The organism is Yinghuangia sp. YIM S10712 (genome assembly GCF_051388935.1).
Taxonomy (GTDB): Bacteria; Actinomycetota; Actinomycetes; order Streptomycetales; family Streptomycetaceae; genus Yinghuangia.
This window is the reverse complement of sequence record NZ_JBPKBI010000005.1, coordinates 146,527-204,197: the sequence shown is the minus strand read 5'-3', so window position 1 is coordinate 204,197 and position 57,671 is coordinate 146,527. Positions and strand designations below refer to the sequence as shown.

General features: G+C 70.7%; 45 protein-coding genes, 3 tRNA genes, 1 pseudogene and 1 riboswitch (1 of these 50 running past the window's edge). Of the genes and pseudogenes, 36 read left to right on the top strand and 13 right to left on the bottom strand.

What is annotated here, in order from left to right; all coding sequences use genetic code 11:
• Positions 1-117, bottom strand: the 5' portion of a protein-coding gene (gene gcvT / locus ACRX5W_RS14425) for a glycine cleavage system aminomethyltransferase GcvT (RefSeq protein WP_436788496.1). The gene continues 1,011 nt to the left of window position 1, outside the view; only the first 117 of its 1,128 coding nucleotides appear in the window; the start codon lies at positions 115-117; the stop codon falls past the left edge of the window.
• A 327-nt stretch (positions 118-444) separates the two neighbouring features.
• Positions 445-555, bottom strand: a riboswitch (glycine riboswitch).
• A gap of 116 nt (positions 556-671) precedes the next feature.
• On the opposite strand from gcvT, the gene ACRX5W_RS14420 reads away from it, so the two are divergent.
• The 3 genes from ACRX5W_RS14420 (at position 672) to ACRX5W_RS14410 (ending at position 2,694) form a co-directional block, all read left to right on the top strand.
• Positions 672-1,100: an OsmC family protein gene (locus ACRX5W_RS14420; RefSeq protein WP_436788495.1), complete on the top strand. Its 429-nt coding sequence runs from the start codon at positions 672-674 to the stop codon at positions 1,098-1,100.
• Between the two features lie 109 nt (positions 1,101-1,209).
• Positions 1,210-1,926 carry an enhanced serine sensitivity protein SseB C-terminal domain-containing protein gene (locus ACRX5W_RS14415; RefSeq protein WP_436788494.1) on the top strand — a complete coding sequence of 239 codons (717 nt, stop codon included), beginning with the start codon at positions 1,210-1,212 and terminating at the stop codon, positions 1,924-1,926.
• A gap of 69 nt (positions 1,927-1,995) precedes the next feature.
• Positions 1,996-2,694 (top strand): enhanced serine sensitivity protein SseB C-terminal domain-containing protein, encoded by a 699-nt coding sequence (locus ACRX5W_RS14410; protein ID WP_436788493.1) that lies wholly within the window; start codon positions 1,996-1,998, stop codon positions 2,692-2,694.
• An 83-nt stretch (positions 2,695-2,777) separates the two neighbouring features.
• On the opposite strand, the gene ACRX5W_RS14405 is transcribed toward ACRX5W_RS14410, so the two are convergent.
• Positions 2,778-4,289 carry a DUF885 family protein gene (locus tag ACRX5W_RS14405; protein ID WP_436788492.1) on the bottom strand — a complete coding sequence of 504 codons (1,512 nt, stop codon included), beginning with the start codon at positions 4,287-4,289 and terminating at the stop codon, positions 2,778-2,780.
• Positions 4,290-4,458: 169 nt separating this feature from the next.
• On the opposite strand from ACRX5W_RS14405, the gene ACRX5W_RS14400 reads away from it, so the two are divergent.
• From ACRX5W_RS14400 to ACRX5W_RS14390, 3 genes are all read left to right on the top strand, one after another.
• Positions 4,459-5,646: a cysteine desulfurase family protein gene (locus ACRX5W_RS14400; protein ID WP_436788491.1), complete on the top strand. Its 1,188-nt coding sequence runs from the start codon at positions 4,459-4,461 to the stop codon at positions 5,644-5,646.
• Between the two features lie 327 nt (positions 5,647-5,973).
• The gene (mnmA, locus tag ACRX5W_RS14395; RefSeq protein ID WP_436788490.1) at positions 5,974-7,179 is read left to right on the top strand and encodes a tRNA 2-thiouridine(34) synthase MnmA; all 1,206 of its coding nucleotides are present in this window, start codon (positions 5,974-5,976) and stop codon (positions 7,177-7,179) included.
• Positions 7,180-7,650: 471 nt separating this feature from the next.
• Positions 7,651-8,577 carry a hypothetical protein gene (locus ACRX5W_RS14390; protein ID WP_436788489.1) on the top strand — a complete coding sequence of 309 codons (927 nt, stop codon included), beginning with the start codon at positions 7,651-7,653 and terminating at the stop codon, positions 8,575-8,577.
• Between the two features lie 119 nt (positions 8,578-8,696).
• Here the strand turns inward: ACRX5W_RS14390 and tgmC are convergent, their stop codons facing one another.
• The 4 genes from tgmC to ACRX5W_RS14370 are packed head-to-tail and all read right to left on the bottom strand — an operon-like array spanning position 8,697 to position 11,576.
• On the bottom strand, positions 8,697-9,878 hold the full coding sequence (gene tgmC, locus ACRX5W_RS14385) for an ATP-grasp peptide maturase system methyltransferase (RefSeq protein ID WP_436788488.1): 1,182 nt from the start codon (positions 9,876-9,878) through the stop codon (positions 8,697-8,699).
• Positions 9,875-10,837 carry an ATP-grasp ribosomal peptide maturase gene (gene tgmB, locus ACRX5W_RS14380; protein ID WP_436788487.1) on the bottom strand — a complete coding sequence of 321 codons (963 nt, stop codon included), beginning with the start codon at positions 10,835-10,837 and terminating at the stop codon, positions 9,875-9,877. Before tgmB ends, tgmC begins: the two co-directional genes overlap by 4 nt.
• On the bottom strand, positions 10,837-11,106 hold the full coding sequence (gene tgmA / locus ACRX5W_RS14375) for a putative ATP-grasp-modified RiPP (protein WP_436788486.1): 270 nt from the start codon (positions 11,104-11,106) through the stop codon (positions 10,837-10,839). Before tgmA ends, tgmB begins: the two co-directional genes overlap by 1 nt.
• Positions 11,107-11,141: 35 nt before the next feature.
• Positions 11,142-11,576 carry an ATP-binding protein gene (locus tag ACRX5W_RS14370; protein ID WP_436788485.1) on the bottom strand — a complete coding sequence of 145 codons (435 nt, stop codon included), beginning with the start codon at positions 11,574-11,576 and terminating at the stop codon, positions 11,142-11,144.
• A 232-nt stretch (positions 11,577-11,808) separates the two neighbouring features.
• Here ACRX5W_RS14370 and ACRX5W_RS14365 point away from each other — a divergent pair, with 232 nt between their 5' ends.
• The 13 genes from ACRX5W_RS14365 (at position 11,809) to ACRX5W_RS14305 (ending at position 28,906) form a co-directional block, all read left to right on the top strand.
• Complete coding sequence (locus ACRX5W_RS14365; protein ID WP_436788484.1) at positions 11,809-13,071, top strand: XRE family transcriptional regulator; 1,263 nt, start codon at positions 11,809-11,811, stop codon at positions 13,069-13,071.
• Positions 13,068-13,589 (top strand): NUDIX domain-containing protein, encoded by a 522-nt coding sequence (locus ACRX5W_RS14360; protein ID WP_436788483.1) that lies wholly within the window; start codon positions 13,068-13,070, stop codon positions 13,587-13,589. Before ACRX5W_RS14365 ends, ACRX5W_RS14360 begins: the two co-directional genes overlap by 4 nt.
• Before the next feature lie 62 nt (positions 13,590-13,651).
• A complete protein-coding gene (locus ACRX5W_RS14355; RefSeq protein ID WP_436788482.1) occupies positions 13,652-14,764 on the top strand; it encodes a methionine synthase in 1,113 nt (370 codons plus the stop codon).
• Positions 14,765-14,816: 52 nt separating this feature from the next.
• A complete protein-coding gene (ligA, locus tag ACRX5W_RS14350) occupies positions 14,817-17,030 on the top strand; it encodes an NAD-dependent DNA ligase LigA (protein WP_436788615.1) in 2,214 nt (737 codons plus the stop codon).
• Between the two features lie 432 nt (positions 17,031-17,462).
• On the top strand, positions 17,463-19,610 hold the full coding sequence (locus tag ACRX5W_RS14345; RefSeq protein ID WP_436788481.1) for a putative bifunctional diguanylate cyclase/phosphodiesterase: 2,148 nt from the start codon (positions 17,463-17,465) through the stop codon (positions 19,608-19,610).
• 79 nt (positions 19,611-19,689) lie between these two features.
• The gene (gene gatC / locus ACRX5W_RS14340) at positions 19,690-19,989 is read left to right on the top strand and encodes an Asp-tRNA(Asn)/Glu-tRNA(Gln) amidotransferase subunit GatC (RefSeq protein WP_231778331.1); all 300 of its coding nucleotides are present in this window, start codon (positions 19,690-19,692) and stop codon (positions 19,987-19,989) included.
• 2 nt (positions 19,990-19,991) lie between these two features.
• On the top strand, positions 19,992-21,485 hold the full coding sequence (gene gatA / locus ACRX5W_RS14335) for an Asp-tRNA(Asn)/Glu-tRNA(Gln) amidotransferase subunit GatA (RefSeq protein WP_436788480.1): 1,494 nt from the start codon (positions 19,992-19,994) through the stop codon (positions 21,483-21,485).
• Between the two features lie 36 nt (positions 21,486-21,521).
• Entirely contained in the window at positions 21,522-21,755 is a 234-nt protein-coding gene (locus tag ACRX5W_RS14330) for a hypothetical protein (RefSeq protein WP_436788479.1), read from the top strand.
• 93 nt (positions 21,756-21,848) lie between these two features.
• Positions 21,849-23,078, top strand: a complete 1,230-nt coding sequence (locus tag ACRX5W_RS14325; protein WP_436788478.1) for an AAA family ATPase — start codon at positions 21,849-21,851, stop codon at positions 23,076-23,078.
• Positions 23,075-23,677 carry a hypothetical protein gene (locus tag ACRX5W_RS14320; protein ID WP_436788477.1) on the top strand — a complete coding sequence of 201 codons (603 nt, stop codon included), beginning with the start codon at positions 23,075-23,077 and terminating at the stop codon, positions 23,675-23,677. Before ACRX5W_RS14325 ends, ACRX5W_RS14320 begins: the two co-directional genes overlap by 4 nt.
• Positions 23,674-25,176 (top strand): Asp-tRNA(Asn)/Glu-tRNA(Gln) amidotransferase subunit GatB, encoded by a 1,503-nt coding sequence (gene gatB / locus ACRX5W_RS14315; protein ID WP_436788476.1) that lies wholly within the window; start codon positions 23,674-23,676, stop codon positions 25,174-25,176. The genes ACRX5W_RS14320 and gatB overlap by 4 nt, the downstream gene beginning before the upstream one ends.
• A 302-nt stretch (positions 25,177-25,478) precedes the next feature.
• Positions 25,479-25,778 (top strand): hypothetical protein, encoded by a 300-nt coding sequence (locus ACRX5W_RS14310; protein ID WP_436788475.1) that lies wholly within the window; start codon positions 25,479-25,481, stop codon positions 25,776-25,778.
• 122 nt (positions 25,779-25,900) lie between these two features.
• Positions 25,901-28,906, top strand: coding sequence for a helix-turn-helix transcriptional regulator (locus tag ACRX5W_RS14305; RefSeq protein ID WP_436788474.1), 3,006 nt, complete (start codon positions 25,901-25,903; stop codon positions 28,904-28,906).
• A gap of 22 nt (positions 28,907-28,928) precedes the next feature.
• Here the strand turns inward: ACRX5W_RS14305 and ACRX5W_RS14300 are convergent, their stop codons facing one another.
• Entirely contained in the window at positions 28,929-30,095 is a 1,167-nt protein-coding gene (locus ACRX5W_RS14300; RefSeq protein ID WP_436788473.1) for a PQQ-dependent sugar dehydrogenase, read from the bottom strand.
• Positions 30,096-30,204: 109 nt separating this feature from the next.
• On the opposite strand from ACRX5W_RS14300, the gene ACRX5W_RS14295 reads away from it, so the two are divergent.
• The 13 genes from ACRX5W_RS14295 to cimA all read left to right on the top strand — a co-directional run bounded on the left by ACRX5W_RS14295 (position 30,205) and on the right by cimA (position 48,542).
• Positions 30,205-31,185, top strand: coding sequence for a 2-hydroxyacid dehydrogenase (locus tag ACRX5W_RS14295; protein ID WP_436788472.1), 981 nt, complete (start codon positions 30,205-30,207; stop codon positions 31,183-31,185).
• Positions 31,186-31,682: 497 nt separating this feature from the next.
• Positions 31,683-34,541 carry a putative bifunctional diguanylate cyclase/phosphodiesterase gene (locus ACRX5W_RS14290; protein WP_436788471.1) on the top strand — a complete coding sequence of 953 codons (2,859 nt, stop codon included), beginning with the start codon at positions 31,683-31,685 and terminating at the stop codon, positions 34,539-34,541.
• Positions 34,542-34,860: 319 nt separating this feature from the next.
• Entirely contained in the window at positions 34,861-36,714 is a 1,854-nt protein-coding gene (locus ACRX5W_RS14285; RefSeq protein ID WP_436788470.1) for an acetolactate synthase large subunit, read from the top strand.
• 30 nt (positions 36,715-36,744) lie between these two features.
• The gene (ilvN, locus tag ACRX5W_RS14280; RefSeq protein ID WP_436788469.1) at positions 36,745-37,269 is read left to right on the top strand and encodes an acetolactate synthase small subunit; all 525 of its coding nucleotides are present in this window, start codon (positions 36,745-36,747) and stop codon (positions 37,267-37,269) included.
• 109 nt (positions 37,270-37,378) lie between these two features.
• Entirely contained in the window at positions 37,379-38,377 is a 999-nt protein-coding gene (ilvC, locus tag ACRX5W_RS14275) for a ketol-acid reductoisomerase (RefSeq protein WP_436788468.1), read from the top strand.
• Between the two features lie 619 nt (positions 38,378-38,996).
• Positions 38,997-40,394 carry a protein phosphatase 2C domain-containing protein gene (locus ACRX5W_RS14270; protein WP_436788467.1) on the top strand — a complete coding sequence of 466 codons (1,398 nt, stop codon included), beginning with the start codon at positions 38,997-38,999 and terminating at the stop codon, positions 40,392-40,394.
• A 72-nt stretch (positions 40,395-40,466) separates the two neighbouring features.
• A complete protein-coding gene (locus tag ACRX5W_RS14265; protein WP_436788466.1) occupies positions 40,467-41,294 on the top strand; it encodes a hypothetical protein in 828 nt (275 codons plus the stop codon).
• Positions 41,295-41,406: 112 nt separating this feature from the next.
• A complete protein-coding gene (locus ACRX5W_RS14260; protein WP_436788465.1) occupies positions 41,407-41,799 on the top strand; it encodes an FHA domain-containing protein in 393 nt (130 codons plus the stop codon).
• A gap of 159 nt (positions 41,800-41,958) precedes the next feature.
• Entirely contained in the window at positions 41,959-43,548 is a 1,590-nt protein-coding gene (serA, locus tag ACRX5W_RS14255; RefSeq protein WP_436788464.1) for a phosphoglycerate dehydrogenase, read from the top strand.
• A gap of 343 nt (positions 43,549-43,891) precedes the next feature.
• Positions 43,892-44,020, top strand: a complete 129-nt coding sequence (locus tag ACRX5W_RS14250) for a hypothetical protein (protein ID WP_436788624.1) — start codon at positions 43,892-43,894, stop codon at positions 44,018-44,020.
• A gap of 97 nt (positions 44,021-44,117) precedes the next feature.
• The gene (locus ACRX5W_RS14245; RefSeq protein ID WP_436788463.1) at positions 44,118-45,170 is read left to right on the top strand and encodes a 3-isopropylmalate dehydrogenase; all 1,053 of its coding nucleotides are present in this window, start codon (positions 44,118-44,120) and stop codon (positions 45,168-45,170) included.
• A gap of 266 nt (positions 45,171-45,436) precedes the next feature.
• Entirely contained in the window at positions 45,437-46,537 is a 1,101-nt protein-coding gene (locus ACRX5W_RS14240; RefSeq protein ID WP_436788462.1) for a branched-chain amino acid aminotransferase, read from the top strand.
• Positions 46,538-46,928: 391 nt separating this feature from the next.
• A complete protein-coding gene (gene cimA, locus ACRX5W_RS14235; protein WP_436788461.1) occupies positions 46,929-48,542 on the top strand; it encodes a citramalate synthase in 1,614 nt (537 codons plus the stop codon).
• A gap of 173 nt (positions 48,543-48,715) precedes the next feature.
• On the opposite strand, the gene ACRX5W_RS14230 is transcribed toward cimA, so the two are convergent.
• The 6 genes from ACRX5W_RS14230 to ACRX5W_RS14205 form a co-directional block, all read right to left on the bottom strand.
• Positions 48,716-48,791, bottom strand: a tRNA-Glu gene (locus tag ACRX5W_RS14230).
• 90 nt (positions 48,792-48,881) lie between these two features.
• Positions 48,882-48,954: transfer RNA gene (locus ACRX5W_RS14225), tRNA-Glu, on the bottom strand.
• A gap of 60 nt (positions 48,955-49,014) precedes the next feature.
• A tRNA-Gln gene (locus tag ACRX5W_RS14220) sits at positions 49,015-49,086 on the bottom strand.
• A 283-nt stretch (positions 49,087-49,369) separates the two neighbouring features.
• Complete coding sequence (gene gltX / locus ACRX5W_RS14215; RefSeq protein WP_436788460.1) at positions 49,370-50,869, bottom strand: glutamate--tRNA ligase; 1,500 nt, start codon at positions 50,867-50,869, stop codon at positions 49,370-49,372.
• Entirely contained in the window at positions 50,862-51,644 is a 783-nt protein-coding gene (locus tag ACRX5W_RS14210; RefSeq protein ID WP_436788459.1) for a fumarylacetoacetate hydrolase family protein, read from the bottom strand. Before ACRX5W_RS14210 ends, gltX begins: the two co-directional genes overlap by 8 nt.
• 76 nt (positions 51,645-51,720) lie before the next feature.
• The gene (locus ACRX5W_RS14205; RefSeq protein ID WP_436788458.1) at positions 51,721-51,888 is read right to left on the bottom strand and encodes a hypothetical protein; all 168 of its coding nucleotides are present in this window, start codon (positions 51,886-51,888) and stop codon (positions 51,721-51,723) included.
• Between the two features lie 577 nt (positions 51,889-52,465).
• Here ACRX5W_RS14205 and ACRX5W_RS14200 point away from each other — a divergent pair.
• The 4 genes and pseudogenes from ACRX5W_RS14200 to ACRX5W_RS14185 all read left to right on the top strand — a co-directional run bounded on the left by ACRX5W_RS14200 (position 52,466) and on the right by ACRX5W_RS14185 (position 57,624).
• The gene (locus tag ACRX5W_RS14200) at positions 52,466-56,260 is read left to right on the top strand and encodes a nitrate- and nitrite sensing domain-containing protein (RefSeq protein ID WP_436788457.1); all 3,795 of its coding nucleotides are present in this window, start codon (positions 52,466-52,468) and stop codon (positions 56,258-56,260) included.
• On the top strand, positions 56,257-56,679 hold the full coding sequence (locus ACRX5W_RS14195) for a roadblock/LC7 domain-containing protein (protein ID WP_231778306.1): 423 nt from the start codon (positions 56,257-56,259) through the stop codon (positions 56,677-56,679). Before ACRX5W_RS14200 ends, ACRX5W_RS14195 begins: the two co-directional genes overlap by 4 nt.
• 44 nt (positions 56,680-56,723) lie before the next feature.
• A pseudogene (locus ACRX5W_RS14190) lies at positions 56,724-57,050 on the top strand (DUF742 domain-containing protein); the annotation flags it as partial.
• On the top strand, positions 57,031-57,624 hold the full coding sequence (locus ACRX5W_RS14185; protein ID WP_436788456.1) for a GTP-binding protein: 594 nt from the start codon (positions 57,031-57,033) through the stop codon (positions 57,622-57,624). The pseudogene ACRX5W_RS14190 and the gene ACRX5W_RS14185, both read left to right, overlap by 20 nt.
• Positions 57,625-57,671: the final 47 nt, after the last annotated feature.

Genomic DNA, 57,671 nt, shown 5'->3' with positions numbered 1-57,671 from the left:
ACGCAGGGGCATCCGCCAGCCCGCGAAGTCGGTCATCGTGGCGCCGAGGGCGTCGTGGACCGCGTCGAGGGGGGTGCGGCGCTGTGGCGTCGGGCCGGCCGGTGCGGTGGACGTCATCGCTGGGCTCCTCGCGGGGTGGTGATTCCGGTGGCATCTGGTGGGATTCGTCCGTGATCGCACCCTATGTTCGGGGCTGGTGCGGGCATGCCGGAAACCGGCTGTGACACGGGACGGAACGAAAGGATCGGGCGGTCCACAGAGGGCTCCCTTGTAGGGCGCGGGCATGCGGGGCATGCCGGACGCGCCGACGGGCGGGTCGCCTCCCCCTCTGTCGTGGACCTGAGAGCTTCACGCGCGATCGCCGCCCGGGGATCGGGCGCCGACGGCGGCTTGCACCATGGGTGAGCCCCGCCAAAACGGCACGGGACTGCTTTCCAGAGTCGCCTCACCCGCGCGGTACATGGGCCTGAGAGTTTCCGGGGAGGAATTGCTCCTTCGGCGCCCCGGCCGCAGACGCACGCGCGCCGCTGCCGAGGACTCTCCCGCGTGGGGTCGAGAGCCGGTGTGAAGTTGTGCGCGCATGCTATCGGTCGCCCACGACGTGCACCGGCTCCGGGCACCGGATTAGCGTGGGCCGCGACAAGACACCCAGCGAACAAGGAGTCCCACTCATGGCGACCACGCGCACCGCCACCACCAACTGGAAGGGCCCGCTGATGGGCGGCTCCGGGACCGTGTCGCTCGACTCGTCCGGGGTGGGGACGTACGACGTCTCCTGGCCGTCGCGGGCCGAAGCCGCGAACGGCAAGACCAGCCCCGAGGAGCTGATCGCCGCCGCGCACTCGTCGTGCTACTCGATGGCGCTCTCGCACGCGCTCGCGGGCGCCGGCACGCCTCCGGAGTCCGTCGAGACGAAGGCGAACGTCACCTTCCAGCCCGGCGAGGGCATCACCGGCATCGCCCTGTCGGTGCGGGCGCGTGTTCCGGGCCTCTCCGCCGAGGACTTCCAGGTCGCCGCGGAGAACGCGAAGGCGAACTGCCCGGTGAGCAAGGCGCTGGCCGGCGCGCCGATCACGCTGGAGGCCGAACTGCTTTCGTAGCAGGGGGAGTTCGTTCACGATGCGGCGGGGATCCGAGACGGGTCCCCGCCGCTTCCGGCACCGCACTAGGCTGGTGCGCCCCGCGTCAACGGCGAATCAGGAGGTGGCCGTGGCCTTCCCGGCGAACCACGTTGAGCGCTGCCTCGTCGCCGCGCTGCACGACACGTCGCGCACCGCCGAGCTGTTCGACGCGCTCGCGGAGGGCGAGGTGTGGGTGCCGCTGCCGGCCGGGGGAGGCCCGCAGGACACCGAACTCACCTTGCCCACGACGGAGATAGCCGGCGGGCACTACGTGCCGGTCTTCAGCTCCGAGGAGCAGTTCCGGCGCATTGCCGGCCCGATGGCCTTCACCGTGGCCCCGGTCCGCGAATTCGCGCGCGGGCTGCCGCCGTACATCGGCATGGCCGTGAACCCCGGTGGCGAGGTGGGCTTTCCGATTCCGCCGCAGGGCGTGCTGGAGCTCGCGCGCGTTCCGGGCGCGGGTTCCGCGGGGGCGCGCGTCACGCTGGCCGAACCGGCCCCGAACGAAGAGCCGTACGTCCTTCTCGCCGCCGCCGCCGAGGAGTTCGCCGCCACCGCCGTGGTCCTGACCGCCCGGCGCGCCCTCGGCGTCGTCGAAACCGACGCGCCCTGCCTGTTCATCGGTGTCGAACTCGACCGCTGGCAGGAGCAGGACCGCCGCGAGACGATCGCCGCACTGGAGCGCGCGGTCGGCCGGGCGGGATCGCCGTGGCCGGTCAACCTGGTGCTGATCGACCTCGCCCAGGACCCGATCGGCGACTGGATGCTCGACGCCGTACGCCCCTTCTACGAGCGGGCTTTCTAGTCCCCCGGCCGCGGCCCCGCCGCGGCTCTACGATGAGCTCGTCGTCACGCAGCGCAGACGGAGGGGACTGTGGCGTTTCCCGCCAATGAGGTGGAGCATGCCGTGCGGCAGGTCGCGCCGCAGGGCTACGAGGCGTACGAGCGGTTGCTGGAGGCTCTCGCCCGAGGCCACGTGTGGATGCTCCTGTGGCAGGGCGAACCCGGCAGTCCGGACGCGCAGTACGGCAACATGGAGGTCCACGGAGCCCGCTACGCCCCGGCGTTCACCTCCGAGGAGCAGTTGCGCGAGAGCCGCTGGGACCGGGGCTGGGAGGTCCACGCGGTCGTCGAGATCGCCGGGACGCTGTATCCGGACCACTGGGGCATCTGGCTCAACCCGCACCGGCAGGGCGGCGGTGTCGGTGTTCCGTGGCTTGATCTGTGGCGCATCGTCGGTGGCCTCGACAGACTGCCGCCCGGCCCGCTGCGCGTCGGTGAACCGCTCGTGGACGACTCGGCGTTCTGGTCGACGCTGAGTTCCGAGCTCGCGGCGTCGGGGGTGGTGCGCGCGGCGCACCGCGCGTACGTCGAGCCCGCTATCGGTGCTCCCCGCCTCGTGATCGGGACGCGGCTGGTCGACAACGACCCGGCGACGGTCGACCGCATGACGTTCGCGATGTCGCGGGCGGCCGGGATGCTGCGGGGCATCACCATGTCGTCGATCACCTTGGACGACCAGTACAACCCGATCGCCAAGTGGATGCGGGAGAACACCCGTTCGTTTTTGTGAGTTCCGGCCACCGGCGGGGCCGCAGGCGGGGCAGCCGCCGTACGGTCCCCCCGGTCCGTAGCCGACGGCCGTGCGGCGACACCTCAACCCCGCTCGATCGCCGTGCCGATCAGGCCGAGCGGCGGGCTGCCGAGGTCGAGCAGGGCGGTGTGGAAGCGTTCCGGGGTGAAGCCGTCACCCCATTCCTTCCTGGCCACGTCGCGCAGGTCGAGGAGCGCGAGCTTGCCCCACGTGTAGCAGCCGTAGTTTGGGTCGAAGGTGCCCCGCCGGGCCTCGCCGGCCGCGCCCGCACGGGCGAGGTGGGCGTCGGCCATGAAGCGGCGCGTCGACTCGGCGACGTCCATCGTGCCGGTGTGCAGGCCGATCGCGGACGCGAGCCGGGTCACGCGTACGAGCGCCTCCAGGCACACGCCGATCGCGTACCTCGGATCGTCGGCGCGGAAGCCCTCCTCGACGAGGAGTTCCTCGGTGTAGTGCGCCCAGCCCTCGCAGAACGTCGACGAGTGCAGCACCCGGCGCACGTCCGACGATGCGCGCCGGAGCGCGCGCCCGTGTGCGAAGTGGCCGGGCGCCACCTCGTGCGCCGTGATGGCCGGAAGCGTCGTACGGCTGAAGAGTGTGAGCCATTCCTCGGCCTCGTCGGCCGGCCAGTCCGGCTCGGGCGGCGTCACGAAGTACCACGACGGCGCCTCGGCCTCGCCCGGCGCGTTCCACGACATCATCGCCACGGACCAGCGCATCGACTCCGGGGCCGGGCCGACCTCGCACACCCCGTCGAGGTACGGCGCCAGCCGCTTCTCCCGGCTGAACGCGATCACCTCGGCGGTCAGCGCCTGCGCCTCGGCCACGATGCCCTCGGGGCCAGGGTGGTCGGCCAGCAGTTCCGGGACGATCTCCGCCACGCCGCGGCTCGCGTCATACGCCTCGCACGCGTCGGCCAGCATCTCGCGCAGCCGGTTGCGTTCCGCGTCCGCTCGCTCGGCGAGCGTGCCCAGGTCGACGGCCGTCGCCTCGCTCGACCCCATCAGGCGCGTCAGCGCGGGACCGCCGAGAGCAGGGTCGGGGTCGCCGTCGCGGGCGGCTGCCTCCAGATGCGCGACGAGCCTGGCCAGCGCGGCGAGTCCGCGCGTGCCGTTCTCGCCGTCCTCGGGCCGGACCGCGGCGGCGTGGCCGCGGGCGGCGGGGAGCAGCGCGTCGGCGACGGGCGCGGGTACGCGATCGAGCGAGGCGAGCGCCATGTCGACGGCGTCGGGCCACTGCGCGAGGTGCCGGGCACGAGCTTCGGCGCGTTCCTCGGCCGGGGCGTAGTGCTTGTCGTAGAAGGCGAGTTCGAGGTTGTTGATGTGCATGCGCGGGTCACGGCGGTGGAGTTCGAGGTCGCCGTACACGATGCGCGCGTGCTCCTCGAAGACGGCGAGGTGCGCCTCGTCGTGGGGGTCCCGCAGCGGTGCCGAGCCGGTGCCGAGTGCCGCGAGCCCCGCGCGGACCCCGTCGGGGGAGAGGTCTTGGATCCTCCCGTCGTATTCGTGCAGGCCCGCGCCTTCCCGGGCGCGCGCGACGGACAGGTCACAGAGGGCTCGAAGTCGGGCGTCCATGGGCGCGAGGCTACGGCGGCCCAAGCCCGGCGCGGGGCGATATCTCGCGGATGCATCCGCATGGGATGCGTTGACGCGGCCCGAGCGAACGGTCGTGCGGCCAGGCGGAACCGGTCGTTCCGGCCTGCCCGACTTGGGTAACCCCGTCGGGACTAGACTTCGGAGCGCAATGGCCTACTTCGATCATGCGGCGACCACTCCGATGCGCCCCGAGGCGGTCCGGGCCATGACCGGACAACTCACTGTGCTCGGCAACCCGTCGTCCCTGCACGCTTCCGGACGCCGGGCCCGCCGCGTCGTCGAAGAGTCACGCGAGATCCTTGCCGAGGCGGTCGGCGCTCGGCCGAGCGAAGTCGTGTTCACCGCAGGCGGCACCGAGGCCGACAACCTCGCGGTCAAGGGCCTGTACTGGTCGCGCGTCGCCGCCGCGCCGAACCGTCGGCGCATTCTCGCGTCCCCCGTCGAGCACCACGCCGTCATGGATGCGATCGAATGGCTCACCGCGGGCGAAGGTGCCGTCGTCGAGTGGCTGGACGTCGACGCCGACGGCCGCGTGCGGCCCGACGTGCTGCGTGCCGCGATCGCCCGCGATCCCGACAGCGTCGCCCTGGTGAGCGTCATGTGGGCGAACAACGAGGTGGGCACCGTCCAGCCGGTCGCCGAACTGGTCGAGGTCGCCCACGAGTACGGCGTTCCGATGCACGCCGACGCGGTCCAGGCGGTCGGCCAGATCCCGGTCGACTTCGCCGCCTCGGGCCTGGACGCCATGACCGTCTCCGGGCACAAGCTCGGCGGCCCGCTCGGCTGCGGCGCGCTGCTGCTGGGCCGCAACATGACGCCCGTGCCGCTGCTGCACGGCGGCGGCCAGGAGCGCGACGTGCGTTCCGGAACGCTCGACACCCCCTCGATCGCCGCGTTCGCCGCCGCCGCGGAAGTCGCCGTACGCGAACAGCCCGAGTACGCGGTGCGGGTCGGCGAACTGCGCGACACCCTGGTCCGGCGCATGCTCGAAGAGGTCCCCGACGCCGAACTCAACGGCGACGCGCGCCTCGACCCGGCCCACCGCCTGCCCGCCAACGCGCACTTCTCGTTCCCGGGCTGCGAAGGCGACTCGCTCCTGCTCCTGCTGGACGCCCGCGGCATCGAATGCTCGACCGGCTCCGCCTGCTCGGCCGGGGTCGCCCAGCCCAGCCACGTGCTGCTCGCGATGGGCGCCGACGCCGCCCGCGCGCGCGGATCGCTGCGCTTCAGCCTGGGCCACACGTCGACGATGGCCGAGGTCGACCGGCTGACCGAGGCGATCGGCCCGGTGGTGGCCAGGGCCCGCATGGCGGGACTGACGTCGCAGCGCCGCTGACGCGGCGCCGTCGGTGACGTTCGACGGCGCATCGCCCGATGGGCGCGAGTCGAGGCCTGGTCCGGTGGTCGGACGGCGCCTCACGCAGCCGACGGCCGCGATCGGGGGTCGTGTTCGGCACCGGGACGACCACGCACCCGGCGGCTCGCCCGCGGCGACGCCGGTGCGGGAGTCCTCGGGCACCACGCACCCGCGGCCCCGCCGTCGCCCCCATCGCCCTGACCGGTGCTCCCGCGGCCCGTGGCCCGCCGGGCGGGCCCGGCGCCTGCCGCGGCATCGAAAACCCACGCGAAAGAGCCGGTCCGAAGCCCGTACCCTGGACGGGTTATGACTGACCCCGCCATCTCCCCGACCCCGGACGCGTGCGAGCTCATCCCCGCGCTGCCCGAGCCGGGCGAGACCGCCGCCCCCCGTCCCGCCCGGCCCGCCGACTCCGCCGCGCGGCCCCTGCGCGTGCTCGCCGCGATGTCCGGCGGTGTCGACTCCGCCGTCGCGGCGGCCCGCGCGCACGAGGCGGGGCACGACGTGACCGGCGTGCACCTGGCCCTCTCGGAGAACCCGAAGTCGTTCCGGACCGGTGCCCGCGGCTGCTGCACGCTGGAGGACGCGCGCGACGCCCGCCGGGCCGCCGACGTCATCGGCATCCCGTTTTATGTGTGGGACCTGGCCGAGCGGTTCCGCGAGGACGTCATCGAGGACTTCTTCGCCGAGTACGAGGCCGGGCGCACACCGAACCCGTGTCTGCGCTGCAACGAGAAGATCAAGTTCGCCGCCCTGCTCGACCGCGCGCTCGCCCTCGGCTTCGACGCGGTCTGCACCGGCCACTACGCCGTGCTCGTCGACGGCCCCGACGGCCGTGAGCTGCACCGCTCTTCGGACCACGCGAAGGACCAGTCGTACGTTCTCGGAGTCCTCGACTCCGACCAGCTCGCGCACGCGTTGTTCCCGCTCGGCACCGACACCAAGGACGCGGTGCGTGACGAGGCCGAGCGCCGCGGCCTGGCCGTCGCCCGCAAGCCCGACAGCCACGACATCTGCTTCATCGCCGACGGCGACACGCAGGCGTTCCTCGCCACGCGGCTCGGCCGTACGCCCGGCGACATCGTCGACACCGACGGCACCAAGCTCGGCGAGCACGACGGCGCCTACGCCTACACCGTCGGGCAGCGCAAGGGCCTGCGCATCGGCCGCCCGGCGGCGGACGGCAAGCCGCGCTACGTCCTCGACATCTCGCCGGTCGACAACACCGTCACGGTCGGCCCGGCCGACGCGCTCGACGTCGGCGCCCTGACCGGCATCCGCGCCCGCTGGTGCGGACGGCCGCCGACCGGGACGCTGGAGTGCACCGCCCAGGTCCGTGCCCACGGCGACGAGTACCCGGCCGTCGCCGAGTTCGACGGCGACCGCGTCACCGTGCGCCTGCGCGCCCCGATCCGGGGCGTCGCGCGGGGCCAGGCCGTCGTCCTGTACGAGGGATCACGCGTCGTCGGCTCCGCCACGATCGACGCGACCACCCGCGCCGCGACCGTCTGAAAACCGCCCGGGGGACGGGGAGTTCAGCCCGCAGGCCGGCAATTCGGACCGACGGACACCGCCTCGCGGCGTGCCGATACCGGCCCGCCGTTCTCCCGCTCCGCGTTCGATGAGCCGTACCTGTGCGGACTCACGACCGACATCTCGCACCGCGGCCTGAGCCTTCGTCATACTCCGCCCGCCGGAGGCGAGTTCGGTGACCGGCTCGGATGCCTCCCTCGCAGGGCAGTTGACGCCTGATCCCTCCGTGATCAACCCGTCACCCAACGCGTTCGCCGGGCCGAGTGTCGCGCACGGGGTCAGTGTTCGCTCACATGGCCGCAATATCCCGTTACCACGAAGGCAACTTCGGTGACTGGGTGGGTAAGAGTAGGTAGCGAAACGACTTTTCGGCCTGCGATCCCCGCGCAGTCCGGGCTTTCGCGACGTGCACGTGCACTCTTCGAGACTCGGGGGCTTGGGAGGGGAGCGATGGCCGCAATCGTGCTGGTGCACGGGATCGCACAGGAGTTCAGGTCGGCCCGCAGCCTGGAGGACGAATGGCTGCCCCGGCTGGCCCGCGGCGTCAAAGCCGCCGGCTACCCGGAGACCGCCGACCGACTGTGGAAGTACCGCCAGACCCGCCGCGGCATCGACGCCCGGATGGCGTTCTACGGCGACATGCTGCGCCGTCACCCGTCACAACCGGACGCCGCCGAGGCCGACGGCCTGCGCCAGGAGATGGCCGACCGCATAGGCCGCGAATGGCTCGACCGGGCCGCCGCGCGCAGTTCCGCACCGCCCGAGCGGCAGCGGGCCGCGCGGGAGATCGCGCGACTGGAGGGCGGCCCCGACCAGACCGGCCGCACGGTCGTCCTGTCGCCGACCTGCGGGCTGTCGGGCCTCAAATGGTTCGCCGCGGACGGACCCGGTTCGGCGGGCGTATTCGTCAACAAGGCACTCGCACAGCTCACCCGCTACCTCACGGACGACACCACCCGTTCCCGGGTCCTCGACCGCGTCGCCGCCGACATCGGCTTCGACACCCGCGTCGTCATCGGCCACTCACTCGGCGCGGTCATCGCGTACGAGGTCGCCCACCGCCTCCGCCGCCCGCTCCCGCTGCTGATCACCCTCGGCTCGCCCCTCGGCCCCGACACCGTGATCGACGACTGGGTGCGTCCGCAGCCCGCGCAGCCCCCGTCGTACGTCGAGCGCTGGATCAACCTCGCCGACCGCGACGACCTCATCGCCGCCGAGCCCGTCCTCGCCCGCCTCTTCCCCGGCCCCCGCCAGAACGGCGGCCCCGAACTCCGCAGCGGCTACACCCTCGAACACGGCGCCGCCCCCCACAACCCCGACTTCTACCTCATGCGCCCCGAAATAGGCCGCACGGTAGGCCAGGCCTTCGCCGCCTGACCCCTTCTGTTCCCACTCCCAACCCCTGTCCGCACCGCGACGACGCACAGCTTCGGCAGCTCGACCGGCGGACCCGAGGCTCGGCGGGCCGATTGGTCGGCTCTTCGCCACGCGGGATGTCAGTCGATCCGGTGTTCCCACCGCAGTGCCGAGTCGCCCTCGATCGAATATGTGTGGGCCTTCGCGGTGACCGTCAGCCGAACCGCGCTGACGTCGGGTTCTCCGGCGTTGTGCCAGGCCGTCACGGCGGCTTCGATTGCGTCCCAGATTGCGACGGGTCCACCCTGGCGTACGATCCACTCTTCGCCGCCCTCTGAGAGGGCGGCGAACGATTCCCGGCGGGTGTCGAACAGGTAAGTCGTCGCTCGGCCGTCGCCGCTGCATGCGCGTACGAACTGGACACCGGGCGCCGTGAGTTGGGCGAGGAACGCAGGCATCCACTGTTCAAGTACGGCAGGTGAAAGGGCCGTCCTCCGCTCGGTGTCGACATACGCGGCGCGTGCCGTGAGGTCGCCGGACAGCGGGACGGGAGCCTCTGCCCGAGCCGGTATGAACGATGACCGCCCGATGATGCGGCCCTGGGCGGTACCGTCCTCCCGCATGGTGAGCTTGACCAACCCAGTCCCGTATGACCACGCGCCAGGGCCGACCGTGGCGAGGACGACCCCGCCGGGCTTCGTCTGCCGCACCCACGCGTACGGAATACGGCGTACCGCACACGTGGCGATCAACCGGTCAAAGGGCGCCCGGTGTGGGTTCCCGAGAAGACCGTCACCGGTCACCGCCCACGTGGAGAAGCCCGCTTTTTCCAACGCGGCATCCGCTGCGGCGGCGACCTCGGCATCCACCTCGATGGTGGTGACGTTGTCCTCACCGAGCCGGTGACACATGAGGGCAGTCGAATAGCCGGTCCCGGTGCCGATCTCGGCCACGCTGTGGCCGTCCTCGACGTCAAGCGCTTCAAGCATTCCCACGACGGTCGCCGGCAGGGTCGACGAAGAGGTGGGGAAACCGGGTAAGGGCTCGACGGCCCGATCGGGAGTTAGGTGGCCGTCGAGCTGGGTGACCAACGACTGATCGCTGTACGCGATTTCCACCCATTCCTCCGCGCCGACACTTTCGCGCGTGACCGGCCGCCACAGACCGCTTTCGTCGTCGGGGAGGAACACACCGGAGGAGAGGAAGAGTTCCCGGGGCACGGCTTCGACGGCTGCTCGCCAGGCGGGGTTGCGTAGGTGTCCTTGATCGGTCAGGCGGTCGGCGAGAGCCTTCCGCTGCCGAGCGGTATCGGGAAGGTTCACGGTGTGACTCCTTGCTGCAAGATGTCGGCAAACGCGGCGCTGATCGGTAGACCGGTCTTGTCTTCGAGCCACCCCCATTGGCCGTTCGGGTTCAGCTCCAGCCAGTGGATGCCCCCGTCACGGTCAAGAGCAAGATCGAAACTGCCTGATGCGAGGCAGAAGTGGTCCAGGTAGGCGATCAGAGCCCGGCCCATGTCGTCGGGCAACGTGGTGATTTGGTACGTGAGGGCTTCATAGTCGGCGCGCCAGTCCAGCAGGCCCGAGTCGATGCGGACCGGAAATACCTGCTTGCCGACGATGACGACGCGAAGGTCGGCCACCTTGTCCACGCGAGTCTGGAACAAATGCGGGACCACGCTCACGGTTTCGTCAACCTCGTCAACAGTGACGGGCTCGGTCCATGTTGTCAGTCCCACGCCGTCTGCCCTCCGGTACGGCGTCCATCGGAGCGCTTTGTGGATCACCTGATCGTGTTCGGTGATGAACGCGTGGATGTCGTCCAAGTCGTTGGAGATCAGCGTGGGCGGAACTGTGAACCCGAACCGTTCGGCGACGGCGAGTTGCATGGGTTTGTGTTCGGCCGCGTGGTTGCGCAGCGGATGGTTCACGTAGCGGCAGTCCGGCAACGCGTACAGGGTGCCGCCGAGACCATGACGGACCTGGGCTGCGGCGTACCGGGCGTCGGCGTCGTTCAACCCCTCGAAGTGGGGCCAGGTCGGGCGGCGCCAGTACACCGCCCGTACCCCTTCCAGGGGGGTGGCCCTGGAAGCGGTACGGAGGTGTCCCGTGGGTGAGGCGGCGCCGGCGCCGAACCAGGCCGAGATCGATAGGTGTTCTCCAACGTCGGACGGATCGAACCGTACGACGGGCACGCCCCGCTCATTGAGTTCGGTGATCACCATGTCGGCCGTGATGTCGTCAACTTCGGTGACGACTGCGACCGGTCCGGGGTCGAGCATCAGTCCTGCTCGCTGTCCTGGTCGTGGTCGGTGTCGTTGCGGCTGTCCTGGTTCGTGGACTGCGGGTGGGTCTCGGTTCCCTTGCTGGTGCCGTGCTTGCCCATCTCAACGACGCCGCCGCGTTCGTCGCGGAAGACGGTGATCTGCGTTGCGGGGTCAAGCTCGGCGGTGCTGTAGCCAGGCTGATAGGTGCTTGGGTACAGGCTCATACGACCGATGCCCCACGGGCGTACGGGAGTGCGCTGATCCGGACTGGTGAATGATGTCACGAATTCTCCTCTTTTGATCCATTTGTGATGCAGCGTCAGTGGGTGTCGAACTCTGCCCACACGCGCTTGCCCCAGGGCCGCAAGGGAGGTCCGAGCACGTCGCAGCCCCACTGGTATGCGGCGTCGTTGACCAGGAGCAGCCCGCGGCCGGTGGCATCATCCAGGTCAGGAGTGCGGAGTTGCGGCATGCGGTCGGGTGCTCGGTCGACGACCGCAATAAGCACCCTGTCGTCGGCCGGGCGCTCCACGATGACCCGGAGCAAGGGGCCCGAAGCGTGGAGCACGGCATTGGTGACGAGTTCCGACATCACCAACTCGGCTGCTGCGGCGAGGTGGCCCATGCCCCACGCGGTTACGGCAGCGCGTACCAGGCTGCGGGCCGTCTGTACGGTCGCTGCCCTGCGGGGAAGCGTCTCGGCGTAACCGGGGTGTTCTGTCGGTCTGGGTTGCTGCGTGGTCGCCATGGTCATCGTCATCGCCTTGGTCGGGGCGGAGGGGGAAGCCCTGCCCGCATGCCCTGGTGAAGAGACCTGCGGGCGGGACAGCCGACAGGGAGACGTTTACGGGCGTATCCCTCGTGGCCTGCGATCAGTCAACGGCGCCGGGGCCTGGCGAGGAGACTCCAGAAGGTGACTCCAACACGGAGTCACCGCACAGTCGTTGGACATAGCATCACGTCATTGCTACTCGGGGGAGTCGTAGATGAGCCATCAGTCACCGGATCCGCGGATGGTCATTTCCGGCCTGCGCGGGGATGAGCGTTTGCTGCGCGCCCTGGCCGAGCGGGACATGGGTGCCGTTTTCCGCATGCTCAACAGACGGGGTGTGAGTACGCGGCGGCTCGCCTCCGCAGTCGACATCACACAGGGGCGGCTCTACGACTACATGAATGGCAAGAGCCGGGTAGAGAAGCTGGCCTTGTTTGAGCAGATCGCCGACGCCTTCCACATCCCGGGGCACTTGCTGGGTCTGGCCCGGCGGTCATGGGAACCTGCGACCGCCGCGACGGAGCAGCGAACGGACCATCCACTGCCGGACAGTGACGATCTCGCCGCAATGGACCACTTCCGCGACGCAGACCGGCAGACGGGCGGTGGCCGCCTATATGGGGCCGTGGTGCGGCATCTATCGGACCGGGTGGCGCCCCGACTGGTCGACACGGCGAGCGGGCGGCAGGTGTTCGCCGCAGCGGCGGCGTTGACGGAGATGGCCGGTTGGATGGCGCACGACTCCGGACAAGATGATCTCGCCGAACGGCACTTCGCACGCGCTTTGCCTTTGGCGCATATCTCCGGTGATCTTCCACTGGCCGCCAATGTCGCCGCGAGCAGCAGCCATCTCGCGCTTCAGACCGGCGACCCGTCGGCGGCCGAGGAGTGGGCGTGCACCGGCCTTGACCTCGTGACGCGGGGACCGCGAATTCCGGCGCTCGCCGCGCGGCTGCACGTGATGCGGGCTCGCGCCCTCGCCGCCGCCGAGCAGCACGCCCCGGCCGTCCGCACGCTCGAAGCGGCACGGCAGGACTTGGAGGGCGGCAAGGATGCCGAACACCCCTGGCTGAGCCCGTTCGACGCCGCAGCCCTGGCGAGCGAGTCTGCGCTGGTCCTCCGTGACCTGGAACGGCTCGATGAGGCCCTACAGCACGCCGAACAGGCCGTTGCCCTACGGCAGATCGTGCGGACGCGTTCACTGGCGCTGAGCCGCATCAGCCTTGTGGACATTCAAGTACGCCGGGGTGAGTTGGATGCTGCGGTGCACGTCGCACACGCGCTCTTGAGCACGAGTCCGACCTTGGGGTCTGTTCGGGTGGTCCGGCAGCTCGACGAGTTGCGTCGGCTGCTGGAGCGGCACAAGGCGTATCGACCGGTGCATGAGTACTTGGTGCGCTTCGACGATGCGCGCAGGGCCAGAATGCTTCTCTTGGCTGATCTGATCCCGCCATCTCCGAAAGGCAACTCCGCATGAGGCCCACCGCCCCCGATCCCGGCGACACTGACGCCTGGAACGCTTACCTGGCCGAAGGCAACGCCAAGCAGGCCCGTAAGCGCGTTGCGGCTGATGTCCTGCTGCGTGATCCGGCTGGGCGCGTACTTCTCGTGAACCCGAACTACAAACCGGATTGGGATCTGCCAGGAGGCATGGCGGAGGCGAACGAGGCGCCCGAGGAGGCGGTAGAGCGCGAACTCCTTGAAGAGCTTGGGCTGGAAATCACGTTGCGTGGACTGCTGGTGGTGGACTGGGTGGCGCCGCACGGTCCGTGGGACGATCAGATTGCGTTTATTTTCGACGGCGGCGTCCTGTCCCGCGACCAGGCCGACCGGCTGTACCCACGGGACGAAGAACTTGCCGAAGTCGCGTTCGTTGAGCCGGAAGAGGCCCGCACGCGACTTGGCGAACGCGTGCGGCGACGATTCACCGCTGCTATGACCGCCCTCACGTCGAAGTGCTCCCTGTACCTCCGCGATGGCGTACCAGCCCCCTGATGGCAACGCGAGGCGCGGCAACGGCACGTCCGGGGCCCTCGGCTGGTCACTAGGCTCGGGGCGTGAGCGAGTCGGTGAGTGAGTCTTTGGCCGAAACCCCAAGTGGGCCGGATTACCCCTGGGCGGTCGGCAGTGCGACCGGGATCGGGTCGTTGCCGGGGGAGGATGTGCGGGAGGCCGTGCGCCTCGTGATGGGGGAGCTGGGTGCGTTCCCGCATCTGCCGGAGTTGCCGGGGCGGGGGGTCGGGGCGGATCTGACCGGGCGCTCCGCGGGCCTGCTGGTGGATCTGTATGCCGACGTGCAGCCGTCGGGGTGGCGGTTCGCGGATCGGCCCGGCCGGGATCACCGGCGTGCGGTGGCGTGGATGCGGGAGGATCTCGACGCGCTGGAGGAGTTCACGCAGGGGTACGTCGGGCCGTTGAAGGTGCAGGTCGCCGGGCCCTGGACGTTGGCGGCGACGATCGAACTACCGCATGGGGACAAGGCGTTGGCGGATCCGGGAGCCTGCCGGGATCTCGCCGGGTCGCTGGCTGAGGGCGTGCGGAACCATGTCGCGGAGGTACGGCGGCGGGTGCCCGGTGCGACCGTGGTCGTGCAGTTCGACGAGCCGGCGCTGCCGGGTGTGCTGGCGGGGTCGGTTCCGACGGCGAGCGGGTTCGGGAAGCTGCGGGCGGTGGACAAGGCGGTGGCGCGCGAGGCGCTGCGTACCGTCATCGACGCCGCCGGGGCGCCTGCGGTCGTGCACAGTTGTGCGGCCGGGGTGCCGGTCGGGCTGCTGCGCGAGGCCGGGACCAAGGCCGTGTCGCTGGATTTCTCGACGTTGCGCGACCGCCAAGAGGAAGAGATCGGGGAGGCCGTCGAGGCGGGACTCGGGTTCTTCTTCGGCGTCGTCCCGTCGCTTCCTCCGCCGACGCCGTCCAACCGGGTGGCCAATCGCGCCGCGACCAGGGGAAACACCGGCACCGGCGCGCGACCGCTGTCGGACCCGGCCGGTACGGTCAGGGGTGTCAAGACGTTGTGGAGGAGGCTCGGCTTCCGCCCGGAGCAGTTGGGCGAGGCCGTGGTCGTGACACCCACGTGCGGTCTGGCGGGAGCGGATCCCGCCTGGGTGCGGCGGGTGCTGGCGCACAGTGTCGAGGCCGCCAGGGTGCTGCACGAGGCACCCGAGAGTTGATCCACTTGGCACCGGACCGCCGGTATTTCTGGAGGCTGACGACGTGGCTGATCTGACAGGCGCCGAAGGCGTTCCCGCCGAGGTGCGCGAACGGGCCGTCGACCTGGCCAAGGAGCTCGAAGAGCACCGGTTCCGGTACTACGTCAAGGCCGCGCCGACCGTCAGCGATGCCGAGTTCGACGAGCTCATGCGCGAGCTGGAGGGCATCGAGGAGAAGTACCCGGCGCTGCGTACGCCCGACTCTCCGACGCAGACCGTCGGCGGCGAGGCGGCCGAGGATGCGGTCAAGGTCGACCACTTGGAGCGCATGCTCAGCCTCGACAATGCGATGAACGAGGCGGAGCTGGACGAGTGGGTCGAGCGCTTGCACCGGGAACTCGCGGGCGCCGCCTTCCACTTCCTGTGCGAATTGAAGGTCGACGGGTTCGCCGTCAACCTGCTGTACGAGAAGGGCGAGCTCGTGCGGGCGCTGACGCGCGGCGACGGGCGCACCGGCGAGGACATCACGGCGAACATCCGCACGATCGGTGAAATCCCCCACCAGCTGCGCGACGACGGGGGCCATGACATCCCCGAGCGCGTCGAAATCCGCGGCGAGGTGTTCTTCCCGATCGAGAAATTCGACGAGCTCAACGCGCGCTTGGTCGAGGCCGGTGAGAAACCGTTTGCGAACCCACGCAACGCGGCTTCCGGTTCGGCGCGCATGAAGGACCCGCGCGTGGTCGCGCAGCGCCCGCTGCACATGGTCGTGCACGGCATCGGCGACCGCCGCGGCTTCGAGATCGACTGCCTGTCGCACGCGTACGACAAGTTGCACGCATGGGGCCTGCCGACCGCGCGGCACAACAAGGTCTTCGCGACCGCCGACGAGGTCAAGGAGTTCATCCGCTACTTCGGCGAGAACCGCAACTCCGTCGAACACGAGATCGACGGCGTGGTGGTCAAGGTCGATGAAATCCCACTTCAGGGCCGGCTCGGCTCGACGTCGAAGTCGCCGCGCTGGGCGATCGCGTTCAAGTACCCGCCGCAGGAGGTCAACACCAAGCTCCTGGACGTCAAGGTCAACGTCGGGCGCACGGGGCGGGTCACGCCGTACGCCGTGATGGAGCCGATCAAGGTCGCCGGGTCGACGGTGGCATACGCGACGCTGCACAACCAGGAGGTCGTCAAGGCCAAGGGCGTGCTGATCGGCGACACCGTGGTGCTGCGCAAGGCCGGCGACGTGATCCCTGAGGTCCTCGGCCCGGTTGTCGACCTGCGCGACGGAACCGAACGCGAGTTCGAGATGCCGACGCACTGCCCCGAATGCGGCACCGAGCTGCGGCCGATGAAGGAGGGCGACGTCGACGTGCGCTGCCCGAACGCGCGTTCGTGTCCGGCGCAGCTCCGCGAACGTCTGTTCCATCTGGCCGGTCGCAAGGCGCTCGACATCGACGGGCTCGGCTACGTCGCGGCGACCGCCCTCACGCAGCCCTTGGAGCCCGCCGAGCCGCCGCTGCGCGACGAAGGCGACCTGTTCGCGCTGACGGTTGAACAACTGCTGCCGATCAGGGTGCTGGTACGCGACCAGAAGACCGGAATGCCGAAGGTCGACGACGAGACCGGCGAGCGGAAGGTCGTGTCGTTCTTCGCCAACCAGAAGGGCGAGCCGAAGAAGACCGTCGAGGTGCTGCTCGACGGGTTGGAGAAGGCCAAGCAGCAGCCGCTGTGGCGCATTCTGACCGCGCTGTCGATCCGGCACGTGAGCGACACGACCGCGCGGGCGATCACCGGCGAGTTCCGCGACCTGGACCGGCTGGCCAACGCGAGTGTCGAGGAGATCGCGGCGGTCGAGGGGGTCGGGCCGATCATCGCGCAGGCGGTCGTCGAGTGGTTCGCCGAGGACTGGCACCGCGAGATCGTGGAGAAGTGGCGTGCCGCCGGGGTCCGGTTCGTCGAGGAGGGCGGTGCGGAGAAGGCGCCGGGCACGCTCACCGGGCTCACCACCGTGGTCACCGGAACGCTCGCGGGCTTCACGCGCGACGGTGCGAAGGAGGCGTTGGAGGCGGAGGGAGCGAAGGTGACCGGGTCGGTTTCGAAGAAGACCGACTTCGTCATCGTCGGCGACAATCCCGGCTCGAAGTACGACAAGGCTGTGTCGCTTGGCGTGCCGATCCTCGACGACGAGGGCTTCGCGGTGCTGCTGGCGGACGGCCCCGACGCGGCGCGCGCGTGGGTGGCGGCGCAGGCGGGAGAGCAGGGGGAGTCGGAGGAGGACGCGGAGTAGCGCACCGGAAAGCGTTCCGTTCCGCTGCCCGTGCCGGGCGCCCCGTCGCTGCCGGAAGCGGCGTGGCGCCCGGCGTTCCGCATCAGGTCGACCGCGTGGGCAAGTTGGCTTCCCGTCACATGACGCTGCGTCAAATGCCGTGCGTCGCAAGGGAATGCGAACCATGACCGCGGTTCGGTGTCCGCATCGCGTACGGCTCGTCGCTTAACGCCGCAAATCCCGTACCGCAAACAGCGCGGAAGCGGACGTTCCGATTCGATCTTGCGGATATGGCTCCCTGGTCGCCCCCGGCGTCCTACCCTGATCGGGAACCCGGTTCGCGCCGGGCTTGCCGCCCGGTCGCGGAACGCCCCGCGTACCCCTTGCCGCGGCCGGGCAGTTCGGCCCGCCGGGCCGGGACCCCGCCCGGGAAAAGCCGCAGGGAGCTTGTGCATGCGACGGTTCGGACGCACGGATCTGTCGCGCGTCGCGCGCCCGGGCAGGTTCGTCGCGAACGCCGTCGTCGTCAGCGGCGTCGGCAACCTCGTCCTGGTCGCCGCCGTCGCCCGCGTCGTGGCCGGCGGCAGTTCGCCGGTGCCCGTCGGAGAGGCCGGCGTGTGGATCATGCTCGCCCTCGTCGTCGCCGACGGCATCCACCTCGGGCTCACCCGGCGCGGGATGTACGTGCCCGGCGCCATCCCGTCCGTCGCGGTCGCGTACGCCCTGCTCCTCGTGCACGGCTGGGTCCTGGCCGCGCTCGTCCTGGTGGTCCCGGTCCTCATCTCCGGGGTCATGCGCCGCGACACCGTGCGGCGCCTGGTCTACATCACCGGCCACTACGTCCTCGCGTTCGTGGCAGCAGACTTCGTGCTGCACCTGTGCGGCGTGCGTCCCGAACGGGAGGATGTGCGGGAACTCGCCGCCGCCGAACTGCCCGCGGTGCTCCTCGCAGGCACCGTCCTCGTCGGCGTCGCGCAGGGCTCCTCGTGGCTGCTGCGCGCGAGTTGGCGCGGCATACCCACCACCACACTGGCCGGCGAGGAGTTCCGCGTGCGTGTCATCGCCAACGGGGCGCTGATCGGCATCGCGCCGCTGATCGCCGTCGTCGCCCACGCGAACCCGTGGCTGCTGCCGTTGTTCGTCCTGCCCCTGCACAGCCTCTACCGGTCGACGCGCGTGTCCTTCGACCGCGAACAACTGTCCCACCGCGATCCGTTGACCGGGCTGCCCAACCGTCGGCTCCTCCTCGAACACGGCGAGGGCGTCATCCGTGCCGCCCCCCGGGACGGCAGGATCGCGCTGTTCCTGCTCGATCTGCACCGCTTCCACGAGGTCAACGACACCCTCGGGCACCTTGCCGGGGACCGCCTGTTGCGCCAGGTCGGGGAGCGTCTGTTGCGCATCGTCGGGCCGGGCGACACCGTCGCGCGGCTCGGCGGCGACGAATTCGCCGTCCTGGTGCCTGACCTCGTGCCCTCCGAATCCGCCGCGTCGCAATCCTCGCCCGACAAGGTCGCGCTGGCCCTGGCCCGGCAGATCGTCGAAGTCCTCGCGGAACCGTTCGAACTCGACGATCTCGCCCTGGACATCGAGGTGAGCGTCGGAGTCGCCGTCTTCCCGGACCACGCACGCGGCATGGCCGGGCTGCTGCAATACGCAGACGTCGCGATGTATCTGGCCAAACGGCTGCGCAGCGGCGTCGAACTGTACGACCCGGCCCGCGACGTCAACACCCGCGACAAACTGCTGCTCCTCGGAGACCTGCGCCGGGCCCTCGACGTCCGCCAGGTCGAACTCCACTACCAGCCCAAGGTGTCCTTCACCACCGGCCGCGTCGACGGCTGCGAGGCCCTGGTGCGCTGGCGCCACCCCGACCGGGGCTACATCTCCCCGGAGGTGTTCGTGCGCCTCGCCGAAGAGACCGGCCTCATGCCGCGGCTCACGCGCTACGTCGTCGACGAGGCCCTGTCCCAGGTCGCCCGCTGGCGCAGCGAGGGCATCGAGGTGCCGGTCGCGGTGAACATCTCGGCCCGTGACATCCACGCCCCCGCGTTCTCCGACACCGTGGCGGCCGGTCTTCGCCGCTACGGCCTGCCGGCCGGCGCCTTGCACCTGGAGATCACCGAGCGGGTCCTGTTCGAGGAGCCGCAGCGCGCCGCGGCCAATCTCGACGCGCTGCGGGAACTCGGCGTACGCCTGTCCCTCGACGACTTCGGCACGGGCTATTCGTCGTTCGTCCACCTGCGCCACATCCCGGTCAGCGAGATAAAGATCGACCGCTCGTTCGTCGCGCGCCTGACCGTCGACGAGGACGACGCGGCGATCGTCCGCTCCACCGTCGACCTCGCCCACTCGCTCGGCCTGCGCGTCGTCGCCGAAGGCGTCGAGGACGACGCCACCTGGGACCGCCTGCGCGACCTCGGCTGCGACAGCGCGCAAGGCTGGCTCATCGCCCGCGCCCTGCCGCGCGACGAGGCCACCGCCTGGCTGGCCCGCCACGGTGTCGGCGCGCGCATGGCACCCCCGCGCCGCCCACCTGACGCCGGCCCGCCGGCCCAGCGCCCCCGGCCGCTCCAGAACCCGACGCGGGTGACGGGCTAGCGGAAAGCCGCCGCCCGTCCGGCAACTAGGATGGCGACGACGGAACCCATTCCCAAACCACCCTTGAAGGAATCGCTGCATGCCTGGCATCTCGCGCGAGGAGGTCGCCCACCTCGCCCGGCTGTCGCGGCTGGAGCTCGGGGCCGAGGAGCTCGACCACCTCGCCACCCAGCTCGACGACATCATCGGCGCGGTCGCCCGCGTCGGCGAGGTCGCCGCCGACGACATTCCGCCGACGTCGCACCCGCTGCCGCTGACGAACGTCATGCGGCCCGACGAGATCCGCCCGGGGCTCACCCCGGAGCAGGCCCTCTCCGGTGCGCCGGCCGCCGAGGACCAGCGTTTCCGCGTGCCGCGGATCCTGGGGGAGGAGCAGTAGCGATGGCCGATCTGACCAGGCTCACCGCCGCCGAGACAGCGTCGCGGATCGCCGCCGGCGAGATTTCCGCCGTCGAGGTCGCGCAGGCGCACCTCGACCGCATCGCCGAAGTGGACGGCAAGGTCCACGCGTTCCTGCACGTCGACACCGAAGGCGCCCTGGAGGCCGCGAAGGCCGTCGACGAGCGCCGCGCCAAGGGGGACGCGCTCGGCCCGCTCGCGGGTGTGCCGCTCGCGCTCAAGGACGTCTTCACCACCCGCGGCGTCCCGACCACCTGCGGCTCGAAGATCCTCGAAGGCTGGGTGCCGCCGTACGACGCCACCGTGACACGCCGCCTGAAGGAGGCCGGCGTCGTCATCCTCGGCAAGACCAACATGGACGAATTCGCCATGGGGTCCTCGACGGAGAACTCCGCGTACGGCCCCACCGGCAACCCGTGGGACCTCGCCCGCATCCCCGGCGGCTCCGGCGGCGGCAGCGCCGCGGCACTCGCGGCCTTCGAGGCGCCGCTCGCCATCGGCACCGACACCGGCGGCTCGATCCGCCAGCCCGCCGCGGTCACCGGCACGGTCGGCGTCAAGCCGACGTACGGCGGCGTCTCCCGCTACGGCCTCGTCGCGTTCTCGTCGTCGCTCGACCAGGGCGGCCCCTGCGCGCGCACCGTGCTCGACGCCGCGCTCCTGCACGCGGCGATCGCCGGGCACGACCCGCTCGACTCGACGTCCGTCGACGCGCCCGTACCCGACGTCGTGGCCGCCGCCCGTGCCGGCGACGTGCGCGGCCTGCGGGTCGGCGTGGTCAAGGAGTTCGCGGGCGAGGGCTACCAGGCCGGTGTGCTCCAGCGCTTCGACGAGGCCGTCGAACTGCTGCGTGGCCTCGGTGCCGAGGTCGTCGAGATCTCGTGCCCGCACTTCGACTACGCGATGCCGGCGTACTACCTGATCGCGCCCTCCGAGGCGTCGTCGAACCTCGCGCGCTTCGACGCCATGCGCTACGGCCTGCGCGTCGGCGACAACGGAGACCGCTCCGCCGAGGAGGTCATGTCGCTGACCCGCGAGGCCGGCTTCGGCGCCGAGGTCAAGCGGCGCATCATGCTGGGCACGTACGCGCTGTCGTCCGGTTACTACGACGCGTACTACGGCCAGGCCCAGAAGGTGCGCACGCTCATCACCCGCGACTTCGACGCGGCGTTCGCGCAGGTCGACGTGCTGGTCTCGCCCACCACGCCGACCACCGCGTTCCCGATCGGCGAGCGCGCCGACGACCCGATGGCGATGTACCTGGCCGACCTGTGCACCATCCCGTCCAACATGGCCGGCAACGCCGCGATGTCGCTGCCGTGCGGGCTCGCCCCCGAGGACGGCCTGCCGGTGGGCCTCCAGATCATCGCTCCCGCCATGGCCGACGATCGTCTCTACAAGGTCGGCGCGGCGGTCGAGGCGGCATACCTCGACCGCTGGGGCGCCCCGTTGCTGGACCAGGCGCCGGCTTTGTGACGTTCCGACGTCCCGCACCCGACAGGAGAGAAGCAGATGGCCAAGAAGAAGGCCCCCAAAAGCAAGGCTGCGAAGATCATCGGCCTCGGCATGCAGGTCTTCGGCGCGATCGGCGTCATGAAGCAGATCAAGGAGGCGCGCGGCAAGAATGACAAGCTCGAACTGACCGACGCCATCGTCTCCGCCGCCGCCGTCGTGACCGGTGTCGCCCTGCTGATCCGCTCGTTCCGCGAGGAAGACGCGGAGTCCGTCGACATCGCAGCCCTGTGACCGCGGTCCGTCCGTGACCACCACCCGGGAGGTCCGTCGCCACACGGCGGCGGGCCTCCTGTCCGCTCATCCGAGGGCCCGAGGGGGCAATCCTTGATCACGCGACTGGAGATCGACGGCTTCAAGTCGCTCGTCGGCCTCCGCGTCGATGTCCGACCGACCACGGTGTTCGTAGGCCCGAACGGCGCGGGCAAGTCCAACATCTTCGACGCGCTCCGGTTGGTCGCCGATTGCGTCCACGGCGGCTTCGACACCGCCTTCACCGACCAACCGCGCGGCCACGGCCCCGATCTGTTCCACCGCACCGCCGCCGGTATCGGCCCGCACATGCTGATCACCGTCGGTTTGCTGTTGGACAGCCCGTACGGTCCGCTGCCGGCCCGCGTCCGGTTGCAAGCCTCGTGGCAGGACGACGAGTTGGTGCCCGGTCCGAAATCCGCCATGTGGGTCTCGGCGCTCAAGGACCGCTCGTGGATGCGGCGTCTCGGCCTCTCGGGTGCGTGGGAGGCGGCGATCGGCCAGGCCGTCGACGCTGTCCCCGGCGACCAACCCCGCCACCTGCCCCTGTCGACCACGGGCGCGCACGCACCGCTGCGGCTGTGGATCGAGGACGAGTGCCGGTCGTGGCGGCCCTTGGAGCTGGACCCCGCCACGATGCGCCGCCCTGTTCCCGGGGTCGGTGCGATCAAAGACCTTCTGCGGCCGGACGGTGCCAACCTTGCCGCGGTCTTGGAACGGCTGTCGCGGCACGGCCTGTTGGCCGGCCTCAACGTCGACTTGGCCACGCTCATCTCCGACGTCCGGGAAGTGCAGCCGCTGTTCGACAAACGCCGCTCCGAGTACGACTTCGACCTCGTGTTCCGCGACGGACAACACGCCGCGCCGCCACTGCTGTCCGAGGGAACGCTGCGCGTACTTGCCCTGCTCGCCGCCGCGTACGACCGCACAGCCCGCGGCCCGCTCGCCGTCGAGGAGTTGGAGGACGGCCTGCACCCCGCCCGGCTCGCCGAGGTGCTCCGCCGCCTGCGCCGCGACGTCGCCGACTACCGTGAAACACCACCCGCACGCGACACGGGTCTGCGGCAGCTTCTGCTGACGACACACTCGCCCGTCCTGGTCGCGGCGATGCGTGACGCCCCCGATGGAAGCCTCGTCTTCGTCGACACCGCCACGCGCATCACCCGTGGCGGTGGACCGGGCCACAAGATCACCGTCGCGCGCCCCGTGCTGAGAACGCCGCCGCCCGACGCCGACCTCGGCACCTACGCCACCGACTACGAGGTGCGGCGCATCCTGGAAACCGTTGCGGGAGGTGGCGGGTGAGTCGCCCCCTGGTCCTCGGGTTGGTCGCGGAAGGCACCAGCGATCTGTATTTCCTCAAGCCCTTGGTCATGCGCCAAGTCCGTGCCTTACTTGAGAAGAGCGCCGGGGCCGACGTCGATCTGGCCGGTGAACCGTTGCTCTGCCCGACGGCGACGATGGTGTCGGACCCCGCGAAACTGCATCGCGAGATCAGCGAACTCGCGCACCGCTGCCACGTGCTTTTCATTCACAGCGACGCCAACGAGCAACACAAGGCCGAGAACCTGACGTGGATCGTCGAGCCGCTCCCGGCCGCCCCCGTGATCGTGGTTCCCAAGAAGGAGACCGAAGCCTGGATACTCGCCGACCCGGCCGCGTTCGCGGGGCTGCCGGGTGCGGACACGTCCGGCCTCCCGGCGTCGGCCAAGGCCGTGGAGAAGGTGTCGAAACCGAAACACGTACTGAGGAAGACCATGGCCGCGGTCACGCACAACCAGCCCAAAGACTACTTCGAGGTACTCGGGCAGAATGTCGACCTGGATGCGCTCGGCCAGGTGCCCGCGTACGCCGACTGGGTGAGCCGCACGACCAAGACCCTTAAGGAGTTGCACTTCCTGTGAGCACGACGAGCCTTCTGTCGTTCGAGGACGCACTGGCCTCGTACGACCCGGTCATGGGTCTTGAGGTCCACGTCGAGCTCGGTACGAACACCAAGATGTTCTGCGGGTGTTCGACGGAGTTCGGGGCCGAGCCGAACAGCCAGGTGTGCCCCACCTGCCTGGGGTTGCCCGGGGCGCTGCCGGTGGTCAACCGCACGGCGGTCGAGTCGGCGATCCGCATCGGGCTCGCGCTGAACTGCGACATCGCCGAATGGTGCCGCTTCGCGCGGAAGAACTACTTCTACCCGGACATGCCCAAGAACTTCCAGACCTCGCAGTACGACGAGCCCATCGCCTTCGACGGCTGGCTCGACGTCGAGGTCCAGGGCACGACGTACCGCGTCGGCATCGAGCGCGCCCACATGGAGGAGGACACCGGCAAGTCGACCCACGTCGGCGGCGCCACCGGCCGCATCCACGGCGCGGACTACTCGCTGCTCGACTACAACCGGTGCGGCATCCCGCTCATCGAGATCGTGACCAAGCCGATCGAGGGCGCGGGCGCGCTCGCCCCCGAGATCGCCAAGGCGTACGTCGCCGAACTGCGCGACCTCATCAGGGCCCTCGGCGTCTCCGAGGCCCGCATGGAACTCGGCCAGATGCGCTGCGACGCCAACCTCTCGCTGCGCCCGCACGGCCAGGAGAAGTTCGGCACCCGCTCGGAGACGAAGAACGTCAACTCGCTGCGTTCGGTCGAGCGCGCGATCCGGTTCGAGATCCAGCGCCACGCGACCGTCCTCACCGAGGGCGGCACGATCGTGCAGGAGACCCGGCACTTCCACGAGGACGACGGCACCACCACGTCCGGCCGGGTCAAGGAGGAGGCGGAGGACTACCGTTACTTCCCCGAGCCCGACCTCGTGCCCGTCGCCCCCACCCGCGCGTGGGTCGAGGAGCTGCGCGCGACGCTCCCGGAGAAGCCGTCGGCGCGCCGCAAGCACCTCCAGGCCGAGTGGGGCATCAGCGACTTCGACATGCAGTCCGTGGTCAACGCCGGTGCCCTGGACGCCATCATCGACACCGTCGCGGCCGGCGCCGACTCCGACGCCGCACGCAAGTGGTGGCTCGGCGAGCTCGCCCGCAACGCGAACGAGCGCGGCGTCGAGGTCACCGCGCTGCCCATCACCCCCGCGCAGGTCGCCCGCGTCGCCGAACTGGTCAAGGCCGGCGAACTCAACGACAAACTGGCCCGCCAGGTGATCGAGGGCGTTCTCGCCGGCGAGGGCACGCCGGACGAGGTCGTCGACAAGCGCGGCCTCAAGGTGGTCTCCGACGAGGGCGCGCTCGGCGCCGCCATCGACGACGCGATCGCCGCGCAGGCCGACGCGGTCGCCAAGATCAAGGCAGGCAACCTCGGCCCGGTCGGCGCGCTGATCGGGGCGGTCATGAAGGCCACCCGAGGACAGGCCGACGCCGCCCGCGTACGCGCGCTCATCCTGGAGAAGCTCGGCGTCTCCTGAGCCCGCGACAACACGCGCGAAGGGGTGCTCCCGTCCGGTACGGGGGCGCCCCTTCGCGCGTTGTCGTTCCCGAAGCCCGCGCGGGTGCTCAGGCCGCCTTATGCGCACACCGTCGTTCGGCGGCCCCGAGGGCCCGGCGGCGTAGGACGCCTTAGGCGCTGCGCGCACCCGGCGGCCCGCCGAGATCGGGCATCCGCCCGATGCCCCGCCCCCCACTGGCCGACAAGTCTTGTCGCATGCCCCGGAACGCCGGCGACCGCCGGCCGAAGAGCGTCCGGGGAAGACCTCGGGAGCGACACGACATGATCGAGTACGAGCTTTTCCAGGCCCGCGCCCAGGAGCTGCACCGCGTCGCCGCCCACGAGCGGCTGATCCACCAGGCGCTGCTGCGCCGCCGCGAAGCCCGCCGCCGGGCCCGCGCCGAGCAGGCCTCGCAACAAACGGCCGCGCGGACCACAGCGCAATCAGCGGCACAGACAGCAGCACAGACAGCGGCACGGACAGTGGCAGGGTCGGCGGCACGGACAGAGGCGCGGACCGCGGAGCAAACCGGAGGGCGCGTGGAAGCCGGCCCCGAAAACTCCGTGCGTTCCACGACGTGACGCCCGCACCGGCCCGCGCCGGCCCGCGCCGGACCACTTCCGCGGCGGAATGCCGGGCCACTTCCCGCCCACCGCTCTGACCTGCGGAAACACGTGTGCCTGGAGAGAAAAGGGGGCGCTTTGTGCCCGCTGCCCATGGCATCCTCGACAGCGTGTCCAGTGTCGCGGTCAGTCCCGTATTCGTCGGCCGGCTCCCCGAGTTGTCCCGGCTTGCGGACGCCTTGCGCGATGCCGACGCGGGCACGCCCGCGGTCGTCCTGATCGGCGGCGAGGCCGGGGTCGGCAAGACGCGGCTGCTCCAGGAGTTCTTCGCCCAGGCCGAGCCCAAGGGCACCGTCACCGCGGTCGGCGCGTGCCTGGAGCTGGGCGCCGAGGGCCTGCCGTTCGCGCCCGTCTCCGCCGCGATGCGCGCGCTCGCCGACACCGTCGGCGCCGAGCTGGCCGCCGCGGTCGCGGGCCGTGAGCAGGACCTGTCCTGGGTGATGCCGCACCTCGCCCCCGCCCCGAACGGCGAGCCGTCCGGAGACTACGACCGGGCCCGGCTGTTCGAGCTGATGCTGCGCGTGCTGGAGAAGCTGGGCGAGCACCGCACCCTCGTGGTCGCGTTCGAGGACCTGCACTGGGCCGACGCGTCCACCCGCGAGCTCCTGTCGTTCCTGGTCCGCTCCCTGCGCCGGGGCCGCATCCTGATCGTCGGCACCTACCGCGCCGACGCGATCGGCCGGCGCCATCCGCTGCGCCCGTTCCTCGCCGAGCTGGACCGCATCAGGTCGGTGCGCCGCCTCGACCTCGGCCGGCTCACCCACGCCCAGGTCGGCGAACAACTGCGCGGCATCCTCGGCGAGGAGCCGCCGCGCGGCCTGATCCGGCAGATCTACCGCAAGTCCGAGGGCAACGCCTTCTTCGTCGAGGAACTGGCGTGCAGCGTGCGCCACGGCCGACTGACCGGGCTGTCCGACACACTCCGCGACCTCCTGCTGATCCGCGTCGAGGAGCTCCCGGAGACGACCCAGCGGGTCGTGAGGTTCGCCGCGGTGGGCGGCAACACCGTCGGGCACGCGCTGCTCAGCGAGGCCTCCGGCATCGGCGGCGTGGAACTCGACGAGGCGCTGCGCCCCGCGGTCTCGATGCACGTCCTGGTGCCCACCAGGGAGGGCGACGGATACCACTTCCGGCACGCCCTCGTGCGCGAGGCCGTACGCGACGACCTGCTGCCAGGCGAGCGCATGCGGATGTACGTCCGCTACGCCGAAGCCCTCGAACGCCGGCCCGAGCTCGTCCCGGCCGACGAGCACTCCAGCCGCCTCGCGATGTCCTGGTACCACGCGGGCCGCGCCACCGAAGCCCTGCCCGCGGTCCTCGCCGCCGCCGAGACCGCCCGCTCGCGGTACGCCTTCGGCGAGCAGTTCCGCCTCCTCGAACGCGCGCTGGAGCTGTGGGAGCAGGTCGCCGACGCGGAGGAGCTCACCGGCATCACGCTGCTCGACCTGCTGATGGCCGCGATCCCGCCGGCCCGCTTCGACAACGCGTACGACAAGGCGCTCGCCTTCACCCGGCAGGCACTCGACCTCGTCGACGCCGACCGCGACCCGCGCCGCGCCGCCGCGTTGTGGACGATCCGCGCCGGCCTGCTGCGCGGCAGCAACCGGTCCAGCGGCCTCAGCTCGCTCCAGAAGGCCGAGTCGCTGCTGGTCGGGCTGCCACCGTCGATCGAACACGCCCGCGTGCTCGGCCAGATCGCCCGCGACGAGATGCTCGACGACCCGACGGAGAAGTCCGTCGCGACCGCGCGCGAGGCGCTGGCCATCGCGCGCGGCATCGGCAGCCCCGCCGACGAGGCCACCATCCTCAAGACCCTCGGATGCCTCCTGGTATCGCTCGGGCGCCCGCACGAAGGGCTCGCGGAGTTCGAGGAGGCCCGCGCGCTCGCGGAACGCGCGTCCGAGCCGGACATCCTGTGCCTCGTGCTCAGCAACCTTTCCTCGGTGCTCGAAGGACTCGGCCGGCACCGCGAGGCGGCCGACGCCGCGCGCGAGGCACTGGAGATCGCCCGGGAGCGCGGACTCATCCGCGGCATCGGGGCGTTCACCATCGGCAACCTCGCCGAGAGCCTGAGCTCCCTCGGCGAATGGGACGAGGCCGGGGGCCTGTTGGACGAGGTCTTCGAATACGACCCCAAGCCCGAGACGCTGGGCCACGCGCACCGGCTCGTGGTCGAGATCGCCTTGGCCCGGGGCGACATCGCCGCGGCCACCACCGCTCTGGAGGACGCCCGCCGGATCGCCGAAGCCGCTTATGTCGAACCGCAGTTCCGCATCCCGCTGCGCACACTCGAAGTCGCCGTCGCACGGCGGCTCGGGCGGCTCGCCGACGTCCGCGAGCTCGTCGCCCCCGATCTGCGCGCGGGCTTCCCGGCCGGCCACCAGCGTTACGTCTGGCCACTGCTCGTCGAGGCCGCGCGCGCCGAGGGGGACGCCGCAGAGCTTGCCGGGCAACCGCGCGCCAGCGCCGGGTCGACAGCCCGTCGGGAAGCCGTGCGGGAGCTGCACGCCGCAGCCCTCGCGCTGTCCCGCGACTGCCCGCTCGACGAGGCGTACAACGTCAACCTGCGCGCCGAGCTCGCCCGTGCGGAGGGCGAGGCGACAGTCGAGCTGTGGGAGGAGGCCGTCGCGGCGTGGGAGCGCACCGAACAGCCGTACTCTCTGGCCCGCGTGCGCTCACGGCTCGCCGCCGCGTTGATCTCCGCCGGAGACCGCACGCGCGGCGCCGAAGTGTTGTCGGCCGCGCATGCCGCTGCCGTCGCCCTCGGCAGCCGGGCACTCGCGGACGAGATGGAACTGCTGGCCCGCCGCGCACGCGTGCCGCTGGACGGCGTCACGCACCCGGAGGGGGCTGCTCCGTCCCGGTCCGGCGACGCGGTCGGGGCACAGGCGTTGACGCCGCGTGAGCGCGACGTGCTGCGGCTGGTCGCTGCCGGGCGCAGCAACCGGCAGATCGCGGAGGAGCTGTTCATCAGCGCGAAGACGGCGAGTGTGCACGTCTCCAACATCCTGGGGAAGCTGGAGGTCTCCAGCCGCGGCGAGGCGGCGGCCCTGGCGAACCGGCTGCAACTGCTCGACTCCGCCTGAATGAGGCCGCGCGCCGCGTCGCTCAGCCGAGCCTGACGTGGAGGATGCGGTCGTCCCCGTCGCGCACCGAGCCGCGGCCGTCGGTGTTGCTGGTGGAGACCCACAGGCCCCCGGGCGCCGGCAGCACGGTGCGCAGCCGGCCGTATGTGTCCTGCATGACGGCCTTCGCGGTGCCCAGTTGCGTGCCCTCGATCGGCACCTGCCAGACCCGCTCGCCCCGCAGGCACGCGACGTAGATCACATCGTCGACGATGGCGATGCCGCTGGGCGACGCCTCGTCCGTTTCCCACTGGATGAGCGGGTCGATGAACTCCGGGCTGCCGCCGCGCCCTTCGACCTCGGGCCAGCCGTAGTTCCCGCCCGGGGTGATCAGGTTGATCTCGTCGTAGGTGTTCTGGCCGAACTCGGCGGCCCACAGGCGCCCGGCCGAATCCCAGGCGATGCCTTGCACGTTGCGGTGCCCGAGGCTGTACACCGGTGACCCGGGGAACGGATTGCCGGGTGCCGGTTGGCCGTTCGGGGTCAGGCGCAGGATCTTGCCGCCGAGCGAGTCCACGTCCTGCGACAGCGATTCGTCGCCGGCCTCGCCGGTGCCGACGTAGAGCATGCCGTCGGGACCGAACGCGATGCGGCCGCCGTTGTGGTTGCTGCCCGCGGGGATGCCGGTCAGCAGCACCTCGGGTGCGGTCAGGCCGGTGTCGCGGGCGTACTTCATGCGCAGAACGCGGTTGTCGTCGTCGGTCGTCGTGTGGATGTACACCCAGCCGTCGCGCGCGAAGTCCGGTGAGAGGGCGATCCCGAGCAGGCCGCCCTCACCGCTGTGCCGCGAGCCGGGGACCTTGCCGACCTCGACCACGCCGGTCGTGCCGGGCCCGAAACGCGAGACGGTGCCGGTGTCGCGGGACGCCACCAAAGTGTCGCCGTCCGGCAATGGGGCGATGCCCCAGGGCGATTCCAGTCCGGTGACCACATCGCCGGCGACCGTCACGGAAGGCACCGCGCGTGCGGTCGGCGCCGACGCGGCCGCGGATGCCGACGGTGCCGGGGAGCCCGCAGGCGGCGGCACGACGGGCCCGGTCGTCGACGACGCGGGTGACACGGCGGTGTCGTTCCCGGAATCGTCGTCGCTGCACGCCACCAGCCCCGTGACCAGGAAGCCGGCGACGACCAGCCCGCCCACGCGCCTCATGCGCCTGCCTCGGACCACGGGTCCCACCACCTCACCGCGCCATCGCGCTCGCACCCGGAACGTCGGGCCACCGACCCGACGACGATCACCGCGCCCCTAAGGTTCCCGCATGGCTGATGCGACAACCTCGGCGACGACGCCCGCGACGACCGGCGTGGAATCCGTGCCGTCGGGCCGCGTGCGGATCCCCTACGATCCCGCACTGCTCGCTCCGCTGCCCGTCGGGCTGCCGGTCGAGGTGTACGACGGGACCGGGGCGCCGCCCACCGAGCACGACGGGGTGGCGTTCTACGTGCTGCCGTACACCTTCGACCGTGCCCCGCTGCGACTGCTCGCCGACATGCCGGACCTGCGGGTCGTGCAGGCGCTGACCGCCGGTTACGAGCACGTGCTGCCGTATCTGCCGTCCGGCGCGGTGCTCGCAAACGGGCGCGGCATCCACGAGGCGAGCACCGCGGAACTGGCGGTGACCCTCATGCTCGCGTCGCTGCGCGGCGTCCCGGAGTTCGTACGCGGCCAGGACGCGGGGGAGTGGCGTGCGGGCTTCTACCCCGCGCTGGCCGACAGGACCGTGCTGATCGTGGGGTACGGCGCCATCGGCCAGGCGGTCGAACGACGGCTCGCCGGCTTCGAGGTCGACGTCGTCCGCGTGGCCCGCAGCGCGCGCACGACCGCCGGCGGGGAACCGGTGCGGGCGATCGCGGAACTGCCCGAACTCCTGCCCGCCGCCGACGTGGTGGTTCTCACGACGCCGCTCGACGCGGACACCCGGGGCCTGGTCGACGAGGCGTTCCTCGCGCGCATGCGCGACGGCGCGCTGCTGGTGAACGTCGCGCGCGGCCCCGTCGTCGACACCGAGGCCCTCCTCGCCGCGGTGCGCACCGGACGCGTCACCGCCGCCCTCGACGTGACCGACCCCGAGCCGCTGCCCGCCGACCATCCGCTGCGGCACGCGCCCGGGGTGCTCATCAGCCCGCACGTGGGCGGCAGTTCGTCTGCCTTCCTGCCGCGCGCGCTGCGGTTGATCCGACGTCAGATCACCGCGTGGGCGGCCGGGCGGCCGATCGACAACGTCGTCGCAGGGTGGTAACTGCCCTGGTATTCCTCGACTGTCGAACTTGACAGCATTTCCCACCCACTTCGGCACAACTTCACCGGAACCAAGCCTCACCCTGGCGAAAGTTGGTCACTCTGTGTCTTGAACTCCAAGCGCACAGTGACGGAACTGGTGTATCGTCCGAACCGTGTGGGGCACCGCGACAGTTCGCACGCAGGACTTCGGCGTGAGCGGGCAACTGGTCCTGCGGCGGCCTTGTTTCGGAGTGCCCGAGCTTTCGGAGCCGTCGAAGTCAAAGCCGATTGTCGGACTTCGGGAGTTCCGGGACGCACCGCACGGTCGACATCGGTGGCCGTAGGCCGTCAGTTCTGCGCCGAGGCCGGGTGGGAACCCGGCCGGGAGGGGAGTCGTCAATGCCGGGGGACCACCGCGTCGATGCCTGCCGGTGGCTTGGAAGAGCGGCCCGTGACGGGCGCTCCGAGCGGGCGTGACCGCTGACCTTGTCCGGAACCCGCACCAGGCGACGCGCCGTGTTCGTCGCTGTCCCGCTGTGCCTCGCCTACGCCGTCGGCGCCGTCCTGGGATGGGGCAACCACACCCTCGCGCTCGCGATGGGCGATTTCGGCCTCGCCGTCGCGGCGGCGGCCGCAGGGGTCTCGTGCCTCGCCCGGGCCACGCAACTGCGCGGCAGCACCGGGTTGTCGTGGGCGCTGCTCGGTGCCTCCGCGTGCATGGTCTCCGTCGGCAACGCCATCTGGGGCTGGTACGAGGTCATCCTCGGCCGCGACGTGCCCAGCCCCGGCCCGGCGGACTGGTTCTTCCTCCTCTTCGCCCCGCCCGCGATCACCGGCCTGCTGTTGGTCGCGCAGCGTCCCAAGGGGCTCGCCTCGTGGTCGTGCCTCGTGTTGGACGGCTGGCTCATCGCCGGCTCCCTGTTCACGCTCGGCTGGAGCACCGCCCTGGCCCGCGCGGCGGACGGCGACCCGGCCGACGTCCTGGCCATCGCGCTGACCCTCGCCTATCCCGTCATGGACATCCTGCTGGTCAGCATGGTGCTCGGGCTCCGCTTCCGGCCCGACGGCGGCGACCGCGTGGCGCTCAACTTCGCCCTCGTGGCACTCGCCGTCACCGTCGTCAGCGACGCACTGTGGACGACCCCGGGCGTGCACGGCGGCTACCGCTCCGGAGGGCTGCTGGACGCCGGCTGGTTCGCGGGCAGCGTCCTCCTCGCCCTGGCGCCGTGGATGGGCGACGCCCGCCCGGCACGGCCCGGAGCCGACCCGGGAGGGCACCGGACCTTCTCGATACTGTCCGCCCTCACTCCCTACATCGCGGCCGCGGTGTGCACCGCGGGCGTGCTCGGCGACGCGGTCGCGGGCCGGCAGCCCGACCCCGTGGTGCTGTTCGCGGGCGGCTCGGTGCTGGTCGTCCTGGTGGTACGCCAGGGCATCACGCTGGTCGACAACGTCTTCATGGCGCAGGAACTCGCCGTCAAGGAAAGCCACTTCCGGTCCCTCGTGCAGGGCTCCAGCGACGTGATCATGATCGCCGCCGCCGACGGCGTGCTGCAGTACGTCAGCCACGCCGTCCGCCGCGTCTACGGTTTCGAGCCGGAGGAACTGGTCGGCACCCGGCTGGAGTTGCTGATCCACCCCGACGACGTCGCCCACGTGCGCAGCGACCTGCGGCGCTTCCTGGACGAGGCCGGGCGGCCCGCGATGACGCGCATCGAGTGCCGCGTCCGGTCCGCCGACGGCGCCTGGCTGCACACCGAGTCGGCGGTCAACCGGTACGGCGACGGCATCATCCTCAACAGCCGGGACGTCACCGACCGCGTCCGACTCCAGGCGCAGCTCGAACACGACGCCTTCCACGACCGGTTGACCGACCTGCCCAACCGCGCGCTCTTCGAGGACCGCATCCAGCACGCCCTCGCGCAGCGGCGCGGCGTGACCCCCACGGTCGCGGTGTTGTTCCTCGACCTCGACGGATTCAAGGCGGTCAACGACGCGGGCGGGCACGCGGTCGGCGACGAACTGCTGGTGCAGGCCGCGCGGCGACTCGAACACGCGGTGCGGGCCGGCGACACCGTCGCGCGGTTCGGCGGCGACGAGTTCGCGGCCCTGCTGGTGGGCGACGCGTCGTCCGAAGCGATCCGGGAGATCGCCGAGAGGCTGCTCACGACGCTGTCCGCGCCGTACCGCATCAACGGCCAGGACCTGCGGGTCGCGGCCTCGATCGGCATCGCCTACTCCACACCCGGCATCGGGCCGGCCGAGTTGATGCGCAACGCGGACCTGGCGATGTACCGGGCCAAGTCCCGGGGCAAGGGCCGCGTCGAGGTGTACGCACCGCAGATGCACGTCGACGCCGTCCGTCGCGTCGAACATGCCGCCCGGCAGCGCCGCGCACTGCACGAGAAGCGCCTCGCGGTCTACTACCAGCCCGTCGTCGAGCTCGGCACCGGACACGTGTGCGACGTCGAGGCGACGCTCCAGCGCCGCGAGGACCGCGACGTACCGGCCGGGGCCGCCGAGTTGCTGCGCATGGCGGCCGGCACGGAGGAGCCGATGCCGTCGCTCGGCCGCTGGGTCCTCGAAGAGGTCGCCGACCAGGTGTCGCGCTGGCGCGCGGCCGGCCACGACGTCGGCGCGAGCGTGAGCCTGCCGGCCGGGCAGTTGACCGGCCCGGACTTCGTCGAAGTGGTCGACGCGGTGCTGCGGCGCTCAGCCCTGCCGCCGCCGTCGCTGGCGCTGGAGATCACCGAGGACGCGCGCAGCGAGGGAGCGGACGCGCTCATGGACACCATCCTCGCCCTCAAGCGCCTCGGCGTCCGCCTGTCCGTCGCCGACTTCGGCACCGGCCACTCGTCGCTGGAGTACCTGCGGCGGATGCCTATCGACATGCTCAAAATCGACCGGTCGTTCGTCGCCGAGATCGGTTCCTGCCCGCATTCGACCGCGTTGACCTCCACGATCGTCCGTCTGGGGCTCGACATCGGACTCACGCTCGTCGCGGCGGGCATCGACACCCCCGACCAGGCGGCGCTCCTGCGCGAGATGGGCTGCCAGCGCGGGCAAGGCCGTCTGTACGCGGGCCCGTTGGACCAGGAGAGCGTGCTCCGGGCACTTGCACACGGCCGTCTCGGAGAAGGCTTCGAACACGCCGACGAGCCCGCACCGCGAACCGCCGACCCCCTCCGCAACGGACTCGCCGACGCCCCGCCCCGCGGCCGCATCCCGCTCGACCTCGGCGCCAACGGCACAGGGGACAAGAACACCCCGACCGGGTGCAATCCCAGCGAAGACAGCGCCAACGGCAGCCCCCCAACCCCCAACGATCCCACCGACCGCCCACCCGCCGTCCCCCTGCAACGACCCCCCGTGTGACGCCCTCGCCCCTGCCTCCGCCCCGGCCTCCGTTCCGCCTCCCCGTCGCCCCTGCCTCCGCCTCCGCCCCGGCCTCCGCCCGCCTCCCTGCCTCCGCCTCCGCCCCGGCCTCCGCGCCGCCCCAGCCTCTGCCTTTGCCTCCTCGCCACGCCGCCGTCCTCCCCGCCCGCCCCCGGGACGGGGTCCGTATGCTGAGACCCGGTTGGGTGCCGCTTGACATGCGCCCATGCTCGGAGGAATGGTCGTCGCATGCAGACCCGCATCCTCGTAGTAACGGCGCGCGTGAGCTGAGCACCACAGCCCACGCGCCTCCCCTCGCATGCCTCACGGCACGAGGGGTTTTTTGTTGCGGTGGACCGGAACGACACCCGGGCCCCGCAGCCTGCCCGCGACGAGATGCCGACCGCGATCGAGAAGAGACAAACCCATGACTGAGCAGGTGACAGGAGCACAGGCGCTGATCCGCTCCCTGGAAGCCGCGGGCGTAGACACCGTCTTCGGCATTCCCGGAGGTGCGATCCTCCCCGCGTACGACCCGCTCCTCGACTCGACGAAGGTCCGGCACATCCTCGTCCGCCACGAGCAGGGCGCCGGCCACGCCGCCGAGGGCTATGCCCAGGCGACGGGCCGTGTCGGCGTCTGCATGGCGACGTCGGGGCCGGGCGCGACCAACCTGGTGACGCCGATCGCCGACGCTCACATGGACTCCGTGCCGATGGTCGCCATCACCGGCCAGGTCCCCAGCGCCGCGATCGGCACGGACGCCTTCCAGGAGGCGGACATCTGCGGCATCACGATGCCGATCACCAAGCACAACTTCCTGGTGACCGACCCGGCCGAGATCGCGTCGACGATTGCCGCCGCGTTCCACGTCGCGTCCACCGGCCGCCCGGGCCCCGTCCTGGTCGACATCTCCAAGGACGCGCTGCAGTCGCTGACCGACTTCTCCTGGACCGGCACCCCCGACCTGCCCGGCTACCGCCCGGTGACCCGGCCGCACGCCAAGCAGATCCGCGAGGCCGCCCGCCTGCTGTCCGAGTCCCGGCAGCCGGTGCTGTACGTCGGCGGCGGCGTCCTCAAGGCGCACGCCTCCGCCGAGCTGCGCGTCCTCGCCGAACTCACCGGCGCGCCGGTCGTCACGACGCTGATGGCGCGCGGCGCGTTCCCCGACAGCCACCCGCAGCACCTGGGCATGCCCGGCATGCACGGGACGGTCGCCGCGGTCACGGCTCTCCAGCGGGCCGACCTGATCGTGTCGCTGGGCGCGCGCTTCGACGACCGCGTCACCGGCAGGCTCGACACTTTCGCCCCGAACGCGACGATCGTGCACGCCGACATCGACCCCGCGGAGATCTCGAAGAACCGCACCGCGGACGTGCCGATCGTCGGCGACGCCCGCGAGGTCATCGCGGACCTCGTGGTCGCGGTGCAGGCGGAGCACGAGGCCGGCCGGCGCGGCGACTACGCGGGCTGGTGGACGCAGCTCGACGACTGGCGCGAGCGCTACCCGCTCGGCTATGACCTGCCCGAGGACGGCACGCTGTCCCCGCAACTGGTCATCGAGCGACTCAGCGCCATCAGCGGCCCGGACACGATCTTCGCCGCGGGCGTCGGCCAGCACCAGATGTGGGCCGCGCAGTTCATCAGGCACGAGAAGCCGTACACGTGGCTCAACTCCGGCGGCGCGGGCACGATGGGCTACTCGGTCCCGGCGGCGATGGGCGCCAAGGTCGGCATGCCCGACGCCACGGTGTGGGCGATCGACGGCGACGGGTGCTTCCAGATGACCAACCAGGAGCTGGTCACCTGCGCGCTCAACAACATCCCGATCAAGGTCGCCATCATCAACAACGGCAGCCTCGGCATGGTGCGGCAGTGGCAGACGCTCTTCTACAACGAGCGCTACTCCAACACCGACCTGCACAGCAAGCACATCCCGGACTTCGTGAAGCTCGCCGACGCCATGGGCTGCGTGGGCCTGCGCTGCGAGAACCCGGACGATCTGGACGCGACCATCAAGCAGGCGATGGAGATCAACGACCGCCCGGTCGTCGTCGACTTCGTCGTGCACCAGGACGCGATGGTGTGGCCGATGGTGGCGGCCGGCACGTCCAACGACGACATCATCGCCGCCCGGGACGTGCGCCCGGACTTCGGCGACGGCGAAGAGTGACCGGGGATTCCAGGGAAGGCTGATCAGACCATGTCCAAGCACACGCTCTCGGTGCTCGTCGAGAACAAGCCCGGTGTCCTGGCCCGGATCACCGCGTTGTTCTCGCGCCGCGGCTTCAACATCGACTCGCTCGCCGTCGGGACCACCGAGCACCCGGACATCTCGCGCATCACGATCGTCGTCGGGGTCGAGGACCTGCCGCTCGAACAGGTCACCAAGCAGCTCAACAAGCTGGTCAACGTCCTCAAGATCGTCGAGCTGGACCCCGCGCAGTCGGTGCAGCGCGAACTGCTGCTGGTCAAGGTCCGCGCGGACCACGAGACCCGCTCGCAGGTCGTCGAGATCGTGCAGTTGTTCCGTGCGAAGACGGTCGACGTGTCGCCCGACGCGGTGACCATCGAGGCGACCGGCGGCTCCGACAAGCTCGACGCGATGCTGCGCATGCTCGAACCATTCGGGATCAAGGAGCTCGTGCAGTCCGGTGTCGTCGCCATCGGTCGCGGTGCCCGTTCGATCACTGACCGTTCACTGCGTCCGGTCGAGCGCAGCGCCTGAGCCGACACCCGTCTCACTCTGCAACCCACCGGCCCCGCCTCGTCTCGCCGGATGCGAGGATGGGCAGCGGGTCGAGACCCGCAAATCGTGTCTTAAGGAGAAACCCGAAGTGGCCGAGCTGTTCTACGACGACGACGCCGACCTGTCCATCATCCAGAACCGCAAGGTCGCGGTGATCGGGTACGGCAGCCAGGGCCACGCCCACGCGCTGTCGCTGCGCGACTCCGGTGTCGATGTGCGCGTCGGCCTGCTGGAGGGTTCCAAGAGCCGCGCCAAGGCGGAAGAGGCCGGCCTGCGCGTCGTCACCCCGTCCGAGGCCGCGGCCGAGGCGGACGTCATCATGATCCTGACGCCGGACCCGGTCCAGTCGCAGGTCTACACCGAGGCGATCGAGCCGAACCTGAAGGACGGCGACGCGCTGTTCTTCGGCCACGGCTTCAACATCCGCTTCGGCTTCATCAAGCCCCCCGCGAACGTCGACGTCGCGCTGGTAGCCCCCAAGGGCCCGGGCCACCTGGTCCGCCGCCAGTACGAAGAGGGCCGCGGCGTGCCGTGCATCGTCGCCGTCGAACAGGACGCGTCGGGCAAGGCGTTCGACCTCGCGCTGTCGTACGCGAAGGGCATCGGCGGCACCCGCGCCGGCGTCATCAAGACGACCTTCACCGAGGAGACCGAGACCGACCTGTTCGGTGAGCAGGCGGTCCTGTGCGGCGGCACCTCGGCGCTGGTCAAGGCCGGTTTCGAGACGCTCGTCGAGGCGGGCTACCAGCCGGAGATCGCGTACTTCGAGTGCCTGCACGAGCTGAAGCTCATCGTCGACCTCATGTACGAGGGCGGCCTGGAGAAGATGCGCTGGTCGATCTCCGAGACCGCCGAGTGGGGCGACTACGTCACCGGCCCGCGCATCATCACCGCCGACACCAAGGCCGAGATGAAGCGTGTCCTCGCCGAGATCCAGGACGGCTCGTTCGCGAACGCCTGGATGGAGGAGTACAAGTCGGGCCTGCCGAAGTACAAGGAGTACGTCAAGGCCGACGCCGGTCACAAGCTGGAGACCACCGGCAAGGAGCTCCGCAAGATGATGAGCTGGGTCAACGAGAACGCCTGACCCGCAACGCTCCCGAAAGCGCCCCGAACCCCCAAGCGGTCGGGGCGCTTTCGCCTTTGTCGAGGTGCAACGCGCGGCGTACGCGCGGCGTCCCCGCGTCGCGTTTCGCGGCATACTCGCTTGACGCGCGCGGACCGGAAGGGCGACTGTCGCGTGCGGGTTCGTGCGGAGTGCGTGATCGCCGCAGCGGGCGGCGGTCGAGTACGGAAGAATCAAACTCGCAGGGGTGGACCCGTGTCACGGGGCGCCCGCAGGCGCGATGCTGGTGGCAGCGTTGCTATCGGCGCACCGGACCCGTTCCGGACCGACCTCGTGGAGCGTGAGGCAGATGAGGGGCACAGGGGACTCCATCCGCCGGGAGGGGGCCGTGTCGGCCCGCGGTGGATTGCCGTCCGGCGACAGGGGGTTCGGTCGCGAGGGGGCGGTGCCGGGAGATCGGCGCGGCGCCACGCGGTACCCCGCCGCCTTCGAACGCACGTTGCGGCAGGACGAGTTGCGTGCGGAGAGCCGGTCCGCCGGATCGGGGGCACAGCGGGGGAGCGACCCGCGCGGCGGTCCGGGCACCGGCCTAGCCGAGAACGGCCGCACTGGCAATGGTCGTTCGGGGAACAGGGACACCATGGACAACGACAGGCCGAACACCCGCCGGCCGGACGGCGCTTCGGGGGGACCGCAGCCGGCATATCGTGCCGCCGCGCCCGGCAGCGGACCGGCGGAAGACGACGACATCTACGCCGACCTCTACCTCGACTTCGACGACATGGACGGGCTTCCTCCCACACCGTCCCGCCCGGTTCCGCCCGGGGGTTCGCCGCAGGCGCAGTCGGCGCGGGAGCACTATGAGCAGGGCCGTGCGCCAAGCGGCCCGCCCGTGGGGGCGCGGCGACAGGGATCGTCGGCGCGCCGGCCCACGGCGGCCCCAGACGCGACCGCGCCGGACGTGACACTGCCGAACGCGACCGCGCCGGACCCGACAAGGCCGGACCCGACGAAGCCGGACCCGACGCTGCCGGGCACGACGATGGCGTCGGCCCGTACGACCGCGGGCGACCCGCCGGCCGTGCCGCCGCCGCCCGGCCCGGTCGCCGCACCCCCCGCGGCCCCGCCGCCGCCCGTCGCGGCGCCGCGCGCGCCCGATGCCGACAGCGGTGAGGTGGAGGAGACTTCGCGCACCGACAGCGTCGCGCGGCGGCGCGAGCGCGACACCCGACCCGCACCCGGCGACGTCGAAGTGCAGGCCTCCGCGTGGTCTGCGGCCTCGCACCCGGGCCGCCGCCGCGCGGTGCGCCGCGAACGCCTCGGCCTGGGACCGGAGTTGACGGCCCGTGACAACGACGACCGCTACGCCGCGACGGGCAGTGTCTTCGTCGTCGCCGACGGCCTCGGCGGCCACCCCTCCGGCTGGTACGCCGCCGACGTCGCGTGCCGCACCCTGGTCGCCGACCTCGCCGCCGCCGACCTGTCGGCCGGCTGGAGCGACCGCCTGCGCGCGTCGATCGCGCTCGCCGACCTGGCGGTCCGCCGGCACGGGCACGGCCAGGCGTACGAAGGCATGCGCACCACGGTCGTCGCCGCCGTCATCCAGGACGGCCGCCTGCACCTGGCCGGCTGCGGCGACAGCGTGTGCTGGCTGGTGCGCGGCGGCGCCGCGTTCCGGCTCACCGAGCAGGGCAACGCCGCGGAGCTCGGCCGCCCGTGGCTGCTCACCTCGACACCGCTCGGCGGCTCGCAGCAGCCCGATCCCGAGCTCCAGCGGATCGAACTCCACCCGGGCGACCGGGTGGTGCTCGCGACCGACGGTGTCGGGCACCTGCCCGACGAGACCGTGGCCGACCTGGTCCACGGCGACCCGTTCCACGCGGCCACCACACTCACCGTCACCGCCGTGCAGAGCGGCGACGACGACGCGACGGCCGTGGTCGTCGAATGCGAGGCCCTCCCCGTATCGTCGGCAGCCGCCGCCCCGCCGCGTCCGCGGCCGGTGGACGGTCCTGAGGATTCCCCAGGAGACAGGTAGGCCGTACGGTCGGAGCGCGACCAAGGTGCACGAGACGCCCCTCACCAGGGGCTCAAGACCGGACGGATGGCGATGCTCGAACTAGTCCTCCAAGCGGCGACGTCGGACGACGCTGATCAGCGCGACCAGGAACTCCCGCGGTCGCGCACGGTCAAACTGCCCAGCGAGCCGGGGCAGAAGCTCGGCGTGGGCCGTGATCCCTCACGTTGTGCGCTGGCCACGCCCAAGGACTGGCGCTTCGTGTCGCGCGTGCACCTCGAATTCGCGTTCACCGACGAGAAACGCTGGACCGTCGAATGGCTCCAGGGGTCGCACACGCGCCCTGTCGCGCTCGTGCAGATCGACCGCGAAGGCGTCTCGGAGCCCGTGCCGTACGGCGCGACGCTGCCGCTCGGCGGGCAGCGCTCGGGGCGGATCGTGATCAGCGACCTGGCCCGCAGGCGCCGCGTCATCGTCGAGTGGCGGCTGTCGCTGCCGCAACTGGCCGGCGACGAGCCCACCGAGCCCGACGTCGGCGTCCCCGAGACGCAGGACGTGGCACCGTTCGTGCTCCAGAACCGGCTGTCGGACACCGAGATCGAGGTGCTGACGGCGATGTCGTGCGACTGGATCCACGGCCGACAGGTCAAACGCGCCAAATCCACCCGCGAACTGTGTGAGTTGCTGCACCTTTCCGCGGCCACCGTCGAACGGTGCAAGACGAAGCTGCGCCGGGAGTTCTACAGTTCGGGACTGTGCCCCGAGCTCAACGAACTGCTCGGGCCGAACTACCTGGACACCGTGCGGCACGTGCACGGCGGTTGGGACCTCATCGCGCAGACCGCCGTCACCCACGGCATAGCGGGACGCGGGCCGTGCCCGTGCGGCGGCCAGCCGCCACGGCGCACCACCGGTTCGTAGCCGTCCCGCGAGCCCCGGTCGCGATCATGGGAAGAAGAGTGCCGGCGGACGGCGCTTTTCTTCCCATCATCGTGACCGGGGGACAACCAGAGGTTTTCGGGAGGGAAGACCGGTGCTCGATCTGAATATGGCCTCGACGTCGGGCGCCGACGACGCGGCGACCGTCGCCATGCTGATGGCCAACTCGCCCAGCCACTCCGGCGCCGCACTGGCGGTCGGCCGCGATGCCGCGCGCTGTCATCTGGTCACGCCCGCGGACTGGCTGTTCGTCTCGCGCATGCACCTCGAATTCCGCTGCGACGACGCCGGAACATGGTTCGTCACGTGGCTCCGCGGCTCGCAGGACGCACCGGTGGCCGAGGTGTGGCTCGACGACGGCGTACGGCGTCCGCTGCCCTACGGCGGCAGCCTGCCCCTTCCGCGCCCCGGCTCGGGCGAAGTCGTCATCGCCGACCGCGGAGGCCAACGCCGGGTCACCGTGGGATGGTTCCTCACCGTCGACTGAGCGGCGGGCATCCGCGCGTCCAGTCGCCGGGACAACTGTGAAGGCACTCACAAACCCGGACTAGACTCGGGCGAGCGTCAGGCCCTCCAGCGCTCCGGATCTCCGCGTGCGTCGCGGGGCGCCCGTCACCGCTGTCGACGAAGAAAGCAAAGGATCGCAGTGAGCAAGCCCGTCGTCCTCATCGCTGAAGAACTGTCGCCGGCCACGGTCGACGCGCTCGGTCCCGACTTCGAGATCCGGCACTGCGACGGCGCCAACCGCGCCGAGCTCCTGCCCGCGATCGCCGACGTCGACGCGATCCTGATCCGCAGTGCCACCAAGGTGGACGCGGAAGCGATCGCCGCCGCGGGCCGTCTCAAGGTCGTGGCCCGGGCCGGCGTCGGCCTCGACAACGTCGACGTCCCCGCCGCGACCAAGGCGGGCGTGATGGTGGTCAACGCACCGACCTCCAACATCGTCACCGCCGCCGAACTGGCCTGCGGTCTCCTCGTCTCGGTGGCGCGCAACATCGCGTCGGCCAACACCGCGCTCAAGAACGGCGAGTGGAAGCGCAGCAAGTACACCGGCGTCGAACTCGCCGAGAAGACCCTCGGCGTCGTCGGCCTCGGCCGCATCGGCGTGCTGGTCGCGCAGCGCATGTCGGCGTTCGGCATGAACATCGTGGCGTACGACCCCTACGTGCAGCCCGCGCGCGCCGCGCAGATGGGCGTGCGCATGCTGACCCTGGACGAGGTGCTCCAGCAGGCCGACTTCCTCACCGTGCACCTGCCGAAGACGCCGGAGACGATCGGTCTGATCGGCGACGAGGCGCTGCACAAGGTCAAGCCGACCGTGCGCATCGTCAACGCCGCGCGCGGCGGGATCGTCGACGAGGACGCGCTGGTCTCCGCGCTCAAGGAAGGCCGCGTCGCGGGCGCCGGCATCGACGTGTTCAGCAAGGAGCCGTGCACCGACAGCCCGCTGTTCGGGTTCGACAACGTGGTGGTCACGCCGCACCTGGGCGCGAGCACCGACGAGGCGCAGGAGAAGGCCGGCATCGCGGTCGCCAGGTCGGTGCGCCTCGCGCTGGCCGGCGAGCTGGTGCCGGACGCGGTCAACGTGCAGGGCGGCGAGATCGCCGCGGACGTCCGCCCCGGGCTGCCGCTCGCGGAGAAGCTGGGCCGGATCTTCACCGCGCTGGCCGGCGGGGTCGCCCAGCGCCTCGACGTCGAGGTGCGCGGCGAGATCACGCAGTACGACGTCAAGGTTCTCGAACTCGCGTCGCTCAAGGGCGTCTTCTCCGACGTCGTCGAGGAGTCGGTGTCGTACGTCAACGCCCCCCTGCTGGCCCAGGAGCGCGGTGTCGAGGTGCGCCTGACCACCAGCTCGGAGAGCCCCGACCACCGCAACCTCGTCACCGTGCGCGGCACGCTCACCGACGGCACCTCGATCTCGGTCTCCGGCACGCTGGCCGGCCCGAAGCGCATCGAGAAGATCGTCGAGGTCAGCGGTTTCGACGTCGACCTGTCGCTCACCGAGCACATGGTCTTCCTGCGGTACGCGGACCGGCCGGGCGTGGTCGGCATCATCGGCCGGCTGCTCGGCGAGGCGGGCGTCAACATCGCCGGCATGCAGGTCGGCCGGGCCGCGAAGGGCGGCGAGGCGCTGGTCGCGCTGACCGTCGACAGTGTTATTCCGCCGGCGGTGCTGGCGGAGATCGGCACCGAGATCGGCGCCGACTTCGTGCGGCCGGTCAACCTCACGGACTGACCCGGCCGGGGGCCTCGGCCCCCCCGACGTGCCGCTGTCGTACCCCCTTTGTCGCACCCCCGCGCAGAACGACCGTACGGCCCCGGAGGCACCCGCCTTCGGGGCCGTACGTGTGTCCGGACGACTCCGATGGAGTACCCCGCATCTCAAATAGTAGGAACTCCGACTAAATTGCGGACAGCAGCCCGCCTCGTCGCTTACCGTGAGATGACAAGGTTCCTCTGACCCGATGAATCCGGATCTGTCCGGGAGCCTTCGGACACCGAGCCCACGAGGCCTGTCCGCTTCCCGGAGGCGAGTTCGCCGCCATTCGCCGAATCCGTGCCGACCCCGGACGGGTTCCGTGCCGCGAACCGCCTCGTCCCTTCCCGACCTCGTGGAGTGCACCATGGACGAGACCGCCCGCAAGAACGCCGCCCAGGCCCTGCAACGCGCCCTCGACCGCCGCGACAACGGCGGCGAGCACCGCTGAGCGGTGCTGTTTTCGCCGTGTTCCCGCCGTACCCGATCCCGTCCCAGCATCCGGAACGCGCATGTCGACTGCTGGGACGAGGAGTAGGGTCCGGCACATGTCTCGCAACGCCAACAGCATTCGTCTCGCAGTGGTCCCCGGCGACGGGATCGGCCAGGAGGTCGTCGCGGAGGGACTGAAGGTCCTGACCGCGGCACTGCCCGCCGAGGTCGCGCTGGAGACCACCGAGTACGACCTCGGTGCCCGGCTCTACCACCGCACCGGCGAGACGCTGCCGGACAGCGTCCTCGACGACCTGCGCGGCCACGACGCGATCCTGCTCGGTGCGATCGGCGACCCGTCCGTGCCGTCCGGCGTCCTGGAGCGCGGTCTGCTGCTCAAGCTGCGCTTCGCGTTCGACCACCATGTCAACCTGCGCCCGGCCAAGCTGGGCCCCGGCGTCGTGTCGCCGCTCGGCGCGGACGCGCAGATCGACTTCGTCGTGGTCCGCGAGGGCACCGAGGGCCCGTACGTCGGCAACGGCGGCTCGATGCGGACCGGCACCGAGCACGAGGTCGCCACCGAGGTGAGCATCAACACGGCGTTCGGTATCGAGCGCGTCGTGCGCGACGCCTTCGCCCGGGCCCAGGCACGCCCGCGCAAGAAGCTCACGCTCGTGCACAAGAACAACGTGCTGGTCCACGCCGGCCACCTGTGGACGCGGATCTTCGAGCAGGTCGCGACCGAGTTCCCCGAGGTCACGACGGACTACCTGCACGTGGACGCGGCGACCATCTTCATGGTGACGCAGCCCGAGCGCTTCGACGTGATCGTCACCGACAACCTGTTCGGCGACATCCTGACCGACCTCGCGGCGGCCATCGCCGGCGGCATCGGCCTGGCCGCGAGCGGCAACATCAACCCGTCCCGCGAGTTCCCCTCGATGTTCGAGCCGGTGCACGGCTCCGCGCCGGACATCGCCGGGCAGGGCAAGGCCGACCCGACCGCCACCGTGCTGTCCGTGGCGATGCTGCTGGAGCACCTCGGCCAGACCGACGCGGCCCGCCGCGTCGAGGCCGCGGTCGCCGCCGACCTGGCCGAGCGCACCTCGCTCGGCGCCCGCTCCACGAGCGAGATCGGCGACGCGATCACGAAGCGAGTAACCGGCTGAGTCGCCGGTAGAAGAGTTCGACGCCGACCGGGAACCGATCGGCGCGAGACCACCCGAAGCCACCGGCGGTTCAGCCGCAGTCACTCCGGCTTCGTGCTGCCTCCGGCACCGCCGCGCCTGTTCCGCGGCGGTGCCGGGCGGCGGCTTCCGTGGCCGCGCCTGTCGGTTCCCGGTCGGACTGCTTTAAGGTCGTGGGCCGGTAGCGGTGCCCGGACAGCCATCCCTCGGTAATTCTCGGCAATCCCTCGGTGAAGGACACTTGCGTGATGACAACCTCCGTGACGATCGATCTCAAGCCGACCGCCCACCCGCTGTCGGACGCCGAGCGCGCCGCCCGCATGGCGAACCCGGGGTTCGGCCGCGTGTTCACCGAGCACATGGTGACGATCCGTTGGGCGGAGGGCCGCGGCTGGTACGACGCGCAACTGGAGCCGTACGCGTCGCTGGACATCGACCCCGCGAACATGACGCTGCACTACGCGCAGTCGATCTTCGAGGGCCTGAAGGCCTACCGCCACGCGGACGGTTCGATCGTCACGTTCCGTCCGCACGAGAACGCCCGCCGCTTCCAGACCTCCGCGCGGCGCCTCGCGATGCCCGAGCTACCCGAGGAACTGTTCGTGGCCGCCGTCGACGCGCTCGTCCGGCAGGACCACGCGTGGGTGCCCGGCGCCGAGGAACAGAGCCTCTACCTGCGCCCGTTCATGTTCGCCACCGAGGTCGGCCTGGGCGTCCGCCCCTCGAACTCCTTCTTGTTCATGGTCATCGCGTCCCCGGCCGGCGCCTACTTCTCCGGCGGCGTCAAGCCGGTCTCGGTGTGGCTGTCCAAGGAGTACGTCCGCGCCGCTCCCGGTGGCACCGGCGCCGCCAAGTGCGCCGGAAACTACGCCGCTTCCCTGATCGCCCAGGCCCAGGCCGCCGAGCAGGGCTGCGACCAGGTCGTCTGGCTGGACGCGACGGAACGCCGCTGGATCGAGGAAATGGGCGGCATGAACCTGTACTTCGTGCGCGGCTCCGGCAAGGACGCGCGCATCGTCACCCCGTCGCTCACCGGGTCGCTGCTGCCGGGCATCACCCGCGACTCGCTGCTGCAACTCGCCGCCGACCGCGGCTACTCGGTCGAGGAGGGCCGCATCTCGGTCGAGGACTGGCAGGCCGGCAACGCCGACGGCTCGATCACCGAGGTCTTCGCGTGCGGTACCGCGGCCGTCATCACCCCGGTCGGCAGCGTGAAGTCCACCGACGCGGAGTGGACCGTCGGCGACGGCGGCGCGGGCCCGATCACGCTCGAACTGCGCAAGGCGCTCCTCGACATCCAGACGGGCAACGCTCCGGACACCCACAACTGGCTGCACAAGATCGTCTGATCCTCGTCCGGTCCTCGTCCGGCGCCTGCTCGCACCGAGGCGGCCACCGGGTGGGTACGAGCCCACCCGGTCACCGCACTGCCCACATAGCGAGACCGGTCAACCGGCTTCCGGATCGTATGGCAGACTGCCCAGCATGCAGCAGTGGCTCATTATTAGCCGCAGCGTGCCGGCACCGGTCTGAACCCCTCACCCAGGGGCAGCGTCACTCAGCCCACCGCCCGCACGCAGACCTCTCGCGACCGCGAGGGGTCTTTTGTTTTGGCCGGACACCCCGCGGCCGGAACAGCGCGTGCGGCACCGGCAAGCAAAAGAACCCGCAGCACGGGCCGGAACAGACACCGTACGACTCCTGCACACTGGATCGAAACGCATCAGGAGACCCACGATCATGACCGACGACACTTCCCGCGTCGACGACGATTTCCACGTTTTCGACACCACCCTGCGCGACGGTTCGCAGCGTGAGGGCATCAACCTCACGGTGGCCGACAAACTCACCATCGCGCGGTACCTGGACGAGTTCGGCGTCGGCTTCATCGAGGGCGGCTGGCCCGGTGCGGTGCCGCGCGACACGGAGTTCTTCCGGCGCGCGAAGACCGAGCTCGACCTGAAGCACGCCCAGCTCGTCGCCTTCGGCGCGACCCGCAAGGCCGGCACGACCGCCGCGGAGGACCCCCAGGTACAGGCTCTGCTGGACTCCGGGGCCCCGGTGGTCTGCCTCGTCGCGAAGTCCCACGACCGGCACGTCGAGCTGGCGCTGCGCACGACGCTCGACGAGAACCTGGCGATGGTCCGGGACACCGTCGTCCACCTGCGCGAGCAGGGCCGCCGGGTGTTCCTCGACTGCGAGCACTTCTTCGACGGCCACAAGGCCAACCCGGAGTACGCCACCGAGGTCGTGCGCACCGCGTACGAGGCGGGCGCCGACGTCGTCATCCTGTGCGACACCAACGGCGGCATGCTGCCCAGCCAGGTCAAGGAGACCGTGGCCCGGGTCAAGGCGGACACGGGCGCGCGCCTCGGCATCCATGCGCAGAACGACACCGGTTGCGCGGTCGCCAACTCCATCGCCGCGGTCGAGGGCGGCGCCACACACGTCCAGTGCACCGCGAACGGATACGGCGAGCGCGTCGGCAACGCCAACCTGTTCCCCGTCGTCGCCGCCCTGGAGCTCAAGAAGGGGATGCGGGTCCTGCCCGAGGGCCGGCTGCGGGAGATGACGCGCATCTCACACGCCATCGCCGAGGTCGTCAACCTCGCCCCTTCGACGCACCTGCCGTACGTCGGCATCTCCGCCTTCGCGCACAAGGCCGGGCTGCACGCGTCGGCCATCAAGGTCGACCCCGACCTGTACCAGCACATCGACCCCGCCCTGGTCGGCAACGACATGCGCATGCTCGTGTCGGACATGGCCGGCCGCGCGTCGATCGAACTCAAGGGCAAGGAGCTGGGGTACGACCTGTCCCACGACCGCGACCTGGTGGGCCGCGTCGTCGACGAGGTGAAGTCCCGTGAGGCGAACGGCTACACGTACGAAGCCGCAGACGCGTCGTTCGAACTCCTCCTGCGCGACCAGGTCGTCGGCGCCCGCGAGAGGTTCTTCACCCTCGAATCGTGGCGCGCCATCAGCGAGCAGCGCGGCGACGGCGAGCAGGTGAACGAAGCGACCGTCAAACTCCACGCCAAAGGCGAGCGCATCGTCGCCACCGGGGAGGGCAACGGCCCCGTCAACGCCCTCGACCGTGCGCTGCGGCTCGCGCTGGAGCGCATCTTCCCGGAGCTCGCGGGCTTCGAACTCGTCGACTACAAGGTGCGCTTGCTCGAAGGGCGGCACGGTACCGAAGCCATAACGCGAGTCCTGGTGGAGACCAGCGACGGCAAGAAGGAGTGGAGCACGGTCGGCGTGGCGGAGAACGTCGTCGCGGCGTCGTGGGAGGCGCTGGAGGACGCGTACACGTACGGCCTGCTGAAGGCCGGTCTCGTCCCCTCCAAGGAAGCCTGAGCCGGCCGGCATTCCTTTTCGTCGAGGCCGCCCCGGAACAGCCCGGGGCGGCCTCGACGTTTCGCGGGAATTTCGCATGAGGATCGGACGCCCGGGAAATTCGCGGGCACGACGGAGACCGGGAAAACGAAAAAGAAAATCCCCGGTCACCATGATGACAGGGGATTTTCCCGTGGTAGCCCCGACGGGATTCGAACCCGCGCTACTGCCTTGAGAGGGCAGCGTGCTAGGCCGCTACACAACGGGGCCCTAGCACCATCCCCGAAGGGATGGCTTCCGCCGCATCGTTTCCGACCGGACGGCGAGACGCTCGAAAAGCGCCTCGGAATGTGCTTTGAGTAGCCCCGACGGGATTCGAACCCGCGCTACCGCCTTGAGAGGGCGGCGTGCTAGGCCGCTACACAACGGGGCCAAACTCAACTGTCGACCACCTCGCGGTGATCGCCAGCCATGCCGCCTTGCGGCGACATAGCTGGGGTACCAGGACTCGAACCTAGACTAACTGGGCCAGAACCAGTCGGGCTGCCAATTACCCCATACCCCAATGCTCGACCCCGAGAAGGGATCTTGCTGGCTTGTCCCGGCCCCCTGCGGGGCGGAACGAGAAGAACTTTACCCGATCAGGCGGGCCCGACCAAAACGGGTTTCGAACCGGTGCGCGCACGGCCGGGCGGGGCCGTGCGCGCACCTGCGTGCGGCGGGTGCCTCAGCCCCGTGCGACGTCGAGTGCGGCACGTACCCGGGCCAGGGTCGTTTCCCGGCCCAGGAGTTCCATCGNCCCCCCCCCCCCCCCCCCCCCCCCCCCCCACCTGCGTGCGGCGGGTGCCTCAGCCCCGTGCGACGTCGAGTGCGGCACGTACCCGGGCCAGGGTCGTTTCCCGGCCCAGGAGTTCCATCGACTCGAAGAGCGGGGGCGAGACGCGGCGCCCGGTGACCGCCACCCGCAGCGGGGTGAAGGCGTTCTTGGGCTTGAGTCCCAGCCCGTCCACCAGGGCCTCGCGCAGCGCCGCCTGGATGGGGTCGGTGGCCCATTCCACGGTCTCCAGCGCGCCGATCGCCGCCTCCAGGGCGGGCGCGGCGTCGGCGGTGAGGATCTTCGCGCTGTCGGCCTCGTCGCGCGTGAAGTCCGTGTCCGAGACGAACAGGAAGCCGAGCATGCCGACGACCTCGCCCAGCGCCACCATGCGCTCCTGGGTGAGCGGCGCGGCCTTCGCGAGCAGGTCGAGCTGCGCCGCGGTGGGCTCGACGGGCAGCAGGCCGGCCTTCTGGAGGTACGGGACCAGGCGGTCGCGGAAGTCCTCCGGGGCGAGCGCGCGCACGTGGTCCGCGTTGATCGCCTCGCACTTCTTGAGGTCGAAGCGGGCCGGGTTCGCGTTGACGTCCTTGATGTCGAACGCGGCGACCATCTCCGAGACGGTGAAGTAGTCGCGGTCCGGGGCGAGCGACCAGCCAAGCAGCGAAAGGTAGTTCAGCAGGCCCTCGGGGATGAAGCCGCGCTCGCGGTACAGGTTGAGGGACGACTGCGGGTCGCGCTTGGAGAGCTTCTTGTTGCCGTCGCCCATGACGTACGGCAGGTGGCCGAACTGCGGCGTGGTGCCGGGGCCCACGCCGATGTCGGCGAGCGCCTCGTACATGGCGATCTGACGGGGCGTCGACGACAGCAGATCCTCGCCGCGCAGCACGTGCGTGATCTCCATCAGCGCGTCGTCGACGGGGTTCACCAGCGTGTAGAGCGGCCGGCCGTTGGCGCGGACGATGCCGTAGTCGGGCACGTGGTCGGAGTCGAAGGAAAGTTCGCCGCGCACGAGATCGGTGAAGGTGATCGTGCGGTCGGGCATGCGGAAGCGCAGGATCGCCTCGCGGCCCTCCGCGCGGTACGCGGAGATCTGCTCGGCGGTCAGCGTGCGGCACTTGCCGTCGTACCCCGACGGCCTGCCGGCCGCGCGGGCGGCCTCACGGCGCTCCTCCAGCTCCTGCGTCGTGCAGAAGCATTCGTACGCGTGCCCCGCCTCGTGCAGCCGCTTGGCGACGTCCGCGTAGATGTCCATGCGCTGCGACTGCCGGTACGGCGCGTGCGGCCCGCCCACCTCCGGGCCTTCGTCCCACGTGAAGCCGAGCCACTTGAGCGCGTCGAGCAGTTGCTCGTACGACTCCTCGGAATCGCGTGCGGCGTCGGTGTCTTCGATGCGGAAGACGAACGTGCCGCCGTGATGCCGCGCGAACGCCCAGTTGAACAGGCACGTGCGGATCAACCCGACGTGCGGGTTTCCGGTCGGGGACGGACAGAAACGGACGCGCACATCGGCGCCCTGGGGCTCGCTAGCCACGCTTGATCACCCTGTTGGTGAGAGTTCCGATGCCTTCGACGGTGACGGCGACTTCGTCGCCCACCTGGAGCGGGCCGACGCCCGCGGGGGTCCCGGTGAGGATCACGTCACCGGGGAGCAGCGTCATCGCGGCCGTCACGTGCACGACCATGTCGGTGATGCTGCGGACCATCTGGGAAGTGCGGCCGGATTGCCGCGTCTCGCCGTTGACCGTGCACGTGACGGCGAGGTCGGACGGGTCCAGCTCGGTCTCGACCCAGGGCCCGAGCGGGCACGAGGTGTCGAAGCCCTTGGCTCGCGCCCACTGGCCTTCGGTGCGTTGCAGGTCGCGTGCGGTGATGTCGTTCGCGCAGGTGTAGCCGAAGACCACCTCGGGCACGCGCTCGGCGGGTACGTCACGGCACAACCGGCCGATGACGACGGCGAGTTCGGCTTCGTGGTGGACCTCGGTGGAGACCTCCGGGTACACCACCGCGGCATCGGGGCCGACGACGGCCGTCGACGGCTTGAGGAACACGAGCGGGATCTCCGGTACCCCGCCGCCCATTTCGGCCGCGTGGTCCGCGTAGTTCTTGCCGATCCCGATGATCTTGCTGGGCAGCACGGGGGCGAGGAGCTGCACGTCGGCGAGCGGGTGGCTGCGACCGGTGAGTGAGATGCCGGCGTACGGGTGCCCCTCCAGCTCCGCGACCACAAGCTCGCCGGGTCGGTCGCGCGGGCTCCCCACAGCGCCGAACGAGTAGGAGTCGCCGGTGGAGAACCTGACGATGCGCACGGGCCGGAACCTCGGGTTCAGTGGAGGGAATGTCGGTCCCCTCCAGGCTATCCCGGCCGCGTGCCGCCCTCGAAAATCAGTCCTGACGCTCCATTACGTTGGTGCGCCGGGGGTTCGCGGTCGGGCCGGTCTCCAGGGACTTGGCGGTCTCCGCCTCGTCGAGTTCGCGGGGGCGGACCGGCGCGGTGTCGAGCTGCGTACGGCGCGGGTTGGCGGTGTTCGTACGGTGGGTGCTCAGGCTCATCTTGGAGTCGTCCCTGACCTTTCGAAGGAATCGATTGACCGCGGCCACTTGAATATCAAGGTCACGAATGGTTACGTCATCCGGGTCCGGATCCGGGTCGCGACAACGGCGCGGATTCCTCGCGGTTGCACGCACGGTAGTGTGACAAGCGCACGGAGTAACCGAGTTCCCACCAGAACCTGTGATTTTCACCTCTGTGGTTTCGGACCAAACCTCGGTCTTTTTGCCCGATTCCGCCCGGTAATACCAGGCCAACTCATGGCAAAGGGATTGTCTCAGCCAGTTCTCCGGTATCCGGATTTTTCCGGACCCCGCTATCTTGTTGCGGCCCTTGGGCTGTGCTGAAATGCGTGCGACCACGGGGGTGGTTCCCAAGCGCGGTCCCAGCCGGGATCTCCGCACACAAGCCTCGCCGATCCGGCGGGTCAACGACTGGTCACAAGAGGTTGCGAAGCTAGTGCAGGGACGTCGGAAGAGGCAGCAGGACTCCGCGGAAGCCCCGGCCGCTGTCGGGCCCGCAGACATGCGCCCACCCCAAGAACTCACCGCCAGTCGAGCCCCGGCGGCTCCTTCGCGGTTGAGGCTGCTTTTCTCGATCAAGAACTGGCGCATCCGCACGCGTATTACCGCGCTGCTCCTGCTGCCGGTCGTGGTCGCCGCCTTGCTCGGCGGCCTGCGTATCCAGTCCTCGGTCGACAAGACCCGTGAAATGGACGTCGTGCAGAAGGCCGGCGAGGTCATCGACCAGGCCACCACGCTGGTGACCTTCCTGGAGGAAGAGCGGGACGTATCCGCCAAGATCCTGGTCGCCGGCGGCGAGCGCACGGCACCGGAGATCGTCGAGCGCCAAAGGGCGACAGACGCCCAGCTCGACCGCTTCAACGCCGCGGTCGCCAAAATGGATCTCGACGATCTGCCGCTGATCAGCGCGACGGTCGACTCGGTCGTCAAGCAGATGAGCGACATCAGCAACCTGCGGAAAAACGCGTTCAACACGCTCCCGGTCAGCACGGTCACCGACTACAACGGCATCATCGACACGCTGCTCTCCATCACCCAGCGCGCCCCCGAGGTCACCCGAAACTCCGAGTTGATCCTGGGAGCGCGCGTTCTCGGTCTTCTCGGCGAGGTGAAGGCGGCGGCGTCGAACAAGCGCGCACTGGTCGCGGCGTACGTCGCCGACTCCGACCGCGCGTTCGGCGACGCGCCCACCGGTCTGGGCGAGATGGCCGAGCTCGAACGCGCCGCGCTGCTGGAGTTCGAGGCGGTCGCCCCGGCTGACGTCTACGCCGAATACCAGCAGGCGCTGCAGAAGGTCTCCAGCGACGCCGAATACCCGTACGTCGCGGTGCAGCAGGCGGTCGCGCCGAGTGGCGCCAACGGCGGCGCGCGTCCCGCGGGCGACGTGGTGAAGCCCGACGACTGGTGGAACCTCTCGTCCGCCAAGGTCGCCGCGCTCACCCGCTTCGAGACGACCCTCGCCGAGGACCTGCTGAACAAGGCCGACGAACTGCGCGGCGAGTCGCGCGACGAGGCGCTTCTCAACACGCTCCTCGTCATCGCCGCCCTGCTCGTCACGATCATCCTCGGTGTGATCGTGGCGCGTTCGCTGGTCCGCTCGCTGAACATCCTGCGCCGCGGCGCCCTGGAGATCGCCGAGCAGCGGCTGCCCGAGACGGTCCGCCGGCTGTCCGAATCCGAGCCCGGCGACGTCGACCTCTCCGTCGAGCCCATCGGCGTCGCGACACGTGACGAAGTCGGCCAGGTGGCCCGTGCGTTCGACGCGGTCCACACCGAGGCGGTCCGCCTCGCGGCCGAACAGGCGCTGCTGCGAGGCAACGTCAACTCGATGTTCGTCAACCTGTCGCGCCGCAGCCAGAGCCTGATCCAGCGTCAGCTCGCGCTCATCTCCGACCTGGAGAACCGCGAGGCCGACCCCGACCAGCTCGCGAACCTGTTCAAGCTCGACCACCTCGCGACCCGCATGCGCCGCAACGGTGAGAACCTCCTCGTTCTCGCCGGTGAGGAACCGGGCCGCCGCTGGACCCGACCGGTCCCGCTCGTCGACGTCCTCCGCGCCGCGGCCTCCGAGGTGGAGCAGTACGAGCGAGTCGAGCTCGGCGCCCTGCCGACCACCGACATCGCCGGCCGCGCCGTCAACGACCTCGTGCACCTCCTCGCGGAGCTGCTGGAGAACTCCACGACGTTCTCCAGCCCGCACACCAAGGTCCGCGTCACCGGCCACATCCTCCCGGACGGCCGCGCGCTGATCGAGATCCACGACAACGGCATCGGCCTCACCGGCGACGACCTCGCGGACGCCAACCAGCGCCTCGCCCGGCCGCCCGTCGTGGACGTCTCGATCTCGCGCCGCATGGGCCTCTTCGTGGTCGGTCGTCTGTCGACCCGGCACGGCATCCGGGTGCAGCTGCGCCCGGGCGACGGCGGCGGTACGACGGCGCTCGTCATGCTGCCGATCGAGCTCATCCAGGGCGACCGTCCCGGCGGCAACTGGGACAAGTCCAACGGCCGCCCGGCGGTGGCCGCCGGCTGGGAGCCCGACGCCCTCACCGCGTCGCAGGAGATGCAGGCCCTCCCCGCCGCCTCCGCAACGCCGCAGCGGCCCGGCCCGGACGCCGGCCGCAGCGAACCGCCGCGACCGCTGCCGCAGCGCGCGGCCGGCCAGATCCCGGCGCAGGCCCAGGGGCAGGCACCGGGGCAGACGCAGAACGGCGCCTTCGAGGCCCCCAACGCGTTCGCCGAAGGCCCGGCCACGCACGACACACCGTTCCCCGGAACGCCGTTCGGCGCCGCAGCCGACCCGGACAACCCGTTCGCCCCGGTCGCGCCCCAGCAGCCCCAGCAACCCCAGCAGCCCCGGCAGACGGACGACGCCCGCCCGCCTGCCGACGGCAACACCGCGCAGTTCCCGTCACCGTTCGGGAACGTCGACCAGACGGGGCAGCAACCGGTCTACGGGCGCCCGCAGTTCGACCAGACGCAGGCTCAGCCGGCGCCGCAGTCGGACTTCGCGCAGCCGTCGGCCTACGCCCGACCGGATTACGAACAGCCGTACCAGCAGCCGCGCTTCGCCCCCGAGCCGGCCGAGCACGGCGGCAACGACCGCGGTTCCGACGTCTCGCGACGCGGCCCGGCCGAGACCGGCCCCACGCCCATCGTCGAACCGCAGCGCGCGACAGCGTGGTCGGGACCGGAGTACGACAGCCTGTCGCCGGTCGCGCCGCCGCCGCAGATGCCCGCGTACGAGGCGCCGCAACGCCGCGGCGACGTGCGCGACCCCCGCGAAACACGGGACAACGTCGGCGCCTCCGGCCAGGGGCAGCCGCAGACCGGGGACGCGCTGCCCGCGCTGCGCCAACCGGCATCGCCTGCCCGCCGCCCTCAGGAAGACCCGCTCAACGCGGGCGGCCGGTCTCCGCGTCAGCTCGGCCAGGCTCCGGAGACCGACGAACTGCGGCAGCAGCACGAGCAGCAACAGCAGCCGCAGATGTATCAGCAGCAACAGCCGGGCGGGTCTCGCGAGTTGCCGGCGCACTCCGAGCCGGTCGACGCGCTGGACGCCCCGGCGCTGCCGATGACGGTCGATGACGAGCGCTCTCCGATCTTCGAGACGCTCGAATCCGACTGGTTCCACCGTCGGACCGGACGCGGCGGCCGTATGCGTGCGGCACAGGTGCGCAGCAGCCGTCCCGGCGCCGACGACGCCGCAGGCACCCACGCGGCGGACGATTCACCGCAACCCCTGGAGCGGCGGTCGCCCGAGGCGACGAACACGCCGCTTCCGCAACGGACTTCGGAGCAGTCCATGCCCCGGCGTTCGCACGCGGGTCCGGCCGCCCCGGCCGAGCCCCAGGGGCTGCCGCAACAGCAGCCGCGCCACGGGGCGCACGCCGCCCCGGCGGCGGAGTCGCTGCCGCAGGGGCCTGCCGCACCGCAGCCGGCCCGGCCGGCAGTGGAGCAGCCCCAGTCCGGCTGGTACTCGGCCGGCGACGAGGGCTGGCGGGCGGCGGAGGCCGCGCGCGAGCCCGCCTCGGGCGGGACGACGGGCGCGGGGCTTCCGCGCCGCGTACCGCGTGCGAACCTGGTTCCGGGCGGGGTGGGGAACGCTCCGCAGAGTGCAGCACCGGTTCCAGGAGTCCGGCCGAGCGGCCCCGGCGCCCCGTACACTCCGGGCACCCCCGGTGGCGGTGCGTCGTCGGCTCCGCAGAGCATGACCGGTCTGTCGCGCAACCCCGACGATGTCCGGGGCCGACTGACCAACTTCCGCCGAGGCATTCAGCAGGGTCGCACCGCCGGGGCCGGGGGAATGGCCCCGCCGCCTCGTGACGAGAACAACCAGGAGCAGGCATGACTGAGTTGAGCCAGGCCGCGCAGAACCTGAACTGGCTGATCACGAACTTCGTGGACAACACCCCTGGTGTCTCCCACACGGTCGTGGTCTCCGCGGACGGCCTGCTGCTCGCCCTGTCCGAGGGCTTCCCACGGGATCGTGCGGACCAGCTCGCCGCCGTGGCGTCAGGTCTGACCAGCCTGACCCAGGGTGCGTCGCGCATCTTCGAAGGGGGGCACGTCACCCAGACGGTGGTGGAGATGGAACGTGGTTTCCTGTTCATCATGTCCATCTCCGACGGATCGTCGCTGGCCGTGCTCGCCTCACCGGAGTGCGACATCGGCCTCATCGGATATGAGATGGCCCTGTTGGTCGACCGCGCGGGCACGGTCCTGACACCGGCCCTTCGCGCGGAACTCCAAGGTGCCCTGCCGCGATGACTCATCCGGAGATGTCCGAACACGGGGACCAGGAGTTCCACGAGACTCTGGTGCGCCCCTATGCCATGACGGGCGGTCGGACCAGGCCGCGTTACCAGCTCGCGCTGGAGGCCCTGGTCACCACAACGCCCCAGGTGGCGAACCCACCTGGCCTGTTGCCCGAGCACCAGCGCATTTGCGACTTGTGTCGGCAGGTCAAGTCGGTCGCTGAAATTTCGGCCCTGATCTCCATCCCCCTCGGCGTTGCCCGCGTGCTCGTCGCGGACCTTGCCGAGGCCGGACTCGTGGTCATCCATCAGCCCGGGAACGACCAGGGGCAGCCGGACGTGACGCTGCTCGAAAGGGTGCTCAGTGGACTTCGCAAGCTCTAGCCCGGGACCGGTCCCGGCGCCGCGGTCCTCCACGACCTCCGCCAAGATCGTCGTCGCAGGCGGCTTCGGCGTGGGCAAGACAACGCTCGTCGGAGCGGTGTCGGAGATCGCCCCGTTGCGCACGGAGGCCGTCATGACCTCCGCGAGCGCGGGGATCGACGACATCGCGGCGACCCCTGACAAGGGGACGACGACGGTCGCGATGGACTTCGGACGTATCACCTTGGACGAGGACCTGATCCTGTACCTGTTCGGTACGCCGGGTCAGCACCGGTTCTGGTTCATGTGGGACGACCTGGTCCGCGGTGCGATCGGTGCGGTCGTCATCGTCGACACGCGCCGCCTCGCGGACTGCTTCCCCGCGATCGATTACTTCGAGAACAGCGGACTGCCGTTCATCATCGCGCTCAACTGCTGGGACGGTTTGCAGACGCACCACGTGGACGACGTCCGCGAGGCACTTCAGATCGGCCCCGAAACGCCCATCGTGAGCTGCGACGCCCGCCGCCGCGAGTCGGCGAAGTCGACGCTCATCACCCTGGTCGAACACGCGCTGATGGCCCGCCTCCGCTGAGACGACCAACGCAACACATCTGAACAGCAAGCTGGTTCACCATCGGG

Bases quoted from the DNA above. Each gene is read 5' to 3' on its own strand.
- ACRX5W_RS14420 (WP_436788495.1), top strand. From the start codon at position 672: ATGGCGACCACGCGCACCGCCACCACCAACTGGAAGGGCCCGCTGATG.
- ACRX5W_RS14405 (WP_436788492.1), bottom strand. From the start codon at position 4,289: ATGGACGCCCGACTTCGAGCCCTCTGTGACCTGTCCGTCGCGCGCGCC.
- ACRX5W_RS14400 (WP_436788491.1), top strand. From the start codon at position 4,459: ATGGCCTACTTCGATCATGCGGCGACCACTCCGATGCGCCCCGAGGCG.
- mnmA (WP_436788490.1), top strand. From the start codon at position 5,974: ATGACTGACCCCGCCATCTCCCCGACCCCGGACGCGTGCGAGCTCATC.
- ACRX5W_RS14390 (WP_436788489.1), top strand. From the start codon at position 7,651: ATGGCCGCAATCGTGCTGGTGCACGGGATCGCACAGGAGTTCAGGTCG.
- tgmB (WP_436788487.1), bottom strand. From the start codon at position 10,837: ATGCTCGACCCCGGACCGGTCGCAGTCGTCACCGAAGTTGACGACATC.
- ACRX5W_RS14370 (WP_436788485.1), bottom strand. From the start codon at position 11,576: ATGACCATGGCGACCACGCAGCAACCCAGACCGACAGAACACCCCGGT.
- ACRX5W_RS14365 (WP_436788484.1), top strand. From the start codon at position 11,809: ATGAGCCATCAGTCACCGGATCCGCGGATGGTCATTTCCGGCCTGCGC.
- ACRX5W_RS14360 (WP_436788483.1), top strand. From the start codon at position 13,068: ATGAGGCCCACCGCCCCCGATCCCGGCGACACTGACGCCTGGAACGCT.
- ACRX5W_RS14345 (WP_436788481.1), top strand. From the start codon at position 17,463: ATGCGACGGTTCGGACGCACGGATCTGTCGCGCGTCGCGCGCCCGGGC.
- gatC (WP_231778331.1), top strand. From the start codon at position 19,690: ATGCCTGGCATCTCGCGCGAGGAGGTCGCCCACCTCGCCCGGCTGTCG.
- gatA (WP_436788480.1), top strand. From the start codon at position 19,992: ATGGCCGATCTGACCAGGCTCACCGCCGCCGAGACAGCGTCGCGGATC.
- ACRX5W_RS14330 (WP_436788479.1), top strand. From the start codon at position 21,522: ATGGCCAAGAAGAAGGCCCCCAAAAGCAAGGCTGCGAAGATCATCGGC.
- ACRX5W_RS14310 (WP_436788475.1), top strand. From the start codon at position 25,479: ATGATCGAGTACGAGCTTTTCCAGGCCCGCGCCCAGGAGCTGCACCGC.
- ACRX5W_RS14300 (WP_436788473.1), bottom strand. From the start codon at position 30,095: ATGAGGCGCGTGGGCGGGCTGGTCGTCGCCGGCTTCCTGGTCACGGGG.
- ACRX5W_RS14295 (WP_436788472.1), top strand. From the start codon at position 30,205: ATGGCTGATGCGACAACCTCGGCGACGACGCCCGCGACGACCGGCGTG.
- ACRX5W_RS14285 (WP_436788470.1), top strand. From the start codon at position 34,861: ATGCCTCACGGCACGAGGGGTTTTTTGTTGCGGTGGACCGGAACGACA.
- ilvN (WP_436788469.1), top strand. From the start codon at position 36,745: ATGTCCAAGCACACGCTCTCGGTGCTCGTCGAGAACAAGCCCGGTGTC.
- ACRX5W_RS14270 (WP_436788467.1), top strand. From the start codon at position 38,997: ATGGACAACGACAGGCCGAACACCCGCCGGCCGGACGGCGCTTCGGGG.
- ACRX5W_RS14265 (WP_436788466.1), top strand. From the start codon at position 40,467: ATGCTCGAACTAGTCCTCCAAGCGGCGACGTCGGACGACGCTGATCAG.
- ACRX5W_RS14245 (WP_436788463.1), top strand. From the start codon at position 44,118: ATGTCTCGCAACGCCAACAGCATTCGTCTCGCAGTGGTCCCCGGCGAC.
- ACRX5W_RS14240 (WP_436788462.1), top strand. From the start codon at position 45,437: ATGACAACCTCCGTGACGATCGATCTCAAGCCGACCGCCCACCCGCTG.
- cimA (WP_436788461.1), top strand. From the start codon at position 46,929: ATGACCGACGACACTTCCCGCGTCGACGACGATTTCCACGTTTTCGAC.
- ACRX5W_RS14205 (WP_436788458.1), bottom strand. From the start codon at position 51,888: ATGAGCCTGAGCACCCACCGTACGAACACCGCCAACCCGCGCCGTACG.
- ACRX5W_RS14195 (WP_231778306.1), top strand. From the start codon at position 56,257: ATGACTGAGTTGAGCCAGGCCGCGCAGAACCTGAACTGGCTGATCACG.